The following is a 57,671-nucleotide window of genomic DNA, read 5'->3' as shown; positions in this document are numbered from 1 at the left end:
TAATATCAATGTTGTCAACATCTTTTACCAGCCTTAGGCTTGTTAGTATTTGCCGGTATAAATGCCCTTTCATGTTGGATAGCTGTTGTTTTTTCAGCTCTTCATTCTTTCGCAGCAGCAGTTCTTCATCGTATTCTTCCATTTTATCCAGGGCATCAAATAACTGCACTATTTTAAGGTCGTCCGTACCTGACTGGCGTTTTACAAACAACTTAAAATTGCGCTTATCACCTTTGGAAAGCGATTTGATCAGTTGAAATAGTTCATCGGTATTTCTGTTGGCCATTGCCTGAAAGGTATTAAAAACGCAATCTAATTAAACCGGAAAGTTTTTGAAGAACCAACTTACACTTTTAACTTTTACAGGCTGCATTCTAAAAGAAAGCAGTTCTGTATCGTCGCTGATAATTACACTGCAGTTATGCTGGATGGCGATATCGAAAAGAAAATTGTCTTTTGGATCGGGGCTTAGGCGGTAAACAACGTTTTCCGTGATAAACATGGAGATACTCTTTACGTAGTCAATGTACCTCCTGGCTTCTGAAGCCGTTGCCCATTTATGCTTCAGGATAATGTCAAACACCTCTGATAAAAGGTAATTGTTAGTGACAGGCATTAGTTTATATAATGCTATGCTGTTTACAAGGGCGGCAAGAGAACGGGAACGGGCGAACCTTATCCAAACGTTCGCATCTAAAACTATAAGCATGTTTTAATACTTGGCTGGGTAACGTTTTTTTTGTATCGCTTTTACAATATCTTCATCGGTAGCATCGCCAAAATTCATCTGGCTGGCAATTTCATTGCCTTCTTTTATCAATTCGTCTTTAAAAAGTTGTATATACAGCAACTTCAGCTCGGCTTCATCCATTGTTCTCATCCTGTCCACTATCCTGGCGAATGTTGAAACAGATTCCTGTGTTGTTTCCATCAAAAAAAGTTTATCCAAATATACCAAAAACAACCGGGAAGTTATTAGGGTACCCCAGCCCAGGGTCTGAAAAGATGCCATGAAAAACCAAACGATGAAAGTAGTGCGACGCAACCGGCGATGCCATGAAATGCCAAAGCCGGCCACCAAAAGATGCTGCGAAAGTTAAATAAAGCCCTGTCAAACGTTTGCATTGGCGCTTATCTATCGTAATTCTGTAATATGAAAACCCTTGCCTGGTAAGGGTTTTAGGGGAATTTGGCATACTTGTGGTGCGTAAAATGCTGTATATTTTGGTTTTATTGCCAAAAATCAACCTGTTACATTTACAAAATGCAGGTGGGTTTATGTTATGGCAGGCAAACCGACATTAAACTTCCTGCATATTTTATCTTTAAAACATTGCTATGTCAGCTACCAAAATAGACATTTTTGATACCACGCTAAGGGATGGTGAACAGGTACCCGGATGTAAGTTGAATACAAAGGAAAAAATTGAGCTGGCACTGGCACTGGAAGAACTTGGCGTTGATATTATTGAGGCCGGCTTTCCCATTTCCAGCCCTGGCGATTTTGCTTCTGTTGAAGAGATTTCCAAAGTAATTAAAACTGTGAGGGTTTGCGGTTTAACAAGGGCTGTTGAAAAAGATATTGAGGTGGCCGGCGCTGCCCTGAAACTGGCTAAAAGGCCGAGGATACATACTGGCATCGGCACATCAGACTTGCATATAAAGGCTAAGTTCCGCTCTACACGCGAAGAAATACTGGTACGTGCGGCACAAGCTGTAAAATGGGCGAGGAATTTTGTGGATGATGTGGAGTTTTATGCGGAAGATGCCGGCCGCACTGATAATGATTACCTGGCAAAAGTGGTAGAAACCGTTATTGCCGCCGGCGCTACTGTTGTTAACATACCCGATACAACAGGTTATTGTTTGCCTACGCAATACGGAGAAAAAATTGCCTACCTTATTAATAATGTGCCCAATATAGATAAGGCCATTCTTTCCTGCCATTGCCACAACGATTTAGGGCTTGCTACAGCTAACTCCATTGCAGGTGTAATGAACGGGGCAAGGCAAATTGAGTGTACCATTAATGGCATTGGCGAAAGGGCAGGCAATACCTCCCTGGAAGAAGTAGTGATGATTTTGAAGCAGCATAAATCGCTTAACCTCTATACCAATATTAAAACAGAGCAACTGAACCCCATGAGCCGAAAAGTGGCCGAAACCATGCGGATGTACGTTCAGCCCAACAAGGCAATTGTAGGCAGTAACGCATTCTCTCACTCATCGGGCATACACCAGGACGGATTCTTAAAAGAAGCGCTTACTTACGAGATAATTAACCCGGTTGAAGTGGGTGCGGACAGCTCTAAAATTGTTTTAACTGCACGTAGTGGCCGTAGCGCATTGGCGCACCGTTTACACAAACTTGGTTACCAGTTTAACCGCAACGATATTGACGTTTTATACCAGCAGTTTTTGAAAATAGCAGACGAGAAGAAAGAGGTAGAAGACACAGACTTACAAGAGATGGCAAAACAGTATCAACCGGAAAGTGTAACTGTCTGACAATTTTTATGAGCCCGGCTGCATTGTTGTTATTAAACTTCCGTTGCGTCGCACACTTGTACGTTTGAGGCAATACTCAGCAGAGAACTATTCAACTTCCGTCAAAGGATATTGCTAAATACAGGTACTTGTTTTCATAGTATTATCGTCGCCGTACAAATCAACGTAGGCGAAAATATCTGTAAATAGGCAATCGGGGCAATCAATAACCAGGTAAATACAGGTTCTGACATGATAAAGTGGGATACCAATTTATACGACAGCAAACATAGCTTCGTTTCCAAATACGGCGAAGATTTAATTGGCTGGTTAACCCCACAACAGGGTGAACATATACTGGATGTAGGATGCGGTACCGGCCAGTTGGCCAGCGAAATACAAGGTTATGGAGCAGATGTAATTGGTATGGATGCGTCGCCGGAAATGATAGCAAAAGCCCGGGAAACCTATAACGACATTGAGTTTTTTGTGAAAGATGCAACTGATTTTTCTTTTGATACCAGGTTTGACGCGGTTTTTTCCAATGCAACATTACACTGGATCAGCAAGCAACCTGAAGCTATCCGTTGCATTTACGAGGCACTAAAGCCAGGCGGCAGGTTTGTGTTTGAAATGGGCGGTAAGCAGAATATTAAAAGCATCGCGGATGCAGTTAAAAAAGTGATAGCGGATGATGGGCTGACAAGTTTGCTTCCGGAGACTTTCTGGTTTTTTCCTTCTGTTGCTGAATACGCGGCATTGCTGGAAAACCAGGGCTTTACAGTAGATTCAGCCTTATACTTTGCGAGAGAAACTGCGCTTACCGGGGATGACGGTATGAAAGACTGGTTGAAAATGTTCGCTTCTTTCTTTTTTAAGAAATTCAATGCAGCGCAAACAGAAAACATCCTCAACAGAGTAGTGGAATATTTACGGCCAACCAATTATAACAATGGAACCTGGTATGCAGATTACGTAAGGTTGAGGATGAAAGCTACAAAACCACCAACTTCCTGAAGGGGAGTTTGGCTGTTTAGGTTTAAAGTTGTTAAGGGTTTACAAGCAGGTTGCACAATGGTGAGTAATGAACAAAAGTACAAGAGTGCGACGCAAGAAAAGCCTCATAGTAGCAAGACAGATTGGCTCATAAAAATAAAGGACTTGAAAGAAAGCAATTCACATACGGTTAACGTGCAACAGACTGCCCTTTTAGGGGATGTGAGTGCTTTAATTACGGTTAAAGACCTCACAGTAAAATATCGCCAGCATACAGTACTGAACAATATTTCTTTTACGATGCATAGGGGCGAGCAATGGCTTGTTACCGGAAAAGCAGGTATTGGAAAATCTGCCCTGGCAAAAGCTATCAGTGGTTCCATTTACAGCAACGGGGTTATTGATGTTCATTTCAGCAAAAGCATTGAATTGAAGAAGAAAGTGCTGTTTGTAGAGCAATGGTATCATTTTAATAACTCTGTTGGATTACAGGATTTTTACTACCAGCAACGTTATCAAAGCAGCGATGCGGATGATACTATCACAGTGCTGCAGGACCTGCAGCAATCATTTGGCGAAGATGTAAAACTTGCTGAAGCTGCTAATCATTATGTTGAGCAGCTAGGTTTGTCACACAGATTAAATGCCCCATTGATACAGCTTTCCAGCGGTGAGCAAAAAAAGTTGCAACTGGTAAAAGCATTTCTTCAAAATGTGCAGGTATTGGTGATTGATAACCCATTTATCGGGCTTGATGTAGAGGCGAGACAGAACCTCAATAATATTTTTGATAAACTGGTGCAAACCGGTATGCATATCATCCTGATTGCAGACGGCGAAGAAATTCCTAACTGCATTACACATGTGGCGGAACTGAGTGAAGGTTTGTTGCAGATTGAAACAAAACGGGCATACCAGCAGAAACATAGTAAGCCCGAAGCGCAGCCACAGGCATTTAAGGAAATCAGTTTTGAGCATGCACCACTGCCCCCATTTTTTGAGGCGGTTAAGCTGAACAATGTTTCAGTTAAATACGGCGCCAAGGTTGTGTTGCAGGGTATTAACTGGAGAATTAAAAAGGGCGATAAATGGTTGTTGCAAGGGCATAACGGTGCGGGTAAGTCAACCTTGCTCAGCCTGCTTACAGGCGATAATCCACAGGCTTATGCCAACGAGATTTATTTATTTGATAAGCGCCGTGGAACAGGAGAAACCATTTGGGATATCAAGAAGAAAATCGGTTATACATCGCCTGAATTGCATTGGTACTTCGATGCCAATACAACATGCATTGATACGGTGGTATCAGGACATTTCGATACAACAGGTTTATACAGAAAGCCAACAGCAGAGCAAACAGAAGAGGCTGAAAAGTGGTTAAGCTGGCTGGAGCTTACAGCTATCAAGAATAGGAAATTAAGAGACGTTTCTGTTGGTGAGCAGCGCATGCTGTTATTGGCAAGGGCGCTGATAAAGAATCCGCCGTTGTTAATACTGGATGAACCTTGCCAGGGGCTTGATATGCACCAGAGCAGGCAGTTTGTAAACATTGTTGATACGTTAATGGACAATAGTGAAAGAACGTTGATATATGTAAGCCATCGTATGGATCAGGTGCCAAAATGCATTACCGGTACAATGAAGCTGGACGGAGGAAAACAGCAACCGCAACCGCAACTAAATGAGCAAAGAGCATAAGTTGCTTAAGGAGAGATTGGGTTATGAATAAAAAAATAGCAGTTATAAATGGAGATGGCATAGGCCCTGAAGTAACCAGGCAGGCCATTAAAGTGCTGGATGCCATTGCAGCGCAGTTTAATCATGAGTTTGCGTATACCTATTGTCTCATGGGTGCTGATGCCATAGATAAAACAGGCAGCCCGTTGCCCGATGAAACAATTGAAATTTGCCTGAATAACGATGCCATTTTATTTGGCGCCATCGGCCACCCTAAATACGATAATGACCCAACGGCCAAAGTACGGCCGGAGCAAGGTTTATTAAAGCTGCGGAAAAGTTTGCAGTTGTATGCTAACATAAGGCCCATTATAACATACCCTGAATTATACCATTTATCCCCGTTAAAACCATCTCACCTGGAGCATATTGATTTTGTGATTTTTCGGGAATTAACAGCGGGCACCTATTATGGCGAAAAAGGGTTGAGCGAAGATGGTAATACGGCATTTGATAAAAGTATCTATACCAGGCAGGAAATAGAGCGTGTTACACAACGTGCGTTTGAGTATGCCCAAAACAGGCGTAAAAAACTAACGCTGGTTGATAAGTCCAACGTGCTTGAAACATCTCGCCTTTGGAGAAAGGTGGTGCAGGAAGCGGCTATGGAGTATAGCGATGTTGCGGTGAATTACATGTATGTAGATAACGCCGCCCTGCAGCTAATACTTAACCCTAAGCAGTTTGATGTGATATTGATTGAAAACGGTTTTGGGGATATCATTAGTCACGAAGCCAGTGTATTTAACGGCTCATTGGGCTTTGCGCCTTCTGCGTCTGTGGGTACATCAAATGCAATGTTTTCGCCTATTCATGGCTCTTATCCGCAGGCAGCCGGTAAGGATATTGCCAACCCGGTAGGCTCCATTTTAGCCGCTGCCATGTTACTCGATTACCTGGAGCTTGGTAAGGAGGCTGCATTGGTGCGTGAAGCTGTTAACTGGACCCTGGCGCATGGCTTTGTTACAAAAGATATAGACCCCATCAATTTTTATTTCACTTCTACCATCGGCGAGCTTGTTACCGATTATGTGAGTGGTAAAATTCCGGATGGCATTAATAAAGGGAATATAGAGTTGAGAAAATCAACAATCATATAGCACTGAGCGTATAGCTATGGGCCTCGGGCTAAATGCTCGCAGCTCAAAGCCTATAACTTAAAGCTTGTTAAAAGTTCTTTGTTTTATTCACCGGCGGTTGTATATTCGCTGCACACTACACATCGTATGTTGCAAACAAGAATACATAATGTACTTAACCTGTTATCAGTCCTGCTGCTACTCGTGGTTGTCATTATTGTTCCTGCAAACGGAGGTGGTGTTTAGCGCATAACGGTACACTTAGTTATACAAACCCGCCTCAATTACGAGGGCGGGTTTTTTGTTGTTTTACATCCCCTGTACGGGGATGTAAAGGCAAATTTTTATGAGCCCGGCAATTGACTAAGCATTAAGCATCTTTGCGTCGCACTCTTGTACCACGGAATACAACTGAACAAATAAAACATTTTATCATTAAAACATCCCTTCAGGGGTTGGGGGTAACAAACAGACAATGGCAAGCTATTATAACAACGAAACAATTCTCTACTTAAATGGAGAATATGTAAGGGCTGCAGAAGCCAAAATGGACTATTACAGTCAGTCCTTTCACTACGGCTATGCAGTATTTGAAGGGATTCGTTCCTACAGGACAGCAGACGGGGAAACAAAAATATTTAAAGCCACAGAACATTATGACAGGCTGAAAAACTCAGCCATTGCCCTTAATCTGCCCTATCACTGGACAACAGGTGAGCTAATTGATATAACGTATGAAGTATTGAAAAGAAACAATTTGCAAAACGCATATATACGTCCGGTGGTGTATGCGCCTGCCAATATGAGCTTTGTGGTGAACGAGCAATCCTTCATTGTAATAGAAGTATGGGAAATGGGTTTGTTTCTTGGTGAAAAATTATTGCGTGTAATAACATCCTCTTTTCAGCGTCCTAATCCTAAGGGCTTTAAGATTGAGGCAAAAGCAAATGGTCATTATGTAAACTCCATATTAGCCAGCCAGGAAGCCAAGGCCAAAGGTTATGATGAGGCTTTACTTACCGATATAAATGGTTACGTTGCTGAAGGCCCTGGTGCAAACATGTTCTACGAAAAGGATGGCAAACTTTATACCCCGCCGGCAGGAAACATTTTACCAGGTATAACAAGGGCAACGGTATTTGAAATATGTGAGGAACTAAATATTCCGGTTGAAGAAAAATTGTTTACCACCGCCGAGGTACAAGAGATGGATGCTGCCTTTTTCTGTGGTACCGCGGCAGAGATAATAGGCTGGGAGAGCCTGGATGATGTAAGATTTAAGCTTGACTGGAATGATACCCTTAGTAAAAAGGTAAAAGAGGCCTATTCTGCAAAAGTAATAGAGGCTGAAGTGATGAGCGAAGCAGTTTAAAAGCTTTGCCCAGAAGCAGGAACTGCCGGGGCCAAAGCAAATGATGATAAATATTTCGAAAGCTTGTAACATAAAAATATAAATCAACCATGCCAGAATTAAATAAATACAGCAAAACGCTAACACAGGATGTAACACAGCCGGCAGCGCAGGCTATGTATTATGCAATAGGATTTAAAGAAGAAGATTTTAACAAGGCTCAGGTAGGTATTGTAAGCATGGGTTGGGATGGTAACCCCTGTAATATGCACCTGAATGATTTAGCGACGGTTGTAAGAGAAAGCGTGAATGATGTTGAAGGATTAATGGGGCTGCGCTTTTACACTATTGGGGTAAGCGATGGCATAAGTATGGGAACAGATGGGATGCGTTATAGCCTGGTTAGCCGTGATGTAATTGCCGACAGTATTGAAACCAATGCCGGCGCCCAATATTATGATGGTTTGATTACCATTCCCGGGTGCGATAAAAATATGCCGGGTTCAATTATGGCAATGGGCAGGCTGAACCGGCCCTCTATCATGCTGTATGGGGGTACCATAGCGCCGGGGCACTATAAGGGACAGGACTTAAATATTGTATCTGCCTTTGAAGCCCTGGGGCAAAAAATAGCAGGCAACCTGGATGAAGCAGATTTTAAAGGGATAGTGAGAAATGCCTGCCCGGGTGCAGGCGCCTGTGGCGGCATGTACACTGCCAATACGATGGCTAGTGCCATTGAAGCTTTGGGGATGAGCCTGCCTTATTCATCTTCCAACCCTGCATTAAGCGAAGAAAAACAAAAAGAATGCAAAGCTGTTGGAGAAGCAATAAAGATATTGTTGGAAAAAGATATCAAGCCGAAAGATATCATGACACGTAAGGCATTCGAAAATGCAATTACGGTAATTATGGTACTTGGGGGCAGTACCAATGCGGTACTTCATTTAATTGCCATTGCAAAAAGTGTGGACGTTCCTTTAACACAGGATGATTTCCAGGCCATCAGCGATAGAATACCGGTACTTGCCGACTTTAAGCCCAGCGGAAAATACCTGATGGAAGATTTACACAAATTTGGTGGGGTGCCCGCAGTGATGAAGTATTTACTGAGTAAAGGGTTGTTACATGGCGATTGCGTAACTGTAACAGGTAAAACAGTCGCGGAAAACCTTGCAGATGCACCTGACCTGGATTTTGAGGCCCAGGATATTATTTATCCTTTGGAAAAGCCATTAAAGGCAACCGGGCACTTACAGATATTGTACGGCAATCTTGCAGAAGGTGGCAGCGTTGCTAAAATCAGTGGTAAGGAAGGGGAACGGTTTGAAGGTACTGCAAGAGTATTTGACGGTGAGCATGATTTAATTAAAGGTCTGGCTTCCGGCAGGGTACATGCAGGTGATGTGGTGGTTATCCGGAATATTGGGCCAAAAGGAGCGCCAGGCATGCCGGAAATGCTGAAGCCAACGGGTGCTATTATTGGTGCGGGTTTGGGTAAATCGGTTGCTTTGATTACGGATGGCAGGTTTAGCGGTGGAACTCATGGCTTTGTAGTAGGGCACATTACTCCGGAGGCCGTTGAAGGCGGTTTAATTGGCCTGGTAAATGACGATGATATTATTGAAATAGACGCTACCAAAAACACGCTTACTTTAAAAGTTAGCGAAGATGAAATTGCTAAACGCAAAGCAGCCTGGAAGAAACCAGCGCCCAAAGCAACAAAAGGTATTTTGTATAAGTATGCAAAGTATGTAAAGACCGCTGCTGAAGGTTGTGTGACGGATGAGGATTAAACTCCCGGCCCTGGGGATGGACAAAGAATGTTGTTAACCGTTAAAAGAAGCACCAAAGCCGGTAACAATGTTTATAATCCATACACTATGCAAATACAGGTTATACAGCAAAAGATATTTGAAATAAGAGGCCAGAAAGTGATGCTTGATTTTGATTTGGCTGAGTTATATGAAGTGGAAACGAAAGTGTTTAATCAGGCAGTTAAAAGGAATATTGAGAGTTTTCCTGAGGAATTTATGTTCAGGCTTACTGCTGAAGAATGGCAGCATATGAGGTCACAATTTGTGACCTCATATGCGCAAGACATTGATAACCAGGAGATGAACTCGTCACAATTTGTGACCAGTTCTCAAAAAAGAAGAAGAAAAGATTTGAAACCCTATGCTTTCACTGAACACGGCGTAACTATGTTGGCCAGTGTTCTGAAAAGTGATAAGGCAAGGAAAATGAACATCGCTATTGTACGGGCTTTTGTTGCCATGCGGAAATTTGCTATCCAGTACGGCGATTTACTGGAACAATTAAAAGAGCTTCGTGAAAGGGTTGGAAATCATGATGCGCAACTGAATCAGATTTATGATGCGATAGAAAATTTGCTGGATGAAAAACAGGAGGAAAAATCGTGGAGTGAAAGAGAACGAATCGGATTTAAAATCCAGTCTTGAATAAAGGATGAATAATGTTGTTAAACGTTGAAGGAGCACCAGAGCCGGTAACAATATTTATAATCCATATGCTATGCAAATACAGGTTATACAGCAAAAGATATTTGAAATAAGAGGCCAGAAAACGATGCTTGATTTTGATTTGGCTGAATTGTACGGAGTTGATACAAAAAGATTGAAGGAGGCTGTTAGGAGAAATATGCTACGCTTTCCATCAGATTTTATGTTTCAACTGACGAAAGAGGAATTTGAAAGTTTGAGGACGCAATTTGCGACCTCAAACCAAAGAGGAGGAACAAGATATATGCCTTTTGCATTTACAGAGCAAGGTATTGCAATGCTAAGCGGCATATTGAATTCTGATAAGGCTATCAAAATGAATATCGCAATAATGAGAGCGTTTGTTGATGTGCGGAAATTTGCTATCCAGTACGGCGATTTACTGGAACAATTAAAAGAGCTTCGTGAAAGGGTTGGAAACCATGATGCGCAACTGAATCAGATTTATGATGCGATTGAAAATTTGCTGGATGAAAAACAGGAGCAGAAATCGTGGGAGGATAGAGAAAGAATCGGATTTAAGAAGTAAAGTGGTTTGAAAATAGTTGAGATGATTTTAGAGAAGACTGAAGCCGCCATTTTAACCGGAACGATGAAGTGATTGCGACGCAATCCCGAAGTTTCGGGACCATGAAATTATTAGCTGGTATCTAAATTAAAATCAGTAACTGGCTAAGTATAAAAACAAAATTCATTTTTAATAAACAACAGAGTATGAGCACTCTTGAATTAACGGAAGAAAAAATTGAAGCGCCTGCTAAAACCACCGAAAATATCAGTGGCAGCGAAGCCGTATTAAAAGCGCTGATTGCAGAGGAGGTAACTACTATTTTCGGCTATCCCGGGGGCGCCATCATGCCAATTTATGATGCCTTGTTTGATTACGAGAAAGAGCTGGAACATATATTGGTCCGTCATGAGCAGGGTGCCATACATGCGGCCCAGGGCTATGCAAGAACGTCCGGTAAGGTTGGCGTTGTATTTGCTACCAGCGGCCCCGGCGCAACCAATCTTGTTACTGGCCTTGCCGATGCACAAATTGATAGTACGCCGGTTGTTTGTGTAACCGGGCAGGTTTTTGCACACCTGCTGGGCACAGATGCCTTCCAGGAAACAGATGTGATAAACATTACTACACCTGTTACCAAATGGAATTACCAGGTAACGGATGCCAACGAAATTCCTGCCGCATTGGCAAAGGCTTTTTACATTGCCAGAAGTGGCCGCCCTGGCCCGGTATTAATTGACATTACCAAAAATGCGCAGGTACAAAAATTTGATTACAAAGGTTATGAACCTTGCAACCATATCCGCAGTTATCGCCCAAAGCCGATTGTTAGAAAAGAGTATGTTGAGCAAGCCGCTAAGCTTATTAACGAAGCACAAAGGCCGTTTGTAATTTTTGGACAAGGGGTGATACTTGGTGAGGCGGAAAAAGAATTTAAAAACTTTATTGAGAAAGGAGGGTTGCCTGCTGCGTGGACAATTCTTGGTTTAAGTGCTTTGGAAACAAGCCATCCGTTAAATGTGGGTATGCTGGGTATGCATGGCAACTATGGGCCTAATGTTTTAACCAACGAATGCGATGTATTGATTGCTGTGGGTATGCGTTTCGACGACCGTGTTACCGGGCGGTTAGACAAGTATGCAAAGCAGGCTAAAGTTGTTCACCTTGATATTGACCCCGCGGAGATTGATAAGAATGTAAAATCAACAGTGCCGGTTTGGGGCGATTGCAAAGAAACCCTTCCATTGCTTACAGAACTGATAGAAAAGAAACAGCATACCGCCTGGCTTCAAAGGTTTAGAGAACACACACAGCAGGAAGAAGAGTTGGTAATTAATAAAGAGATGCACCCAACAACTGATGAATTGAGCATGGCTGAAGTGCTGGATGCGTTGAACGATTTAACAAAGGGAGATGCGGTAATTGTAACCGATGTTGGACAGCATCAAATGGTAGCTTGCCGTTACGCAAAATTTATACAATCTAAAAGTAATGTTACTTCCGGCGGCTTGGGTACAATGGGTTTTGCATTGCCTGCCGCCATTGGTGCTAAATATGGTGCCCCGGAAAGAACAGTGGTGGCCATTATTGGCGACGGCGGCTTTCAAATGACGTTGCAGGAAATGGGTACCATTATGCAGTTTGGGGCAGCGGTAAAAATTCTTATTCTCAACAATAACTTTCTGGGTATGGTACGCCAGTGGCAGGAGTTGTTCCATTCGAGAAGGTATTCTTTTGTGGATATACAGAGCCCTGACTTTGTTACCATCGCCAAAGGATATGGTATTGCCGGTAAAACAGTAAACGAGCGGGCCAATCTTAAAGCTGCTTTAAAAGAAATGATTGACCATAACGGGTCTTATTTGCTTGAAGTTATGGTGGGTAAAGAAAACAATGTTTTTCCAATGGTTCCCCAGGGCTGCAGTGTTGCAGAGATTAGGTTGAAGTAGATTTTTTTTGGGACAAACTGGATTGCTACTATTGGGCGACTGTTGTGTCACTCACTTGTACGTTCAGAACATTATTCAGCATTGTGCAGCAGGTTTTTTGCAAATGCTGTGAGAAGCGTCTTCGCTTCACACACATATTTTATCGCCTCTGGCGAGTAAACTGTACCTTATGAGCTATGAATATGCTGATGGCTATAAAATCAGGAACCAGTTTGGCTTGCATTTTATGACATTTACAGTAGTAGGATGGATTGATTTGTTTAGCAGGGCAGTATATCGCGACATATTGCTGAAGAGCATGCAGTATTGCCGTAAGAACAAAGCATTAAGTATAGGCGCTTTTGTGGTAATGACAAACCATGTTCACGTAATATGGCAGTCGAAAAGCGGAAAGTTAAGCGATACGTTAAGAGACTTTAAGTCTTATTCCACAAAAGAGTTTATCCATGCAATCATGAATGAACCTGAAAGCAGAAGAGACTGGTTATTGCACATGTTCCGTTTTCATGCAAACAGAACAGAACAGAATAAGGAATTTAAAATTTGGACAGGGGATAATCATCCGGAAGAAATATCTTCTGAAGCGTTTATGAAAGTAAAGCTTAATTATATCCATCAAAACCCGGTAAGGGCAGGCTGGGTTACAAATGCTGAAGATTATATTTACTCAAGCGCTTCAAGTTATACAAATGGAAAAGGCATAATGGAAATTGATTTTTTGTATTACTAAATCGCCAGAGGCGATAGAATAAAGGTTCGTGGCGAAGACGCCACGAACAGTATAAAATAGAGGTTTCAATCAGCAACATGCAGGATAGCATTTTTACAGACATACCGGTACAATACGAACGCATTGCAAATGCAACCAAAGCGTTGGCTTTTAATATGGCTTCTGATTTATATACAGGCAGCCTGTTAAAAACATTGGTGGCATCAAAAGGCACGGCCAAAATTTTGGAATTGGGTACGGGCAGTGGGCTTGCTACGTCTTGGATTGTTGCTGGTATGCGCAAAGATGCAAAACTGGTAACCATTGATAATAATGCTTTGCTTATGGATATTGCCAGGCAGAACCTTGCGGATGAACGGGTTTGCTTTGTTTGCGCTGATGGATATGAATGGCTGCAAACATACAAGGGCGATAAATTCGATTTGATATTTGCGGATGCCATGCCAGGCAAGTACGACTTATTTGAAGAGGCTTTGGCATTGCTGCGCATTGGCGGCTTTTACATTATAGATGATATGTTGCCACAGCTAAACTGGCCGGATGGTCATGCTGCAAAAGCAGAGAAGTTTATTGATGTTTTGGAGAACAGGAAAGACATTACTTTAACCAAGTTAAATTGGTCAACAGGAATTATCATCGCGGTAAAAACAGCGGATAAAGAATTTTAAGACATACAAAAACATATTATGTCAAAACAGGAGTTTACTATTACAGTTTATACGGAGAACCAGATTGGTCTGCTCAATCGTATTGCCATTATTTTTTCAAGGCGTAAAATAAACGTAGAAAGCCTGAACACTTCACCCTCAGAAATTGAAAGTGTGCACAGGTTTACCATTGTTATTAATGAAACTGAAGATGTGGTAAGAAAGCTTTGCCGGCAGATTGAAAAACAGGTAGAAGTTTTAAAGGCTTATTTTAATACCAATGAAGAAATTGTTTGGCAGGAGCTGGCTTTGTATAAGGTGCCAACAGATGTAATTGCAGAAAAGGTAAAAGTGGAACGTTTGCTTAGGGAGTATGGCGCAAGGGCGGTAGTAATCCGTAAAGATTACACTGTTTTTGAAACCAGCGGCCATCGTGAAGAGATTGAGGGCCTTATTAAAGCCCTGGAGCCTTATGGCTTAATTGAATTTGTGCGCAGTGCAAGGGTGGCAATTATCAAAGACAGCAAAGGCTTTCATGAAAAATTGAAAGAGTTTGAGCGTAAAGAACCCGGTGAAGAAGTAGTAGAAAACGAATTCCTAAGCCAGCAGGATGAGGTATTTACAATGTAGTATTGACATAGTCAATCAGAATTACTTATGCAAACAGTAATTCCCATGTCAGCTTATGCAAATGGGGTAGCGGCAATAGAATGATTAAAGCAGGGCCAGCGATGGATGTTTATGGAGAAAAGTCAGCAACATAATTTGGGTTGATTGATTGGATTTAGAGGATAAATAAAAATCAACAATCAGGAGAATTGGTAAAATCAGGTTTAATCGTGGTTAAAATAAGCTGAGTAGAGAACAAAACGTACAAGAGTGCGACGCAAGAAAAGCCTCATAGTAGTGCTGCCGCCGGGCTCATAAAAATGATTGAACTAACGACGATTTAATTCATCATTTATTTTAGAATTCAATAGATAGAGCAATCAGTAGAATCAGAAAAAATCACATAAATCCTGGTTAAAAATACTTGAATGAAAAAGAAAATTTTATTCAAGACTCATCATTTAAAATTCAACACAAATAAACAAAAATGGCAAAGTTAAATTTCGGCGGAGTAGAAGAAAATGTAGTTACCCGCGAAGAATTTCCATTAAGCAAAGCACAGGAAATTTTAAAGAATGAAACTGTGGCAGTGATTGGTTATGGTGTGCAGGGCCCCGGCCAGGCATTAAACCAACGCGATAACGGTATCAACGTCATTGTTGGCCAGCGCAAGAACTCAAAAACCTGGGACAAAGCCATAGCCGATGGTTTCGTTCCTGGCGAAACGCTTTTTGAAATTGAGGAAGCGTTGGAGCGTGGCACTATTATTTGCTACCTTTTAAGCGATGCCGCACAAATTGAATTGTGGCCAACGGTGAAAAAGCATTTAACAGCGGGTAAAGCATTGTATTTTTCTCATGGTTTTGGCATTACGTTTAACGAACAAACCGGTATCATTCCTCCGAAAGATGTGGATGTGTTTTTAGTGGCGCCAAAAGGTAGCGGTACCTCATTACGCCGCATGTTCCTGCAGGGCCGCGGCCTTAACAGTAGCTATGCTATCTTCCAGGATGCAACAGGTAAAGCAAAAGAGCGTGTAGTTGCATTGGGTATAGCAGTTGGCAGTGGTTACCTGTTTGAAACAGATTTCAAAAAAGAAGTTTACAGCGATTTAACCGGTGAGCGTGGCACTTTGATGGGCGCTATACAGGGTATTTTCGCTGCACAATACGAAGTGTTACGCAGTAAAGGCCATACACCTTCTGAAGCCTTCAACGAAACTGTAGAAGAGCTTACACAGTCGTTAATGCCGCTGGTTGCAGAAAACGGTATGGACTGGATGTATGCCAACTGTTCAACCACTGCGCAGCGTGGTGCACTTGACTGGTGGAAGAAGTTTAAAGACGCTACACAGCCTGTGTTTAATGAACTGTACGAAAGTGTTGCTGCCGGTAAAGAATCACAGCGTTCTATTGACAGCAACAGCAAATCCGATTACAGGGTAAAACTGGAAGCAGAACTGGCAGAGCTTCGTGATAGTGAAATGTGGCAGGCCGGCAAAACGGTACGTTCCCTGCGTCCTGAAAATCAGAAGTAGGTTGCATTATTAGACTGATTTTATACTTTTCGGAAACCTATAAAGCTTGCTGTTTTATAGGTTTCTATTTTTTGGATACCTGCTATACATTTTCAGGGGGCATTACTGCGCAGCAAACCGGCGAAGCAGTTTCACCGGCACCGAAATAGATGAACGAAGTGGGCTGGCAATCGGATTCATTGGTTGTCAATTTGCTTTGCCTAAGTATTAATTTATGAGCACACAATCAAATATTTCTTTCCCTTTAAATTTTGAGGAAGCAAAAAAACGCCTGGGCAAAATAGTTAACCGCACCCCGTTACAGCTTAACCTTAATTTATCACGCAGGTATAACGCCAGCATTTACTTAAAAAGGGAAGATCTGCAAATCGTTCGTTCTTACAAGCTGCGTGGTGCATATAACATGATAAGCACATTGCCACAGGAAAAATTGCAGAATGGTGTGGTTTGCGCAAGCGCCGGTAACCATGCGCAAGGCTTTGCATACAGTTGCAAAAAACTGGGTATTAAGGGCGTGGTGTTTATGCCTATAATAACGCCCAGGCAAAAGGTTACGCAAACAAAAATGTTTGGAGAGGAGAATATAGAAATAATTCTTACTGGCGATACGTTTGATGACTGTGCTATTGCTGCAAAACAGTACACTGATGAGCATGGTATGACGTTTATTCCGCCCTTTGATGACTATAAGATTATTGAGGGGCAGTCAACCGTTGCTGTTGAAATTCTTGAAGACCTGAACAATATAGATTATCTGTTTGTTCCCGTTGGTGGTGGCGGTTTGGTATCGGGCGTTGGTAGCTATTTTAAAGAAGTGTCACCACAAACAAAAGTTATCGGCCTTGAACCTGAAGGTGCCCCCAGTATGCTCGAGGCAAGAAAAGCCGGTCATCCGGTAACGCTTGATAAGATAGACCGCTTTGTAGATGGCGCTGCTGTTAAACGTGTGGGTGATTTAACTTTCCAGATTTGCCAGCAGGTGTTGGATGATATGCACCTGGTGCCCGAAGGAAAGATATGCACTACAATTCTTAAGCTGTATAATGAAGATGCTATCGTAGTAGAGCCGGCAGGTGCGTTATCCCTGGCAGCATTAGATGACTATGCAGATCAAATAAAAGGGAAAAATGTTGTTTGTATTGTTAGCGGCAGTAACAACGATATAGACCGCATGCCAGAAATAAAAGAGCGTTCCCTGCAATACGAAGGTTTAAAGCATTATTTCCTGGTGAGGTTTGCCCAAAGGCCAGGGGCTTTGCGTGAGTTTTTGAATCATGTGCTTGGGCCTAAGGATGATATTACACGTTTTGAGTACATGCAAAAAACCAATAAGGAAACTGGCCCGGCATTGGTAGGGATAGAGCTGCAGTCCCGGCATGATTATGACGATTTGTTAAGTAAAATGAAGCAATACAACATTGATTTTACCGAGCTGAATAAGGATGACAACCTGTTTGGGTACCTGGTATAAAAGAATGCAATAATGCTGCAGGTAGTGCACTGCTTGGCGCTCATTATTATTCCTTAATCATCAACTGGTAATAGTAAATCATTCTCCTGAAGTCATCAAAAGTTATCTTTTCATCAATGCCATGAAACCCCTGGGGGTCTAATGCAGGTAAAAATCGAATAACCGCATCGGATATTTTGTCATAGTAACGCCCGTCTGTAGCGCCAATCATAAGAAATGGTACAGGAATAATATCATCCATTAGTTTATAAGCCGCTGCTTCCGCTTTTTTGTAAGCAACGCCGTCAATAGGGCTTGTTTTACCTGGCTCTGCGAAAAAAGGGAGTTGTTTAATCTTAATTCTGTCGTCATTAATGGCATCCTTTATAAAAGCCAATACACCGGCAGCGCTTTCGCCGGGCATTATTCTGCAGTTAACGGTTGCTTTTGCCACCGAAGGGATAACATTTTCCTTTACTCCTGATTCTATTATAGTGGGTACAATGGTGGTATGAATGGAAGCGTTTTTGCCTTTTGAGCTTTCAAATGTTTTTATAAGCATGCTTTCAAAAACCCATCTATTGGCAAGGGCCATGCGTGTGGTAAAGCCAAGGCCTGGGCCAATTTTGTTAAGCATAGCATTGGTGGCGGCATTAATGTTAACAGGTGTAGGCTTTTCTCTAAGATGGGTAAGCGCTCTGGAAAGAATATCAATGGCGGTTTCTTTTTCCGGCATAGACGAGTGGCCACCTTCCTTTTCAACAGTTAATTCAAAGGAGACGTGGCCTTTTTCTGCCACTCCTAACAAAGCAACAGGGCGGTTTAAATCTTTAAAGTTTTCCTTTGTAATAATTCCTCCTTCATCCGCAACCAGGGCAGCATATATATTCTTGCTTTCAAACCATTTTACTATCTGTGCCGCTCCATTGTTACCGCCTAACTCTTCATCATGTCCAAAACACAGGTAAATATCACGTCGCGGTTTAAAACCTTGCTTCAGTAATGCTTCACATGCTTCCATAAGCGCAATAAGGCTTCCCTTATCATCTATTGCCCCGCGGCCCCATACAGCACTGTCTTTTATCGTTCCCGCAAATGGGGGTACATGCCATAGGTTTTGAGAAGAGGGCTCAACGGGAACCACATCAGAATGAGCGAGAAACAGGTACGGCTTTAACGAACTGTCGTTACCTTTCCAACGATAGATGTAGCTGAACTCGTTGATTATTGTTTTTTCAAGTTGGGCATGGATCAGGGGGTAACTTGAATCAAGAAAATTTCTGAAGTTTACAAAGCTGGCCGTGTCACAAACTGCGCCCTTGTCTTCCGATATAGTTTTCATCTGTATAGCCCTGCTAAGGTTGTTTACCGCGATACTATCATACACGGGCAGGTGGTCGGCATTCGTATGTGGTATCTGGGTGCTGTACCGGGCTGTATTTATCAGGATGATGCCAACAAACCCAGTTACCAAAATTGCCGCCAGGTAAAAAAGTTTCTTCATGTACAAGGCATTTTCGTGTATTTATTTATCATTCCGTCTTTAGTTGCTTTTTTTATGAGCCCAGCTATGGAATTACTATGAAGCTTCGTTGCGTCGCACACTTCAACTGCAGTACTTACCTTGAACATCATACGCCAACACAGACTCAATTGACTTCTGTTAAACAAGCCAGGGTAATAGGTTTGTTATAAGGGGGTAATTTAATGCTTTTTTGCATGCTAAGCCCGGGTAGCACTGGTTCAAAATGCGTTTTGCTAAGTCTTTTAGAATAACCCGGCTAATAGCTTGTAACCAATACAGTTTTACTGGAAATCGTAATAAAAAAATAAAGGATAGTGCTTGCTTTGAATAAAAATTTCTACTTTAGAACACTTATTTAAAATTTTCTTAAACAATCAGGACTATTTAAAACGATTTTTCCTTAGAATTGCCAAACATTTTTTTAAACCATTGTTTTATTTAAAAATTAAAATCATCGCATCATGGCAGAGACAAAACCAACTGCTACAGCAGCAGCCGCCAAGAGTATTACATCCGTACAGCCAAAAAGAAAGAGTAACGCGATTTCATTGATTGCCCCCATTGCCTGCATTGTGCTTGGGTTTATTATCTGGCGTTTTGTACTGGGTGCCGACAGCAACTTTACGAATCCTGATCCCAAAGGTGGATTTTGGCCAGACCACAAAGGCCCTAAAGGTGGGTTACCAAAAATGTATGAAGGTGGTATAATTGTACCTATCCTTATCGGTTCTTTTTTAACTGTAATCACATTCGTGATTGAAAGGTTATTAACTGTTTCTAAAGCTTCAGGAACAGGAAATATTGCTGAGTTTATCCGTAAAGTTCAGTTTCACCTGGCAAACAAAGATGTTGACAAAGCTTTAGCTGAGTGCGATAAGCAAAAAGGTTCTGTTGGTAATGTAATGAAAGCCGGCCTGCGCAAGTACAAAGAAATGATTACAAATACTGAACTGGATACTGAGCAAAAGGTATTAAGCATTCAGAAGGAAATTGAAGAAGCGACGGCTCTTGAATTACCTATGCTGGAAAAAAACCTGGTGTTTCTTTCTACCATCGCTTCTGTTGCAACTTTGCTTGGTCTGTTAGGAACGGTATTAGGTATGATTAAATCGTTCTCTGCCCTTGGTGAAAGTGGTGGTGGCGAAGCCGCTGCTGAGTTGTCTAAAGGTATTTCTGAGGCCCTGTATAATACGGCATTAGGTATCGGTACATCCGCCATTGCGATTATATGTTATAACGTGTTTACTACAAAGATTGATGGTATCACTTTTGGCATTGATGAGTCTGGTTTTACTCTAACACAGAGCTTTGCTGCTAATTACAAGTAATTTTGTGGATTACTCACGTAAGTGCATCTTATTTGTAATAATTTAAATTTTAGCAATGAGCAGACCTAAAATTGCCCGAAAGAGCACGAACATTGATATGACGGCCATGTGCGATGTTGCATTTCTTCTGCTGTCATTTTTTATCCTTACAACAAAATTCAAACCTTCTGAAGCTGTGCCGGTAAATACACCTAACTCGGTAGCAGCTAAAGTGGCTCCTGAAAAAGATATTGTTATGATTTCCCTGAATAACGAAGGGAAAGTCTTTATCTCAACGGGAGACGGAGCAGCCGACAAGGACAAAAAAGAACAAATTCTTCAGTCTATTAACAATTCTAAAGGTTTGGGGTTAACGGATGCTGAAATAAAGGCTTTGGTAAAAGCGCCTTTTATCGGTGTTCCATTTACCCAACTTGCCGGTCAGGCAAAGTTGCCTACAGAACAGATGAATGCGAAATTGCCAGGTATTCCGGTTCAGGATAGCACCAACAATCAAATGATTGACTGGATGCGTGCCGTAGCGGAAGTGTATGCTGGTACCAAGCCTAACTTGTTACTTAAAGGTGATAATGTAGCCAAGTATCCTGCATTTAAGAACATTATTACTGCTTTCAAAAAGAACGACCTGATGAAGTTTCAGATGGTTACTAACCCGGAAAGTGTTCCGTCAGGTACCGATCTCTGGAAGGCTAATATGAAAGGTGTTAAGCAGGAAGACCTTTGATGTTTAAAAATTATTTATAACCTAAAATCTTTTTGCCATGGCAGAAATGGATACCTCGTCGCAGGGCGGTGGACATAAAAAAGGCCCGGGCGTTAAAAAAGGGAAAAAAATGTCAACAAGGGTTGACCTTACTCCAATGGTGGATCTGGGGTTCCTCTTGATTACTTTTTTCATTTTTACAACAACAATGAGCCAGCCAACGGCTATGAAGTTGTTCCTTCCAAAAGATACTGATAAACCGGAGGAACAAAACAAAGCCAAGGAATCGGGTGCCTTAACAATCATGTTAGGCGATAAGAATCACGTTTACTATTATGAGGGTATTTTGGATCCTGCCGGAGCCAATTTTAAATCTTCCAACTTCAAAGACATCCGCGATGTGATTATCAATAAAAAGAGAAGCACGGATGAGAAAGACTTTGTTGTTGTGATAAAGCCTGGCGATCAATCTACTTACAAAAACATCATTGATATTCTGGATGAAATGAGTATTAATGTTGTTAAAAAGTATGCGTTGGTTGATATTTCCGAAGGTGAGGCCCAATTGGTAAAAGCATCCGATGCAAGCGCAGGTTCGTAATCTTTTGTGGAATTATGCAGCCTTTGCATCTAACAAACTAAAACATTCTTACTATGGATGTAAATAAAATAATGAGCGCCGATATCCTCGATCTTATTTTCGAGGGTAGGAACAAAGAATACGGCGCCTACGAATTGCGGAGAACCTACAACAAGCGTATCCTTACGGCATTGCTGACAATGATAGGAATTTGTATCCTGTTATTTATTGGAGCGGTGATAGCTAACTCTGCAGGCAAGGAAAAAAAGCAGGAAATGATTGTTCAGGACGTAGAGCTTACTGATGTAAAACAGCAGGAAGAAAAAAAGCCTGAAATACCACCTCCGCCTCCGCCTAAAGTAGAACCTCCAAAAATTGAGATCACCAAATTCACTCCTCCCAAAATTGTAAAGGATGAAGAGGTAAAACCTGAAGAGGAAATTAAAGAGCAGGAGCAACTGGAAGATACCAAAATTGGCGCCATTAACCAGGAAGGTATCAAGTCAGATGTAATTGCTCCTCCGGTTGAAGAAAAAGGCACAGGCGTTGTTGAAGCGCCTAAAGTGCAGGAAGAAGACTACGACAAAGAGTTTAAAACTGTACAGATTCAAGCCAAATTCCCGGGTGGACCTGAAGCATGGACTAAATATCTTCAACGTAACCTTCGTGCAGATGTTCCCGTAGAAAATGGTGCGCCTCCCGGCCGTCTTACTGTAGTGGTTTCTTTCCTTGTTGATAAGGATGGCAACATCTCAGAAGTAAAAGCCGACAACGATCCTGGTTATGGCACAGCAGATGAAGCAGTGCGTGTAATCAAAAGAGGTCCTAAGTGGATACCTGCCGTTCAAAACGGAAGGAGTGTAATTTACCGTCAAAAGCAAAGCGTTACCTTCGAAGTATCTGAAGGCTAATAAAACAAAGGTTTTCCTTTCATAAAAGAGGCTGTTTCAATCAAACGAAACAGCCTCTTCTTTTTTATATTTGGTTTTGGGGAATTAGTTTGATAATGAAACTGGGTAGGCCATAAGTAAAATTTGTGGAGAGCGGTACCTCAACCCTAATTTCGCAGGATCGAGTTGTCCAAACCGATTCTTTAAACATAAAATATGCTGGGAAAATTACAGGATTGGAATGATACTATTGCGGCACTGGCCACTCCGCAAGGGGTAGGTGCTATTGGGGTAATACGTGTTAGTGGAAATGATGCCTGGGCCATAGTGAACAAACTTTTTCCTTCAAAGAATCTACAGCAGCAGCCTGGTCACACTTTGCATGTTGGGCTACTAAAAAGCGGAAATGAAACACTCGATGAAGTGGTGCTTTCTCTTTATAAGGCTCCTAAATCCTATACAGGCGAAAACGTAATAGAAATTTCCTGTCATGGCTCTTTTTACATACAGCAACAAATATTACAGGCATTAGCAACGCATGGCGCAAGGTTGGCAAAGCCCGGCGAATTTACCCAACGTGCTTTTCTAAATGGCAAGCTTGATTTAACCCAGGCCGAAGCCGTAGCAGACCTGATTGCAAGTAACACGGCTGCCAGCAGCAAAAATGCGTTGAAAAACATGCGCGGTGGTTTTTCTGGTATCCTGGGCAATTTGAGGGACCAGTTAATTACATTTTCTGCACTCATTGAGCTGGAGCTTGATTTTTCCCAGGAAGATGTAGAATTTGCTGACCGTAAAAAACTTTACAATCTGCTGAGTGAAATAGGGCTGCAGGTTGCGGCTTTGTTGCAGTCCTTCAGGCTTGGTAATGTTGTCAAGAATGGCGTACAGGTGGCCATAATTGGTAAGCCAAATGCTGGTAAGTCAACCCTTCTTAATGCTTTGCTTAAAGAAGACAGGGCTATTGTAAGTGATATCGCCGGTACAACCAGGGATACAATTGAAGAAACCCTCAATATTAATGGCATTTTATTCCGGCTCATAGATACGGCAGGCATAAGAGAGCATACAAGCGGTATCATAGAAACTATAGGAGTGGAGAGAAGCCTTGAGAAAATGCGGAATGCCGACCTGGTGCTTTACCTGTTTGATGTACGGGAGGAAACGAATCAGTCACTACAATCGGCAGTACAAACCCTGCAGGGCCAGCAAAAGAACTATTTGCTGGTTGGCAATAAGGTTGATGATAATGGCACCACATTTGAACAGGATTTTAACGGGCTGGGTAACATTGTTTTTATATCCGCCAGGCATAACATTAACATCGAGGTACTGCAGGAAAAACTTTTTTCACTCATTGTCGAGGACAAATCTCTCCTGAATGACACACTTGTCACCAATACCCGCCATGTAAGTGCTCTGGAAAAAGTTCAGCAATCCCTCCACGAAATTATAGACGCTTTGGATAACCAGCTTCCCGGCGACCTTGTTGCGCTTGATATACGCCGCTGCCTCCACTTTCTCGGCGAGATTACAGGCGAAATAACCAACGAAGATCAACTGGACTATATCTTTAGCAAGTTCTGCATCGGCAAATAAATTAGATTTTTGATTTGTGTGTAAAAACTAGGAAAAATTTTATAGGGGTGCCCCCAAGCTATCGCAAGGGGTCGGGCTTTCCGCTCATACTCCGGCGCAAAAGCCTGCACACATTGGCCTCACCGGGGTATCCGCTTCAATCCCTCACCCGTAGTGCAAGCCTGTTTATTTTTTTCATTCTGTTTTTGGCGAGGCACTGCTAATAGCTTTAAACTATCACAATATAAAATTAATTGATTGCGATTATTTTCCCTATTGCATACTTTTATCATCCTGCACAGGTAACACGTGCAATTATTTCTCCTTTCAATACTAAAAATTCATAAAAATGGGACAAGATTCTAACGACATCAGCAAATGCCCTTTTCACAACGGTAGTATGAAAAGCAATGTTGGCGGCGGCGGTACCCGAAACCGCGACTGGTGGCCTAACCAGTTAAAGCTAAACATACTGCGTCAGCATTCTTCTTTATCTAACCCCATGGATAAGGAATTTAATTATGCTGAAGCTTTTAAAAGCCTTGACCTTGAGGCAGTAAAAAAAGACCTTCATGCGCTTATGACGGATTCTCAGGACTGGTGGCCGGCAGATTTTGGACACTACGGTGGCTTGTTTATACGCATGGCATGGCATAGTGCCGGTACCTACCGGGTACATGACGGCCGTGGTGGCGGGGGCCAGGGGCAGCAACGTTTTGCACCGCTTAACAGTTGGCCGGATAACGTTAGCCTTGATAAAGCCCGCAGGTTGCTTTGGCCCATCAAACAGAAGTATGGCAATAAAATATCCTGGGCCGATTTAATGATACTTGCCGGTAACATTGCTCTGGAGTCTATGGGCTTTAAAACATTTGGTTTTGCCGGCGGCCGCGAGGATGTGTGGGAAGCAAGTGAAGATGTTTATTGGGGCTCTGAAAAAACCTGGTTGGGTGGCGATATACGCTATGCGCATGGTTCCGAAGGGGTGGATAAGAATGGGGGAGTAGTGGTTTCTGATGATGATGCGGATGGCGATACGCACTCCCGCAACCTGGAAAAACCTCTTGCCGCGGTACAGATGGGCCTCATTTATGTTAACCCGGAAGGTCCCGATGGTAACCCCGATCCTGTTAAAGCCGCTAAAGACATCCGCGATACCTTTGGCCGTATGGCAATGGATGATGAAGAAACTGTTGCATTGATTGCAGGTGGACACAGCTTCGGTAAAACTCATGGTGCTGCACCGGCAAGCCATGTGGGTAAAGAACCGGAAGCTGCTGATTTGGAATTGCAGGGCTTTGGCTGGAATAGCAGTTATGCCTCCGGCAAAGGCGCAGATACTATTACAAGCGGCCTGGAAGTTATATGGACCAAAACGCCCACACAATGGAGCAATAATTTTTTTGAGAACCTTTTTGGTTTTGAGTGGGAGCTTACCAAAAGCCCGGCGGGTGCACACCAATGGGTGGCCAAAGATGCAGATGATATAATACCCGACGCATTTGATTCATCAAAAAAGCACCGGCCCACTATGCTTACTACCGACCTTTCCTTAAGGTTCGATGCCGGGTTTGAGAAAATATCCCGTCGCTTCCTGGAAAACCCTGATCAGTTTGCAGACGCTTTTGCCCGTGCGTGGTTTAAGTTAACACATCGCGATATGGGCCCACGTGCCCGCTACTTAGGCTCAGATGTACCGGAGGAAGTATTGATATGGCAGGATCCTGTACCAGCGGTTGATCACCCATTAATTGACGAGAATGATATCGCCGCTTTAAAGCAAAAAGTACTGGGCTCAAAATTGAGTGTGGCAGAGTTGGTATCCGTGGCCTGGGCCTCAGCTTCAACCTTTCGTGGTGGCGATAAACGTGGTGGCGCCAACGGTGCCCGCATTCGTTTGGCCCCACAAAAAGACTGGAAGGTGAATAACCCTGTTCAGTTGAAAAAAGTGTTGGATACACTGGAAGGTATTCAGAAAGAATTCAATGCAGCCCAGGTAAATGGCAAAAAAGTTTCGCTGGCAGATCTTATTGTGCTGGCTGGGGTTGCGGCAGTTGAAAAGGCGGCAAAAGATGCAGGACAGGATGTAACAGTTCCGTTTACACCCGGCCGTACAGATGCATCAGCGGAACAAACGGACATAGAATCTTTCGGTTATCTTGAGCCCCTGGCAGATGGTTTCCGTAACTACCGCAAATCCAGGATACCCGCATCTACAGAAGAGTTGCTGATAGATAAGGCCCAGTTGCTTACGCTTACCGCGCCGGAGTTAACAGTGCTGGTAGGCGGCTTGCGTGTGTTGGATGCCAATTACGATAACTCCAAACATGGCGTATTTACGCAACGCCCGGGACAGCTTACCAACGACTTTTTTGTGAACCTGCTTGACATGGGCACTGCGTGGAAAGCGGCTTCAGAAGATAGGGAACTGTTTATTGGAAACGACCGTACAACTGGTCAACCCAAATGGACGGCTACCCGAGCAGACCTGGTATTTGGCTCTAATTCAGAACTGAGGGCCATCGCCGAAGTGTACGGCAGTTCAGACGGGCAAGCCAAATTAGTAAAAGACTTTGTAGCAGCCTGGGATAAAGTAATGAACCTGGACAGGTTTGATCTGGCCTGATTATAAACTAACACATAAAAAAGGCAGCCGGTCCACTGGCTGCCTTTTTTTATACATCCTATATTGCAAGCGGTATCACAAGTGGCCAACTAAACAGTATTGATTAATCATTCCACTATATCTTTAGCGCTCAATCAACCACATGAAGAAATTAGTTGTACTGGCCTTGTTAATGCCGGCTTTAATTTATGCGCAGGATTATGTAAATGACTCGGTTTTTATCAGGCAGGTGTCTGATAACATACTTACCAGCCGCACCGCTTACAATAACCTGTTCCACTTAACCAAAAAGATAGGAGGCCGCCTGGCCGGTTCCCCGCAAATGAAGATGGCGGAAAAATGGGGGGCACAAGCCCTTGAACAGGCAGGTGCGGATAAGGTTACTTTGCAGCAATGCATGGTGCCGCATTGGGTGCGTGGTGGTAAAGACAAAGCTTCTGTAGCCTATAAAACAAGCGATGGTAAGGTTAAAACAATACCCATAAACGTATTAGCGCTGGGTAATTCGGTGGGTAGTGGGCCAAAGGGCATAAAAGCCCAGGTAGTGCGGGTACATTCGTTTGACGAGTTGGAAGAGAAAAAAGATGAGTTGAAGGGTAAAATTGTTTTTTACAGCGTGCCTTTTGAGGAAGACTTTGTGGAAACTTCTAACGCTTATGGCAAGAATGTTATTTATCGTGCAGTGGGTGCCAGCCGTGCCGCAAAATATGGTGCTGTTGCTGTACTCGTACGCTCTATGACACATTCCGTGGACAATAACCCTCATACGGGCTCTTTGCGCTACCTGGATTCTTTTCCTAAAATACCTGCTGCTGCCGTTGGCCTTCGGGATGTGGAGAAGCTGGACAGCCTGCTTAACGAAGGCAAAGCTATTACAGCCCACCTGTTTACTTATGGCAAAATGCTGCCTGACGAGGTTGGCCATAACGTAATCGGCGAAATAAAAGGCAGCGGGCAGCCGGAAAAAATTATTACTGTTGGCGGGCACCTGGATAGCTGGGATGTTAACGAAGGCGCCACTGATGATGGCGCCGGTATAGTGCAAACCATCGAAATTCTAAGGGCCTTTAAAGCATTGGGATACAAGCCAAAATGTACCATCAGGTTTGTGCTTTTTGCCAACGAAGAAAATGGTCTTCGTGGTGGCACAAAGTATGCCGAAGAAGCCAAAGCCAACAATGAAACCCATGTGTTTGCACTTGAAAGCGATGCCGGTGGTTTTACACCCCGTGGTTTTAGCATAGCAGCCACACAGGAAAAACTGGATAAACTAAAAAGCTGGCTTGCGCTTTTTCAGCCCTATGGTGTTACTGATTTTATGGTAGGTGGCGGTGGCGCAGATATTGGTCCTGTTGCGGAAGCTTACAAAATTCCTTATGGCGAGTTAAGACCGGATAGCCAACGCTATTTTGACGTGCACCATGCGGTAAACGATGTGCTGGAAAACGTTAACATACGCGAACTAAAGCTGGGGGCAATAAACATGGCAGCCTTATTGTATCTTGTAGATAAATACGGAATCTAAAACCAATATATGAGAGCAAAAAAAATCTTCCGGAGCATCATTATCATACTGGTTCTTGGCTTAGGTTTATTTATCTACTTTCATTTTTTCTGGGTTTTTGGCGATGCTACCAAAGCCGGCACGCTTAACTACTTCATGCGTAAAGGCTATATTTTTAAAACCTATGAAGGCAAAATTATTCAAAGCGGTTTTAAGGCAAATGTGCAGAGCAACGAGTTTGAATTTAGTGTAACCAATCCTAAAGTGGCCGAGATATTATTGCGCAATGCCGGTAAAGAAGTGGTGCTGCATTATAAAGAATACCGTGGCGCTTTGCCATGGCGGGGCATGCAGGAGAATATTGTTGACAGCATCTATGAAATTCGTGGTATGGAAGGAGAGACTTCCATTAAGCCCAGGTAGGTATTTATGGGCCCGGCAGCAGGAACTGCCATGAGGCTTTACTTGCGTCGCACTCTTGTGCGGTTGGTTCGCTATTCAGCTTTTCCCGCATAGTAGCCTTGTTTCTTCCGCCTCCGACGCCAGAAATTTCTTCTGTGGTGCGGCTGTCCTAAGCGCTTTTCAATAAAAATATAGCGGGCCGTTTATGAATATCAGCGGCCTGCTTTTTTTTCCATTCTGCTACGCTTTTTGTTATAATACTTTCTGTGGTTGCCGTTATATCCACTGCTATGCAAAACCGGGTTTCGTTGCGGCAACTTTCCAGCACATCTTTCACCAGTTGGTTATTGCGGTAGGGGGTTTCAATAAAAATCTGGGTGCAGTTTTTCTTTGAAGATTCGGCTTCCAGTTCCCTGAGTGCTTTCCTGCGTGCCTGGTTGTCAATGGGCAGGTAGCCGCAAAATTGAAAGTTTTGTCCGTTCATGCCGCTCGCCATCAGTGCCAGTAAAATTGAGCTTGGCCCTACCAATGGGTTAACTACAGCCCCTTGCTGCTGTGCTGCTTCCACAAGCAACTGGCCGGGGTCGGCTACGCCGGGGCATCCCGCTTCGCTAATGATTCCAATATTGTCACCCGCGTTCAAATGCTGTATAAATCTGCCTTTTACCTCTTCTTCAGCTTTATGAATGGCATACCAGCTATAATTATCAATCACCATTTCCCGCCACAGTTTTTTCAGAAAGCGGCGGGCTGTTTTTTCATTTTCCACAAAAAATACTTTGCAATCCTTAACCGCGTCCAGCACATAGGCCGGTATGGTTTGCAAGGCAATTTCATCCTCGCTTAAAACTGTTGGTACCAGGTAAACTTTGCCTTGCATTAAACTAACTTAAACTTTAAAGTAATGTACTGTTTTATGAATGCTACCTCTCTGTTTCCCGCAGGCTTAGGGTGGCGGCAATAACCGCGTAAGCAGGGGCGAATACCCAGCCCAGTATGGGCACCAGGTGCAACATGTAAAAGATAATGCCGTTGCCTATAGCCAGGCCTTTATGCTGGTTAATAAAAAAAATACTTTCCTGGGCACTCATTTTCCGGCGTTCGCAACTGTAGTCCAGCATAGAAAAACCGTAATAGTAGCATTCAACCAGCATGGCCAGCACAGGTGTAGCCCAGCCAACCAGCGGTATAAATGACAGTATTACAATAGAAACGGTATAAATGGTTTGCCACAGCGCATTGCGCAACGCTATTTTAATTCCCCGGATGATATCCTTAGCCAGTTGTGGCAGGCTGAAAGGAAAATCTTTACCCTCCAGTATGGATGCTGTTTTTTCGCTCAGGTAGGCAAAAACCGGGGAACCCAGTATCAACCAAACGTATTTAAACAGCGAGAAATAAAAAAGCATCAGCACCAGCCACAGTATCAGCCCCGAAAGCCGGAACAAAAAGCTTAAAAAGCCGCTTTGCATTTTTTCCAGCCAGGCGGTAAGATGGGTGGTTTTTGTTATCCATTCTATGGCATAATTGGCGCTTTTGCCAAAAAAATACATGCTGATTATAAACAGCAGCGAATAGATAATGCCGGGAATGATAATCCATTTCCACAGTTTATGTTCCCTTATAAACTTATGGGCATTAATGTATGATTGTATAACAATAACAATCTCTTTCAGCACGAAAAATTATTTTAGCGGATAAATATAAGCTGATTGAAAGGTTTTACTCATTTAAATAACAGCATCTCCGGCTGGCAAATTTTAAACCAGTCTTTCTACCAGCGTGGTTCTGTACTGCAAATAGCGAAAGATTTGCTGGGGAAACTGCTGGTTACAACTTTTAACGGGCAGCTTACCGCTGCCCGGATTGTGGAAACAGAAGCTTATAATGGCGTGGTTGACAAAGCTTCTCATGCTTATAACGGCCGCCGTACTGCAAGAACAGAAATAATGTACGCCCCCGGCGGAACAGCCTATGTATACCTATGTTATGGTATCCACCACCTTTTTAATGTTGTGACCAATATTGAAAACATACCGCATGCGGTATTAATAAGGGCTGCCGAACCTGTTGAGGGTGAAACAGTCATGCTGCAAAGGATGGGGCGCCAGAAGGCAGATTTTTCTATTACCCGCGGGCCTGGCAATGTATCCCGTGCATTGGGTATTGCTACCAAGCATACCGGCCTTAGCCTGCTGGAAGGCGATATTTTTATTGCAGACGACGGTTTTGTTATCAAAAAGGCGGAAATTCTTGCAACACCAAGAATTGGCGTTGATTATGCCGGCGCCGATTCCGCGTTGCCTTACCGGTTTATTATACAGGGCAACCCGTATGTAAGCGGTAAAAAGGTGAAGCTGGCAGCACCTTATAAATAAAAGGAAAACGCCAGGGGAATATTTGATGAAACAGCAGCCTGCCAGGGAATTTTCTAATGTTACCCGATGGCGAAGAGAATTACTGAACGATGAACGTAGTGCGACGCAACAGGCGCCCAATAGTAGCAATGCAGCCATGGTCTCAAAAAAAGAATTCCGGCGTAATATTGGCCGGCAAGCACATGGTCAGCGGTTCAAAATCAAAAAAAATGCTCCATAAGCGAAGAAAATTGCTGTTTTGGGCAAAAAAACTTTCTTAAACTCTTGTCTGGTATAATGCATACTCCTACCTTTGCGCTCCCAAATCAAATTTTTGGGTTAGGCTATGTCTCAGAGAATCAGAATAAAATTACAATCATACGATCACAACTTGGTAGATAAATCTGCCGAGAAAATTGTGAAAACGGTGCGCAGCACAGGAGCAGTAGTTACTGGTCCGATTCCCTTGCCTACACGCAAGAAAATTTTTACTGTACTGCGTTCTCCGCACGTTAATAAAAAGAGCCGTGAACAGTTTCAGCTTTGCACACACAAGCGCTTGCTGGACATTTATACCACTTCTTCCAGAACAGTAGATGCGTTAAGCAAGCTTGACCTTCCTTCTGGCGTGGAAGTTGAGATTAAAGCCTGAGTATCCGGCCCCGGTAGGGGATAAACGGAAAAAGTTCTTAACAATATTATCATCTCTCAAAATCCTGTACACAGGAAGAAAAGAGCTCTGGTTACACATAATTTCTTACTCCGTTTTGGAGTAAGGGTACATATAAACAAGCCCTTCGAGGTTTGTTTACTGCCGGTACTTCTTCTTGTTTGGCAACAAACAAAACAAAAGAAAAGGTCGGCAGCAAACAGGGGATTGAAGTTGCAGCCAATGCAACGGCAAAAAGTTGCCGGAAAATGGTAAGCTGCAAATGTCCTTACAACCTGCGGGGCAAAAACCGCAAACAAAATGAAAGGTATTATTGGTAAAAAGATTGGGATGACCAGCATCTTCAGTTCTGATGGAAGGCAAACAGCCTGCACCATCATTGAAGCTGGCCCGAACATCGTAACCCAGGTTAAGACAAAAGAGACCGATGGTTACTCCGCTCTTCAGTTAGCGTTTGGCGACAAAAACGAAAAACACTCCAACAAAGCAGAAATCAATCACTTCCAGAAAGCCAGCACTTCGGCTAAAAGCTTTGTAAAAGAATTCCGCGATTATTCATTAGAAAAAGCAATAGGTGAAACAATTACCGTTGACATTTTTGCCGAAGGCGAAAAAGTTGATGTGGTAGGTACTACCAAGGGTAAAGGTTTTCAGGGTGTTGTAAAACGCCACGGCTTCCACGGTGTGGGCGAGCAGTCTCACGGACAGCACGACCGCCAGAGGGCCCCGGGTTCTATTGGTGGTTCTTCTTATCCTTCACGTGTATTTAAAGGTATGAGAATGGCCGGCCGTATGGGTGGCGACAGGGTGAAGGTAAAGGACCTGAAAGTGGTGAAGATTTTCGCTGACAAAAATTATATCCTGGTAAGTGGTTCAGTTCCTGGCCACAACGGTTCTATCGTTTTAATCCAGAAGTAAACTTTAATCTCATTAGAAATGCAAGCAGAAGTTTTAGATAAAAAAGGACAGAAAACCGGCAGAACTGTTGAGCTTCCGGATGATGTATTTGCTGTTGAGCCTAATGACCATGTAATTTACCTGGCCGTTAAGCAATACCTTGCCGCGCAACACCTGGGTACACATAAAGTAAAAACCCGTGCCGAAGTAAAGGGCGCCAGCCGCAAGCTGCACCGCCAGAAAGGTACCGGTGGTTCACGTAAAGGTAATATCCGCAACCCCTTATACAAGGGTGGTGGTACCATTTTCGGCCCCAAGCCACATGCTTACGATTTTAAGCTGAACAAAAAAGTTAAGGAACTGGCCAAAATAAGCGCCCTTAGCCATAAAGCAAAAGACAGCGCTATCGTGGTAGTTGAAGACATCAACTTTGATGCGCCTAAAACAAAGCAGTTTGCTGACGTACTGAAAAGCCTGAACGTAAACGGTAAAAAAACATTGTTTGTTTTACCGGAAGGCAACGAGAATTTATACCTGAGCCTGCGTAACATACCCACAGTAAAAAGCACTTTCCTTACAGATATCAATACTTACGATATCGTAAACGCAGATGTGCTGGTACTTACAGAAAACGCGGCTAAAATCTTAACAGAAGGCGAAGCTGAAGTAGTGGCTGAAGCATAATTATTGAATTTTTCAAATTAACGAAAGATGATACCGAGCGAAATACTGGTAAAACCAATCCTTACAGAAAAAGCAAACAACCAGCAGGAAAAGCAAAGGAAGTATGCTTTTAAAGTAGCACGTAAAGCCAACAAGCTTGAAATTAAAAAAGCTATTGAAGAGTTTTACGGTGTAACTGTAGTGGATGTAAACACTTTGGTTGTTCCGGCAAAAAACAAAACACGCTATACAAAAGCTGGTTTTGTAAAAGGACAGAAACCAGCTTACAAAAAAGCCCTGGTTACTGTAGCTGAAAACGAAAGCATTGATTTGTACGCAAACATTTAATCTATAGCCGCGAAGCTGAAAATTTCGCATAAATAATAAACAATGGCATTAAGAAAATTTAAACCGGTAACCGCTGGTACACGTTGGAGAATCGGCAATGCGTATGCTGAGATTACAACAGATACACCTGAAAAAAGCCTGCTGGAAGCGAAGCACAGCACAGGTGGGCGTAACGTACAGGGCCGCCGCGCCATGCGCTACATTGGCGGTGGTCATAAAAAGCATTACCGTATTGTTGATTTTAAGAGGAACAAGAAAGATATTGAAGCAACAGTGGTATCTGTTGAGTACGATCCAAACCGTACAGCTTTTATTTCTTTGCTGGAATATGCGGATGGTGAAAAAAGATACATACTTGCCCCTCAAGGCATACAGGTTGGCCAGAAAGTAATTTCCGGCGATGCTGTAGCTCCTGAAATTGGAAACGCACTTCAGTTGAAGAACATGCCGCTCGGTACTAACGTTCACAACATTGAACTGCAGCCCAACCAGGGTGGTAAAATGGTAAGAAGCGCCGGTGCATCTGCACAGCTTACCAACAAAGAAGAAAAATATGGCGTGTTGAAAATGCCTTCTGGTGAGTTAAGGAAAGTGTTGATTAACTGTTATGCAACAGTAGGCGTGGTTTCTAACAGCGATCATAACCTGGAAACTGCTGGTAAAGCCGGCCGTAACAGGTGGAAGGGTATCCGCCCACGTAACCGTGGTGTTGCCATGAACCCTGTAGATCACCCGATGGGTGGTGGCGAAGGCAGGGCATCCGGTGGCCATCCAAGAAGCCGTACAGGTAAATATGCTAAAGGCGAAATTACCCGCACAAGAGGCAAGGGGTCAGACAAACTGATCATCCAGCGCAGAAACGGCAAAAAATTAAGTAAATAAAATAACAGGCTGTAAGAAGATGTAGATACCGGCAGCGGTTTTCATGGCATCATCGTTGCGTCGCAATCACTTCATCGTTCAGATAATATGGCGGCGACAGGTTTCCAATCAAACCTTCTTCATCTAACAAACAGCTTTAATGTTAAAATGGTTTTGCCAACGGCAAAACAAATAAACAAATAAAACAACCATGGCTCGTTCAATTAAAAAAGGTCCTTACGTAGACGTTAAGCTCGAAACCAAAGTATTGGACATTAACGAAGGCAAAAACAAAAAATCCGTGATTAAAACATGGAGCCGCCGTTCTACCATTACACCGGATTTTGTAGGCCACACGTTTGCAGTGCACAATGGCAATAAGTTTATACCGGTTTACGTAACAGAATTTATGGTAGGCCACAAATTGGGAGAATTTGCCCCTACCAGGAACTTTAAAGGACACGCAGGTACTAAAAAATAGTTCAATGTTCAAAGGTTCTGTTGTTCAAAGGAATTAGCCTTGAACGTTGAACCTTGAGCAACAAAACAGATAAAAAATGGAAGCAGTAGCAAAACTGAATAATTATCCAACAGGCCCACGCAAAATGCGTTTACTGGCTGATGTTATCCGCGGTATGCAGGTGGAAAAAGCTTTGGCTATCCTGGAGCATCACCCGCAGCACAATGCAACCCCGCTGGGTAAATTGTTGAAAAGCGCAATCAGCAACTGGGAGCAAAAGAATGGTGGCAGCGCTGCTGATTCTAACCTGGTAGTAAAAACAGTGTTTGTTGACGGTGGCCGCGTTTTAAAACGTATGCGTCCTGCACCACAGGGCCGCGGATACAGGGTTCGTAAACGCAGCAACCATGTAACTATAATCGTTGATTCAAAAAATAATTAATAAAACCTATTAATACTTAATATGGGTCAGAAAGCAAATCCTATTGGTAACAGGTTAGGTATCATCCGCGGATGGGAAAGTAACTGGTATGGCGGCAAAAAAGACTATGCCTCCAAACTTATCGAGGATAACAAGATCAGAACATACCTGAATGCACGTATTAACAAAGGCGGAATATCCAAGATTGTTATTGAACGTACACTGGGTAAGTTGATAGTAACCATCCACACTTCCAAGCCTGGTATCATCATAGGTAAAGGCGGTGGAGAGGTTGACAGGATTAAAGAAGAGTTGAAGAAACTGACTGGCAAAGAAGATGTACAGATAAACATCCTGGAAATTCGTCGCCCGGAGTTGGATGCCAACATTGTTGGTGATACGATTGCCAGGCAGATTGAAAACCGCATCAGCTACAAACGTGCGATAAAGATGGCTATCGCTTCTGCATTGCGCATGGGTGCTGAAGGTATCAAAATAAAAGCCAGTGGCCGTTTGGGCGGTGCAGAAATAGCCCGTAGCGAAGAGATTAAACAAGGGCGTGTTCCTTTGCACACTTTCCGTATGGATATTGATTATGCTTCCGTATTTGCTTTAACTGTTTACGGAAAAATCGGTATCAAAGTATGGATTTGTAAAGGTGAAGTACTTGGCCAGCGTGAATTGAACCCCAACTTTACCGGTGGTAAGAGCGATGTAAGCGACCGCAGGGACAGGAGAGACGGCGGACAGGGTGAAAGACATGACAGGAGAGATGACCGCAGAGGTGGTGGCGACAGGGACAGAAGAGGTGGCGGTGGCGACCGCAGGGACAGAAGACACTAAAAGCAGTTCCCGGTTCCCGGTTTCCGGTTTCCGGTTGGATGATAAAATAAGTTGACCTACTGGTAACAGGTAACTGGTAACCGGTAACTCAAAAACAAAAAACAATGTTACAGCCAAAAAGAACAAAACACAGGAAAGCGCAAAAAGGCCGTATCAGGGAAGTGGCAAAAAGAGGTACCAGCATAGCGTTCGGTTCTTATGCACTGAAAGCTGTTGAGCCTATCTGGTTAAATAACCGCCAGATTGAGGCTGCCCGCCAGTCTATGACCCGTGCCATGAAGCGTGAAGGTAATGTTTGGATTCGCATATTTCCTGATAAACCAATTACACGCAAGCCTTTGGAAGTGAGGATGGGTAAAGGTAAAGGTAACCCTGAATTCTGGGCTGCTGTGGTAGAACCAGGGCGCATCATATTTGAATGCGACGGTGTTAGCCGCCAGGTTGCTGAAGAAGCAATGCTGCTGGCCGCGCAAAAACTGCCTATCAAAACAAAATTTGTTGTTAGGCGCGACGTACAAGCTTAAGAATAATATGCTGATAAGTTAATCATCCGGTTACACATTGGCGCATTAAAAGAATTACCATGTCAAAGAAATCAGATTTCACAAAGGGCTTGAAAGACTTAAACGAAGCAGATTTAACTGCCCGTATTAAGGAAGATAAACTTCGTTTGAAGAAACTTGAGTTTGCCCATGCTATTTCTCCGTTGGAGAGCCCTGTAAGCATCCGCAACCTTAGAAAAGATATTGCCCGTTTGCAGACTGAACTAAGAAAAAGACAAATAGAAGCAATTAGCTAATTAGCCGTGTGCTGATTTGCTGATGCAGGCGGAGTTAGCACATTATCGAATTAGCACATTAGCTAATTAATTAAATCAATAATAATGTCCGAAAGAAATTTGCGCAAAACAAGGATAGGTGTTGTAAGCAGCAACAAAATGACAAAAACCATTACTGTTGCTGTTGAAAGAAAAGTAAAGCACCCCATCTACGGTAAGTTCGTAAAAAAGACTACCAAGTTCCACGCTCATGATGAAAAAAATGAGTGCACTGTTGGCGACGTGGTTAAGATTATGGAAACCCGCCCTCTCAGCAAAACAAAGCGCTGGAGATTGGTTGAGGTGGTTGAAAAAGCCAAATAGTGATTATTTAAGCTGTGAGCTGCAAGCTATAAGCTGCGGGCTTCAGCCTCTGAAAAAAATTGTATCAATAACTCATAGCTCATAGCTAAGAGCTCAAAGCTTAAGCAAAATGATTCAGCAAGAAAGCAGGCTAAATGTAGCAGATAACAGCGGCGCCAAAGAGGTGCTTTGTATCAGGGTTTTGGGTAACTCCGGCCAGGACTACGCTAAAATAGGTGACAAGATTGTTGTAACAGTTAAAGACGCTATCGCTGGCGGTGGTGTTAAAAAAGGAACTGTTTCCAAAGCGGTAATAGTACGCACTACCAACAAGCTGCGCCGCAAAGATGGTTCTTATATACGTTTTGATGATAACGCGGTGGTGTTGCTGAACAACTCAGACGAGCCAAGGGGTACACGTATATTTGGGCCGGTAGCAAGGGAACTGAGAGATAAAGGATATATGAAAATTATATCACTGGCTCCGGAAGTTCTTTAAGCTGCAAACAGTATTTCTCCCGGCAGCAGATAATTTCAGGGAGGATGACTCACACAATACGGAGACGGGATGGCTGAATAGCGGACAAGGCGTACAAGTGAGTGACACAACGGAAGTTGAAAAAAGATATAAAGTTGACTTCATAAAAATTATATAATGAGCAACAGATTTAAACCTAAATACAATATCAAAAAAGGCGATTCGGTAGTAGTGATTGCCGGCGACGACAAGGATGTTAAGAAGCCACGCACTGTGCTGCAGGTTATCGTTGACAAAGGCCGTGTGGTTGTAGAAGGTGTAAACATTGTAACCAAGCACACTAAGCCATCTGCCCAGAATACCAAGGGCGGTATTGTAAAAAAGGAAGCTCCCATCCACATCAGCAATGTTATGCTTTGGGATGCTAAAACCGGTGCGCCTGCTAAGATTAAACGCACCAGGGAAAACGGAAAATTAGTTCGTGTATTTAAAAAATCCGGGGAGGCAGTTAAATAATGAGCACCGCAACATACACTCCGAGACTGGCAGATAAGTACAAAAAAGAAGTTGTACCTGCATTGGTTAAAAAGTTTGCTTACAAGAGTGTAATGCAAACTCCGAAACTGGAAAAAATTTGTATCAACCGTGGCGTTAACGGCGCTGTATCAGACAAGAAACTGGTAGAAGTTGCTGTTGAAGAGCTTACTACCATTACAGGTCAGAAAGCTGTGCCTACGTTGAGCAAAAAAGATATATCCAACTTTAAGCTGCGTAAAGGCATGCCGATAGGGGCACGTGTAACACTGCGCGGCGAGAAGATGTATGAATTTCTTGACAGGTTGATTTCTGTAGCGTTACCCCGTGTACGTGACTTTAAAGGTATCAGCGATAAAGCATTTGATGGCCGTGGCAACTATACGCTGGGTGTAACTGAACAGATTATTTTTCCTGAAATTGATATTGACAAGGTGAACAAGATTACCGGTATGGATATCACTTTTGTAACTACTGCCGGCACCAACGAGGAAGCCTACGAGTTACTGAAGGAACTGGGACTGCCTTTCAAAAACATTAAGAAGGACAATCAATAAATAAACAGGGTGCACCCTTGGGTTGTGCCTGAAAACCTGAAATTTTACGACAAACTATGGCAAAAGAATCAATAAAAGCCAGGCAAAGAAAGCGTGAAGCGCTGGTAGCCAAATTTGCTGAAAAACGTGCGGCTTTAAAAGCTGCGGGTGATTATGCGGCGCTGGATGCATTGCCACGTAATGCTTCGCCCGTTCGTTTAAAAAACCGTTGCCAGTTAACCGGCCGCCCCAGGGGATATATCAGGTACTTTGGTATGTCAAGGGTAATTTTCCGCGATATGGCGCTGGATGGCAAAATTCCTGGTGTGAAGAAAGCAAGCTGGTAAAATACCGGCAGCGGCCCAGGGCCGTTAATTGTAGAAATATCATTTAGAACAGTACAACTTAAATACACATGGTAACTGATCCTATAGCAGACTTCCTGACGAGGATTCGTAACGCACAACTTGCTGGTCACAGGATAGTGGAAATACCTGCTTCAAATTTAAAGAAGCGTATCACTGAAATTCTGTACGAGCAGGGGTACATCCTGAAATACAAATTTGAGGACGACAGCAAACAGGGGTTAATAAAAATAGCCCTTAAGTATAACCCGCAAACAAAACAGCCGGCTATACGCTCACTGGAAAGAATCAGCCGTCCCGGCCTTCGCCAGTATGCTAAACCTGCCGATTTTAAAAGGGTAATTAATGGTTTGGGTGTTGCTATACTTAGCACTTCCAAAGGCGTTATGACCGATAAGCAGGCGAAGAGTGAGAATGTAGGTGGCGAAGTATTGTGCTACATTTATTAATCCTTAAGCCATAAGCTGGCAGGATAACTGTTACAGTACATTAAGCCGAACCTATACCAGGCTGACCGGCTGTAACAGCAAACTAAACTATAAACTATAAATTTTTTGATATGTCCCGTATAGGTAAAGCTCCTGTAAAAGTTCCCGGTGGTGTAACCGTTGCCGTTAGCAAAGACAATGTTGTTAGCGTTAAAGGCCCTAAAGGTGAATTAAAAGAAACAATTGACAGGGATATTACTGTTGAAGTTAAGGATGGTGAAGTATTGATTACACGCCCTACAGACCAGATACGTCACCGTGCGATGCATGGTTTGTACCGTGCTTTGATAGCTAACCTGGTAAAAGGTGTTACAGAAGGTTATAAGAAAGACCTCGAGTTGGTAGGTGTAGGTTACAAAGCCTCTAACCAGGGTAATGTACTGGATCTTTCTTTAGGCTATTCTCATAACATCGTTTTTGAAGTTCCTAAAGAATTAAAGGTTACTACCATTACAGAAAAAGGGCAGAACCCCAAAATAAGCCTGGAAGGAATTGATAAACAATTACTAGGACAGGTATCAGCTAAATTGCGCAGCCTGCGTAAGCCTGAGCCTTACAAAGGAAAAGGTGTTAAATACGTGGGTGAAGTTATCCGTCGTAAAGCTGGTAAGGCTGCTGGTAAGTAAGATCAGTAAGACGGAAAGACATAAAGTCAATGAGACATTAAGTAAAGAAGGATATTCCTTAGTTACTGTGTGGCAAATGACTTTGTAACTAATCAATAATCTGGAATAATTAACCTTCCGGCAGAATCGGAAGGTATAAAATACAACAAGATGGACGCTAAAGTTCTAAGAAGACAAAAAATACGCTATAACATCCGCAAGAAGATTTCTGGTGTTGCAGCTAAGCCCAGGTTGTCTGTTTTTCGCAGCAACGCTGATATCTATGCTCAATTGATTGATGATGTTGCCGGAAAAACCCTGGCCTCCGCGTCATCTAATGATAAAGATATCAAAGCGCAGAAAGCTAATAAGACAGAAAAAAGCAAACTGGTAGGTTCTGCCATAGCACGTAAAGCCCAGGAGCTTGGAATTACTGCAGTTGTTTTTGACCGCGGTGGTTACCTGTACCATGGCCGTGTAAAGGCAATTGCTGATGGCGCAAGGGAAGGCGGCCTTCAATTCTAAAAAAGTAAAAGTTAAGCGGCTTGTATAACAACAGGCCATAAACGATAAACTACAAACTAAGAGATGTCTAAAGTAATCGCAAATAAAGTAAAGCCAGGCGGCGAAATGGAACTGAAAGAAAAAGTAGTTGCCATTAACCGTGTTGTAAAAACAACAAAAGGTGGCCGTACATTCAGTTTCTCAGCTTTGGTGGTAGTTGGCAATGAGAATGGTGTTGTAGGCCAGGGTTTGGGTAAGGCGAAAGAAGTACAGGAAGCCATTACAAAAGGTATTGAAGACGCGAAAAAGAATTTGCTGAAAGTACCGGTAATGCATGGAACTATTCCTCACGACCAGTTTGCCAAAGAAGGCGCTGCCAAAGTGCTGATTAAACCAGCAGCCCATGGTGCAGGTGTAATTGCCGGGGGCAGCATGCGTGCCGTTCTTGAAAGCGCTGGCGTTACAGACGTACTGGCAAAGAGCCTTGGTTCTGCTAACCCGCACAACGTGGTAAAAGCAACCATTAAAGCTTTAACCTTGTTGCGTGAGCCGGTAGAAGTGGCCAAGAACCGCAATCTTAAATTAACCAAAGTATTTCAAGGATAAATCAAGTCAGTGAGTCAGATAGACAAATAGTCAAAAAGGTAAAACTTTAGTGACTAATAAATGAATGACTCCATGACTTCCAAACGAATTTATTATGGCAAAGATTAAAATTACCCAGGTAAAAAGTGGTATTGACAGGCCAGAGCGCCAGAAACTTACTTTGAGAGCTTTGGGCTTAACCAAGCTGAACGCTTCCAAGGAAGTTGAAGCTACCCCCCAGATACTGGGCATGGTTGAGAAAGTACACCACCTGGTTAAAGTTGAGCAATTAGCTGATTAGCCCATTTGCTGATATGCTGATGAAGGCATTAGTAAGATCAGCAGATTGGTACATTATCAAATTAAACAAGCGAGGGGCGATTCCCCGTTGAGTAAAAAATCAAAAAAAAATGAAACTGCACAATTTAAAACCTGCTGAAGGTTCTACACACAAAGAGAAAAGATTAGGCCGTGGTGAAGCAAGCGGTAAAGGTGGTACATCAACAAAAGGTAACAAAGGTGGCCAAAGCCGTGCCGGTTACCAGCGCAAAAATGCGCATGAAGGTGGCCAGATGCCTATACAGCGCCGTATACCCAAACGTGGTTTTAAAAATAACAACAGGGTTGAATTTAAAGTGTTTAACCTGGGACAGGTAGAGCAACTTATCGAGAAATACGGATTTACTGAATTTACTGTTGAAAACTTATACATTAATGGTTTAATAAGCCGTTCAGACAAAGTAAAATTGTTGGGTAACGGTGAACTAAAAACCAAACTTGCCTTCAAAGTGAATGCGGTTAGCGAAAAAGCAAAATCTGCCATTGAAGCTTCCGGCGGAAGTATTGAAGTTTTGCAATAAAAATTTTACGACATTTGTAGACGCATCTTACCGGTGCGTCTTTTTGGTGTTAACGCCTATCACTTTTTAACCTCAGTTTTTTGTGAAAAAGTTCATACAGACTTTAAAGAATATCTGGAGCATAGAGGAGCTACGCAATAAAATTATCGTAACCCTGGGCTTTGTGTTGGTGTACAGGTTTGGCACCCACATTGTATTGCCAGGCATTGACCCTAATAAGATCGAATCCGCCGCGTCGCAGGCCAGTAAAAATGGCTTGCTTGGCTTGTTCGATACATTCGCGGGTGGTGCCTTCTCACAGGCTTCTATCCTTGCCCTCGGCATTATGCCTTATATCTCCGCCTCTATCTTTATGCAGTTAATGACCATACTGGTACCCCAATTGCAGAAGATTCAAAAAGAAGGTGATAGCGGCCGTAAAAAAATCAACCAGTGGACGAGGTATCTTACCGTAATCGTAACTCTTTTCCAAGCCGGTGCTTATGTGGCCTACTTGCAAAGCCCCGGTTACAGGGAAGCTTTAATACCTGCCTATCAGCCATATTTCTTTGCATCAACTATCATCGTATTAACAGCCGGCACCTTATTCGTTATGTGGCTGGGTGAAAAAATACAGGACAAAGGCTTGGGCAATGGCACATCTATCATCATCATGGTAGGTATCCTGGCCCGTCTGCCACAAGCCATTATTCAGGAGTTCAGCGCAAAGCAGGTTCGTGGTGGTGGTGGTCTTTTGATTTTCCTCATAGAAATAGCGGTTCTTATCGCCATCATAATGGGGCTTATTATCCTAGTACAGGGTGTAAGAAAAATACCTGTTAACTATGCCAAGCAAATTATCGGTAACCGGCAGTTTGGTGGCGCAAGGCAGTTTTTGCCGTTAAAGGTTAACAGCGCCGGTGTAATGCCCATCATCTTTGCACAGGCTATCATGTTCCTGCCAACATTGGTTTCGTTTACTAATCTTGATTCAGCAAAAGGTATCAACAAAATATTTTCAGATCACAGCAATGCCTGGTACATGGTTATTTACGCGGTTATGGTAATAGGGTTTACCTTCCTGTACACTGCGTTAATATTCAACCCCAAGCAAATGAGTGAAGATCTTAAACGCAACAACGGGTTTATACCCGGCGTTAAGCCAGGGCAGCCAACAGCCGATTACATTGGCGCCATCATGGATAAGATTACTTTGCCGGGCGCCGTATTTCTTGCGCTGGTAGGTATCCTGCCTGGTTTTGCACAAAGGCTTGATGTAACACAGGCTTTCAGTACATTCTTTGGTGGCACATCTTTACTGATTATGGTAGGTGTTATTCTTGATACACTGCAGCAAATTGAAACACACCTGTTAATGCGCCAGTACGATGGCCTTATGAAAGGTGGCCGTGTACAGGGCAGGCAAACAGTTACCCAGGCCAGCTACTAAGCATAGCAATAAGCGGGGTATTGCAGCCTTATCAGATTACGCAACACAAATAATATACAACCTGCCGGGCAACCCTGGCAGGTTTTTTTATAACTCAACTATAGCGGCTTTATAGGCCGCGGCATTTAATGAGCAGGAGAATTAACGGTATGATTATCTACAAAACAGAAGCTGAAATAGCTATTATGAAGCAGAATGCCAGCCTCGTTAGCGCTATACTGGCAGAAGTGGCTAAAATTCTAAAGCCCGGCATGACTACCTTGCAAATTGACCAGCTTTGCAAAACCATGATATTCGACAACAAGGGTATTCCCGTTTTCTATAATTACCGTGGCTATCCTTTCAATATTTGCGCTTCGGTAAACGATGTTGTGGTACATGGCTTTCCCAATAACAGGGAATTGAAAGATGGTGATGTGGTTTCTATAGACCTTGGCATAACAAAGAATGGTTATGTTGGCGAGCATGCCTACACATTTATTCTTGGCGAAGTAAGCGAGGCTGTTTTAAAGTTGGTAAGAGTTACCAAAGAGTCGTTATACAAGGGTATAGAAAAGGCAATTGTAGGCAACCGCGTTGGCGATATAGCTTTTGCCATACAGGATTATACTGAGCGAAAGCATGGTTACGGAGTTGTCAGGGAGCTTGTGGGCCACGGCCTCGGCCGGAGCATGCACGAAGACCCGCAGGTGCCTAATTTCGGTAAGCGTGGTACCGGCCCCAAACTTAAGGAAAACGCTGTACTTGCCATTGAACCCATGATTAACATGGGCACCAAAGATGTGTACACCGAAGATGATGACTGGACGGTAAGAACCCGGGACGGCAAGCCTTCCGTTCACTTTGAGCACAACGTATGCATCAAGCGCAATAAAGCGCTTATCCTTTCAGATTTCAGCATTATTGAGGCTGCGGAAAAAACAAATCCCAATCTCAATACCTCTTATGAACTGGTGAGCGAAAAAGCATTGGCGGTATAAATTTTTTGGGAACGGGCTGAAGGTTTTTCAATTAAGCATCGTTGTGTCACTCACTTGTACGCCTGGTTTTTCATGGCGTCTTTTAAGCGGGTATTATCCAGCTTTACAATAAGCCTGTTATTTATTCTCCACTATTATGCAGCAACGGTTAACTGTTATTGGCGGCGGCGCCGCAGGTTTTTTCTGTGCGGTAAATGCCGCAAGGCTTAACCCGTTGCTAAAGGTTACGATACTTGAAAAAAGCAATAAGCTGCTCTCTAAGGTAAAAGTTAGTGGCGGCGGCCGTTGTAACACCACCCATGCCTGTTTTGAAATTCCCGAACTGGTAAAGCGCTATCCCCGCGGCCAGAATTTTCTTAAAAAAGCCTTCCATTGGTTTAATACCAACGATACGGTTACATGGTTTAAGGAAAAAGGGGTGAACCTGAAAACTGAAGCTGACGGCAGAATGTTTCCCGTTACTGATAACTCTCAAACTATTATTGATTGCCTGCTAAGGGAAGCCAATAAATACCAGGTAGAAATTTTGCTGAACTCGCCGGTAGAACACCTGCAGTTAACCGGCAGTAAATGGAAACTCTCTATTACCGGAAGGGAACAACTGGAAACAGATTTTCTTTGTATCGCAAGCGGCGGTTTTCCTAAGCTTCAGCAGTTTGGCTGGCTTAAACAAACAGGCCATACCATCAGCCCGCCGGTACCATCGCTGTTTACCTTTAACATGCCCGGAAATAACATTACAGAATTAATGGGCATTAGTGTAGAGAATGCAACAGTAAAAATTGCCGGTACCAAATTATCAGAAACAGCACCACTACTAATAACCCATTGGGGAATGAGCGGTCCTGCCATTCTGCGCCTGTCTGCATGGGGCGCCAGGCAACTGGCTGATTTAAACTACCAGTTTACTGCTATCGTTAACTGGCTGCCTGCCTATAACGAAAACAGCCTGCGGGAAGAATGGATACATTTACGGCAACAACTGGCCGGCCAGAAAGCTGGCCACAAAAATCCGTTTGGCTTACCTGTGCGCCTGTGGTTATACTTATTGGGACAGGCTGGCATAAAGGAAGAAACCCGTTGGGCCGACATAGCTTCAGCGCAGCAAAACCTGTTAATTAAGCAATTGACTGCAAAAGAGTTCAAAGTAAGCGGCAAAACAACTTTTAAGGAGGAATTTGTAACCTGCGGCGGTATTAGTTTACAGGAAATAGATGCCAACATCATGAAGAGCAAACTACAGCCCAACCTGTATTTTGCCGGTGAAATAATGGATGTGGATGGTATTACCGGGGGCTTTAATTTTCAGCATGCATGGACGAGTGGATGGATTGCGGCAAAGGATATAGCTGCTGTTTCGTTGAATAAGTAGAAGCCGGTAGGGAATGCCATTGCTGAATAGCGAACAAGGCGTACAAGTGAGTGACACAACGAAGCTTCATAGTAGCAGTACTGTACGTCCCCAAAATAAAACAGCCTGTATTCATGCACATGAATACAGGCTGTTTTATGTAAGAGATAAATTAATCCATTTCAGGGTACAGCGGAAACTGCGCCATGTATTCATTTACCTGTTGCTTTACTTTCTTTAATATGGCTTCGTCTCCGGCGTTCATCAAAGAAGTATCAATAGCGTTTACCACAAACTGCATGTCGTTTTCCTTCATGCCGCGGGTGGTAAGGGCCGCCACGCCAAAGCGTACGCCGCTGGTAACAAAAGCGCTTTTGTCATCAAACGGCACCATGTTTTTGTTGGCCGTAATATCAGCTACACCCAATACCTGTTCTGCCTTTTTGCCGCTAATGTTTTTGTTCCGCAGGTCAATCAGCATCAGGTGGTTGTCTGTACCATTGCTGATGATATGGTAGTCTTTTTCTACAAAAGCTTTGGCCATGGCCTGCGCATTGCTGATAACCTGTTTGGCGTAAACAGTATATTCTTCACTGAGAATTTCGCCAAAAGCAATGGCTTTAGCGGCAATTACATGCTCCAGCGGGCCACCCTGTATACCGGGGAAAACAGCCATATCCAGCAGGTTACTCATCATACGAATGTTGCCCTTGGTATCGGTCAGCCCAAACGGGTTTTCAAAATCTTTGCGCATCATAATAATGCCGCCGCGGGGACCACGTAAGGTTTTGTGGGTGGTAGAGGTAACAAAATGGCAATGGTCAAACGGGTCGTTCAGCAAACCTTTGGCAATAAGGCCGGCCGGGTGTGCTATGTCGGCCATTACCAGGGCGCCCACTTCATCGGCTACTTTGCGTATGCGGGCATAATCCCAGTCGCGGCTGTAAGCACTGGCCCCGCAAATGATCATTTTGGGTTTTACCTCACGGGCTTTCGCTTCCAGCATTTCATAATCTACATAGCCGGTTTCTCTAATAACACCATAAAAATGCGGTTTGTACAGTTTGCCGCTAAAATTTACAGCAGACCCGTGGGTAAGGTGGCCGCCCATGCTAAGGTCAAGGCCAAGAATATCATCGCCGGCCTGTAATACCGCCAGGCAAACGGCGGCATTGGCCTGTGCACCGCTGTGGGGCTGCACGTTGGCATATTCCAGGTTAAAAATTTGCTTTAAGCGGTCAATGGCAAGCTGTTCCGTCTGGTCAACAATTTCGCATCCTCCGTAATAACGCCGCCCGGGGTAACCCTCTGCATATTTGTTCGTCATTACGTTGCCCATAGCCTGCATCACCTGCAGGCTGGTAAAGTTTTCTGAAGCAATCAGCTCTATTCCGTGGCGCTGACGTTCCAGTTCTTTACGGATGATATCGAAAACCAACGTGTCTCTTTGCATCGTTTGTAAAATTTGCCGCAAAAATAGTTGTTCGGGCGCAGAGGGCAAACGAATAGGCCATGTTTTGTGCCGGATGGCGCTATGCATTTAATTAATACGGGCAAAACTTGCACGGAAAAGATATTTCCCTAATTTCACGCCGTCTTTTAAAGTGTAGAATTGACATAGAGCGCAGGGTACATTAAAGAACGAATAACCTCCATGAAAGTAATTATACCGGTTGCCGGTGCAGGCGCCAAATTAAGGCCTCATACGTACACACAGCCAAAGGCATTGATACCCATTGCCGGCAAAACCATCCTTAGTTTTATTGTTGACCAGTTGCATGGTGCTGGCTTAAATGAATTCATTTTTATTGTTGGTTACCTGGGCGAAAAGATACAGGAATATGTAAAACAGACCTATCCACACCTTACCTGCCATTTTGTTTACCAGAACGAGCGGCAGGGCACAGGCCATGCAATAGAGCTTACCAAGAGCATTGTGGGCGATGACGAGGTTTTTGTTGTGCTGGGCGATACCATTTGCGAATTTGACATTAAGGAAGTATTGGAAAGCCCTTACAGCATGCTGGGCATTAAAAAGGTGGACGACCCCCGCAGCTTTGGGGTAGCTGAACTTAATGCGGATAATTTTATAGAACATGTGGTTGAAAAGCCTGCCATTCCAAAAAGCAACATGGCATTGGTGGGTTTGTATAAAATTCGTGAAACGCATTTCTTGTACGAATGCCTGCACCACCTGTTTTCGCAGAATATTAAAAGCTATGGCGAATACAACCTTACCGATGCGCTGGATTGCATGATAAAGCGTGGCGCCAGGTTTAAATCGTTCAAGGTAAAGAACTGGTTTGACTGTGGTAAAAAGGAGACCCTGCTGGAGAGTAATGCTACACTGTTGAAAAAGTTTGGTGGCCAGATTCACGAAAACCTTCAGTCCGAAAACTCCATTATCATCCCACCCGTTAGCATAGGAGCAGGATGCGTATTAAAAAATGCCATTATTGGGCCGCATGTGGCCATTGGCGCCAATACTACCATACAGTATTCCATTGTGCGAGACAGTATTATAGGCTCTTACACCAACCTGTTTGAAGTGGTACTGGACAATTCCCTCATAGGCAGCGATGCCAGCGTTAAAGGCCTCAGCCGCAGCCTTAATATCGGGGACAATACAGAGATTGATTTTGGTTAACTGACTGCGGTGTAGCGATGTATGATTTTTTACACGCTATTTACTAATACCGTTCGCTTATTTTGTTGATACCAACAACATTGCACTATGGCATCTTCGTTGAAAATATGATTTTGCTATTCATTAGTCTTTCAGTGAAAGAACAGTGTATCATCAATCCTTCTTCGTACGGTTCATTGGGCCGCTTCTCAGACCCCGGGCAGAGAATATTAAACAAGGAACAAGCAACGTTGAATAAGGGAAGGCCGGCTTGTGATGCACGATTAGCCCAGGTTTACGTGACGAAATGAACAGCAAAGCTTAATGCTTACCTTCGCCGTTCCCCACTATCCAATTGCGCAAACCAATAACCTACAGCCTTTATTTACTCATCAAATAATTTCTCTGCCAAAAAGCCGGTGGCTTCGGTAAGACCTTTGTAAAGCAACGACTGTGGCGACATACTTCTTACCGCTGACCATAAGGCTCTTTTTTCATGGTTTTCCAACAGGGCCACTGGATAAAAGTAGGTGCGTATGGTAAAGAGAAATGCATTGGTTTCAGGGAAACCCACCAGGTTTTGCCTTTCGGTACGTATATAGAGTTGAGCATGCGCATCTATCTTTCTGCCTTGCCACCAATCTGCATCAATACCGGGTGGCGGTTGGGGATGGTGGTTTAGGCGGTTGTCTGTAGCAATGCCCCATGCAAAACGGGTAAAAGGCCCTTTGTGAACTATGGATTGTAACATTTTAGAGTGATGGGCCTGTGTTTTTTCCATGCCCGGAACAGGCGCATGCACTGCGTTAAAATTTTTGCCTGTTTTGTCTTCCGCCCCCCAATGGTTGGGTGCACACAGGTGAATGGCCGCCATCCAGTCATCATCCTCCTGCAACTGGCAAATAGCGAAATCTTCCTGCACCTGGCAGCAAAGGGCATCAAATACAGAAAGGTAGCCCGGGCCGGAAAGCTCATTGCTTTCTTTGTGCCAGCGCAGCACTTGCCGGGTTTGCAGGTTTATGAATGTGCAGTAGCTGCCGTTTTCAGAAAATTCGAAGTAGTGCGGGTACTCTTGCTGCAACTGCGCAGCTATGTAATGGTTTACCGCTCTGCTGGTTGATGGCAGTAGTCTTTCCTCGCAGTAATATTTACCCATATTTTCCTTGCGGCAATCTGTTTTGTTTTGCAGGTAGTTTATATAGTCGTCCGTTATTTGAAATATCAATTTATCAAAGTCGGTTTGCCTGGCTATTGGCCAAAGGCCTGGGGCAGTGCTGTAGGTTCCTGTAAGAAAAGGCAGGTATTTCATGCGCAATGTCTTTTAGCAGGCAAGCTTCTGAAAACGCCTGGTAACAGGCATCCTCTAAAATACGGTAATCAGGCGAAGATTTTGCACTGTGGGTTGGCTTAACCGTTCACTTTGCCAAGGGGTATCACTAAGGCAATTGGTGAATAGAGCCTCATCCGCCCTTTGGGCACCTTCTCCTGAAGGAGAAGGAAAAAGGATGAAAAATGTTCTGAACGTACAAGAGTGCGACGCAAGGGACGCTCCATAGCAGCAGTCCTGCCGGGCCCATAAAAATTCGCTTTAATATTTACCGCTTTTTACTGGCCACCAATTTCTCTGTCTTAATAGCCTTTTCTTCTTTTACTTCCGAAGGTTTTTTGTCTTCCCGCATGCCTTCAAAGGATGGGTGGCGCATTACGCCATCGGCGGTTATTTCAGCATAGCTTACTTCGCATATTAATTGCGGTTTTAACCAGGTAACGCTGGCCTGGGGAGGGTTTGGCCGAAAGCGGGACGGTTTGTTTATATCAGGCTCTTCTGCAAAAGGCGGTTTGGATACAATTAATGGTTTAAACCTGGCCAGCATTTCTTTTTGTTGTTTGTCAGAAAAGCCGGTGCCTATCTTGCCGGTATAAACCAGCTTTTTGCGTTTAAACACACCCACCAGCAAAGAGCTAAAAGCTTTAGATGAACCAGCATTTTGGGTATAGCCACCTATCACCACTTCGTGACGTTTGTGGGTCTTTATCTTTAGCCAATCGTTGCTGCGTATGCCTGGCGTGTATAAGCTGTCTGCCCGTTTGGCAATGATGCCCTCCAGGCCCATTTTGCCGGCGGCTTTTAAAAAATCAGTAGCGTTTGTTTCAAAGTTTTCGCTCATGCGTATAGGGCCTTGCAGGGGTAGCAACTGTTGCAGCAGTTCCCTTCTTTTGTTAAGTGGCAGTTTCATTAAGCTATAGCCATCCAGCCAAAGCAGGTCAAAAACATAGTACAGCAATTCTCCGTCAGCCTGACTGCGCCAGTTTTGCAGGGAACCAAAGTTTGTTATGCCGGCGTTATTCAGAACTGCTATTTCTCCGTCTACCACCGCATTGACGCCCCAGTTTTGCAAAGCTTCGTGAATGGGGTAAAACTTTTCGTTGAAAGATTTATTGTTCCTGGAAAGCAACTGCACTTTACCCTTGTTACAAAGGGCTATACACCGGTAGCCATCCAGTTTAATTTCATATAACCATCCGGGCTCATCAAAAGGCTTGTCAACAAGCGTGGCCAACATGGGGGCAACCGTTTTAGGAAATGCAGATCTCACGGCGCCGGTTACTTTAGTGGGCAACTTTTTTACCGGGGCGGACTTTTTTTTTACCGCCTTTTTGGCCGCGGCTTTTTTGGCTGTTTTTTTGGCAGGTGTTTTTTTATCCTTTGTTGTTGTACCGGGCTCTATAGTTTTTTGGCCATAAATATTTGTTGATGTGGCTTCTACTTTTGCCAGCGTTTTTCCAGAAACACCAGACTTGTCTTTTTTGGTAATGTCAGTGGTTGTAGCATATTTATCACGGTGCTTAATTAATAGCCAGGCATTTTCTTCGCCTCCTTTTGTGCGTACCAATGCATATTCCCCTTTCAATTTTTTGCCAAGCATCCTTATCTTAACCGAACCCGCTTTTAACTCTTTCAGCAGCAATTTTTCGTTTTCTTTTTTAGTGGCTGCGGGCTCCAGTGGTTCGTATACGCCTTCATCCCAAACAATTACAGTGCCTGCGCCATAGTTGCCTTTTGGTATAATGCCCTCAAAGTTTTTATAATCGTAAGGGTGGTCTTCTACCATCATAGCAAGCCTTTTAACAGATGGGTCAGTAGATGGCCCTTTGGGAACGGCCCAGCTTTTCAGCACGCCATTCATTTCCAGCCTAAAGTCGTAATGTAACCTTGTAGCGTCATGCTTCTGCACCACAAAAACAAGGTGCGTACCATCACCCTTGCCGCCGGTGGGCTCCGGCGTTGAGTTAAAACTTCTTTTCTTTTTGTAACCAGACAAACTCATAACTACAGCATTTGAAATAGGATACGCAAAATTCTCACCAACACAAACAATAAACCTGTTTTAGGGAGGTTGTTGATTTTTTTACACGATTTGGCCACCTTAGCCTCTGGCTGCTGCACCTGGCGTGGTAAAATTGAATAAACGCTACCGTGCTAAGTGTTGCTTCTTAGTTTGCAGCATCATGTTCCTTAAAATCTATCCATCTCTAATCAAAAAATAATCATATTTAGGCGCTATCGTAGGCTTGAGATCCATGTTGCGCTGATTTGCCGTACACCCAGCTTTCTCACTTTGTTCAGGGCATCTTCTAATTATTGCTGTTAATTGAATGCCTCTGAATATCTTCGCCTGGCATGAAAGCTTTTGTTTATAAATCTACCGGTAGCTGGTACAGCATTAAAGCAGAAGATGGCCGGTTTTTAAATGCCCGTATTAAAGGCGTATTTAAAATTGAGGACATTACCTCTACTAACCCCATTGCCGTTGGTGATGAAATTGAAGCCGTAGATGAAAATGAAACAGAAAATACCGCTACTATAACTGGCATTACGCAACGGCACAATTATATTGCCCGCCAATCTCCCCATAATAAAAATCAGCACCATATTGTTGCCAGCAACCTTGACCAAACCCTGCTTTTCGCCACGCTGAAAGATCCCAAAACATCTCAGGGCTTTATTGACAGGTTTTTGGTATCTGCTGAAGCCTTTCATGTGCCGGCGATTATTGTATTTAACAAGGCAGATATATACCGCAAAAAGGAGCTGGATAAATTTGAGGAATTGAAGAAGATATACAGCGCCGCCGGCTATACCGTTTTGCTTACCAGCATGCAGGCGGGCCAGGGTGTGGATGAACTGAAAAACATATTGAAGGATAAAACCACCTTGTTAAGCGGCCATAGCGGCGTGGGCAAATCTTCTTTCATTAACATGATTTTTCCCGAACTAAACCTGCGTACCAACGAGGTAAGTGATTGGAGCGGCAAGGGTATGCATACCACCACTTTTGCTGAAATGTTCGACCTGCCGTTTGGAGGGAGAATTATAGATACACCGGGCATAAGGGAATTTGGCATAGTGGATATACCCAGGCAGGAACTATCCCACTATTTTCCTGAAATGAGGGAACTGCTGAATGGCTGCCGGTACAACAACTGTTTACATATAAACGAACCCGGCTGTGCAATAAAAGAAGCAATCGAAGACGGTAAGGTAAGCATGGAGCGCTACGTTAGTTACTACAACATACTGGAATCCATTAACGAAAAAGACTATTAAGCCTATTTGCTTTTAAGCTTTACGGCCAGCTCGTAAGCCGTGCCGGAATCTTTGCTGTTAACAGGCTGCAGTGTAACGCCATTGTAAATACTGTACTGCAAGGTTAGCTCACGGCCACGATACTTAAAGCGCCAGGCAATATTATCCGCTTCATCGGTTTTTCCGGTAAAGCGTACATGGCGGCTTTTACTTAATTCATGTGTAAGTGAATAAAACTTCTGAAGGCTGCCGTTTTCGTCAATAACGGAAGTCTCTCCCGGGTTGTTAGGTAAATTTGGTACTGTTTTCATAAACGCCCCCTCCTCTTTTATGTGATGTATTAATTTTCCTTTTCTATGTTTACCGCCTTAGGTTAGCCGGGGGTAATACAAAATATGCTGTATTTAAGCCGTCAATAAAATCTTGAAAACAGTTAGTAAGGTTGAGAATTTTCCGGGAATGCGTCTCGCCAATGCAGATCAGCCAATTAAAACTTGCCCTGTTTAAACTTCTTACCTTTTTTTATCGCTTTTTCAGCCTGGGGGTCTCCGCTTAGTATTCTTTCGGCTCCTACGTTTGCACCGTTACTTGGGCAACCTTTCTTCACGCGGCAGGAATTTAATGCAAAGATGAAGCCAATTAAAAGGATGGTTCTTGTTAAGGGTATTATCATTTTATAAAAAAAGAATAAGCAGTTAGTTTCGATTGTAGATAACAGGAACCATCCTTTGAAGGTTCAAGACAACAGCGGGTTTTATTTCGCTGCATTAATTTCAGAAAACCACGAAAAATATTTTACATAGTTGTTGGCAATGCGTTCTATTTCGGCATGGGTGGCTTCTTTGGGTATGTCTTTTACCTTTTTGGCAGGCACCCCCGCATAAATACTGCCGGTTTCAACAATTGTTCCTTCCAGCACCACCGCCCCGGCCGCAATAATGGAATTACTGTGAACCTCTACCCTGTCCATAATGATAGAGCCCATGCCAATCAATACGTTATCATACAGTTTGCACCCGTGTATCAGTGCATTATGGCCAATGGAAACGTTGTTGCCAATCTCAGTAGCGTTTTTCTGGTAGGTGCAATGTATAATAGCCCCATCCTGTACGTTTACCTTATTGCCGATGCGTATGTAATTCACGTCGCCCCTCACCACGGCGTTAAACCAAATGCTGCAATCATCGCCCATAATCACATCGCCAACAACGGTGGCATTGGGCGCCAGGAAGCAGTTTTTACCAAATTGCGGGTGTTTTCCCAACACGGGATGAATTAGTGCCATAAAAGTTAGATTTTTGCTGTTTTGTAAAAGCCATCCGATATTAAAGAAAAATGGCCGCAGTAAGCAAAATGAAGGAAATGTATGATCCCGGCTCACGATACTGCTATTGGGCTGTTGTTGCGTCGCACTCTTGTACTGCATCACATTGCGCAGCAGCAACCTAACCAGCACCCCGCAGCCATGTGTAACGTATGGTTATGGGCAACTTTACCGGGATGATACATTTTTCCGTTTTGCTTATTGCTAAAAAAACTGTTGATTTCCCTTTTCGGGTGGGCTATTCAAATTTCAGTCTTTTGAACGGAAGAAACATAAAAAGATGCAACATCTTTCTAACAGGCAGTTGTTTTTCAATCATGTAGGTCAAACTTCACCATCGCCCATCGGTCTTGAGATTTTACGGGCAGAGGGCATCTACCAATACGATATTAACGGCAAAGCATATATAGACCTTATATCTGGTTTTAGCGTTTGCAATATTGGCCACAGCCACCCTAAAGTGGTAAAAGCAGTGCAGGAACAGGCCGCCGCTTATATGCACCTGATTGTTTATGGTGAGTTTATTGAACACCCGCAGGTGCAGTACGCCCGGCAACTGGCATCGTTGCTGCCGGAAAGCCTCAACTCCGTTTACTTTACCAACAGCGGCACAGAAGCTACAGAAGGCGCCATGAAGCTGGCCAAACGGGTTACCGGCCGGCCTAAAATCATTGCTTTTAATAACAGCTACCATGGCAGCACACAGGGGGCCCTTAGTGTAATGGGCGGCGAATACTGGCGCAATGCTTTCAGGCCGCTGCTGCCGGAAGTTTATCATTTTGACTACGACAGCCAGGATGCCCTGGATGCGATAGATAGTAAAACCGCCTGTGTAATAGCCGAAACTGTTCAGGCAGAAAGCGGTGTAAATGCGCCTGGAAAAACATGGCTGCAGGCCCTGAGAAAAAAGTGCAGCGCTACAGGCAGCCTGCTGGTGCTGGATGAAATACAGGCCGGCTTTGGCCGCACCGGCAGCCTTTGGGCTTTTGAGCAGTTTGATATAGTGCCGGATATACTGCTGCTGGGCAAAGCCCTGGGTGGCGGCATGCCCCTGGGCGCTTTTATTGCTGATAGCCATTTAATGAACCAGCTTACCCATGACCCGGTGCTGGGCCACATTACTACTTTTGGCGGGCACCCGGTTTCCTGCGCCGCGGGCATGGCAGCGCTGGAAGTACTTTTGGAAAGCGGTTGTATAGACGATGTGAGGCGCAAAGAGCAGATAATGCGGGAAAAGCTTAAACACCAGCATACCAGTTTTATACGTACGGCCGGCTTGTGGGCGGCGGTTGGTTTTGAAAGCTTTGAAGAGAATCAACGCGTAGTACAGCGCTGTATTGCCAATGGCCTGATAACTGACTGGTTTTTGTTTGCGCCGCATTGCCTGCGGGTTGCCCCGCCGTTGGTTATTTCTGAAGAACAACTGTTGCAAGCATGCGACTTGCTGCTAAAAAGTATTGATGAAGCATTTGCAAATTGAGCCTTGTTGTACGCAACGCAGCAGGCGTCACCACCGGGTGAGGGATTGAAGCGGTTACCCCGGTGAAGCCCTCGCAGCCAGGGTTATGTGCCGGAGTATGAGCGGAAAGCCCGACCCCTTGCGATAGCTTGGGGGCACCCCCAAAAGCAAGTACGAAGTACTAAAATATGTAAGATGTACGATGTAAGGTGTACAATGTAAGATGTACGATGTAAGGTGTACGATTTAAGGTGTACGATGTATGGTGTATGTGCCCTTCTACTGCCACTACCCACTTGCCCTTATGAGGCGATGTAAACATTTACTGCTTGCCAACTGTTAAGATTTGTGCCAGTTGCATTTGCTAATCTTTAAATCTGTATTTTCATTGGTATGGGAAACCGGTTCCTGATTATTACTACGCTTTGGATAATTGCAGACATTTATGTTTTTCAGGCTGTAAAAACGGCGTTGAGGGGTATGAAAGACCCCTGGCGCAAACGCCTGCTGTGGCTGTATTGGCTGTTTGATATTTTACTTGCCGCCATACTGCTGTGGTTTATATTTACCGACTCTATAAGAAGTACGCCCCGCCATGTAATAGGCTGGATAATAGGGCTTATGGTGCTGAGCCTGGCGCCCAAGGTTTTTATACTGCCTTTTTTGCTGGCCGAAGATGCCTGGCGTTTAATAAAAGCAGCAGTAACCGGTATAAGCCGCCTTTTTAACAAAAAGGAAGCTGGCGACAAACCTGTATTTGATAGCCGCCGCAAATTTATAAGCCGGCTGGCTTTGGGGGTAGGCGCCATACCTTTTGCCGGCACCATTTACGGCATGATTAAAGGCAAGTACGATTTTACCGTGCACCGCATTACCCTGCCGTTTAAAGATTTGCCCGACGCATTTAACGGCCTTACCATTACACAGCTTTCGGATATTCATGTAGGGAGCTTTGACAGCCACCATGCGGTATTAAAAGGCATCGAGCTAGCCAATAAACAAAACAGCGATATTATTTTTTTTACCGGCGACCTGGTAAACAACAGCTCTGACGAAATGGAAGGTTGGGTGGATATTTTCTCCCGCCTGAAAGCCCCCATGGGCAAATTTTCTATATTGGGCAACCACGATTACGGCGATTACAGCGAGTGGCCCAGCGCCGAAGCTAAGGCTGCCAACCTGAAAAGGCTAAAGGAAATTCACGGTGAGCTTGGTTTTAAGCTCATGCTTAACGAAAACCTGCTACTCACCCGTGGTAACGAATCTATTTCGCTGGTTGGCGTTGAAAACTGGGGGAAAAAATTTACACAATACGGCGACCTTAATAAGGCCATGCAGGGCGTGCCCGACAATAACTTTAAGCTGTTGCTGAGCCACGACCCCACCCATTGGGAAGCACAGGTACTCGAGCATCCCGGCCATATACACCTTACCTTATCCGGCCATACACATGGCACCCAGTTTGGGGTAGAGATACCAGGCTTTAGATGGAGCCCCGCCCAATACGTATATAACCAGTGGGCGGGCACGTACCATAAAAACGATCAATGCATTTATGTAAACCGTGGCTTTGGTTACATA

62 protein-coding genes (2 of these 62 running past the window's edge) are annotated in these 57,671 nt (G+C 43.7%); 51 read left to right on the top strand and 11 right to left on the bottom strand.

Features of this window, described 5'->3' with window-relative positions:
* The 3 genes in view from F0364_RS04580 to F0364_RS04570 are tightly spaced (at most 30 nt apart) and all read right to left on the bottom strand, a layout consistent with a single transcriptional unit that may run on beyond the window.
* A protein-coding gene (locus F0364_RS04580; RefSeq protein WP_153796576.1) for a hypothetical protein crosses the window boundary here: on the bottom strand, positions 1-286 show its 5' end (the start). The gene continues 1,271 nt to the left of window position 1, outside the view; the window shows 286 of its 1,557 coding nt (coding positions 1-286); it begins with the start codon at positions 284-286; its stop codon lies off the left edge, out of view.
* 30 nt (positions 287-316) lie between these two features.
* Complete coding sequence (locus tag F0364_RS04575; protein ID WP_153796575.1) at positions 317-709, bottom strand: putative toxin-antitoxin system toxin component, PIN family; 393 nt, start codon at positions 707-709, stop codon at positions 317-319.
* Between the two features lie 3 nt (positions 710-712).
* On the bottom strand, positions 713-931 hold the full coding sequence (locus F0364_RS04570) for a hypothetical protein (protein ID WP_153796574.1): 219 nt from the start codon (positions 929-931) through the stop codon (positions 713-715).
* 407 nt (positions 932-1,338) lie between these two features.
* Here F0364_RS04570 and F0364_RS04565 point away from each other — a divergent pair, with 407 nt between their 5' ends.
* From F0364_RS04565 to ilvA, 14 genes are all read left to right on the top strand, one after another.
* Entirely contained in the window at positions 1,339-2,508 is a 1,170-nt protein-coding gene (locus tag F0364_RS04565) for a 2-isopropylmalate synthase (protein WP_153796573.1), read from the top strand.
* A gap of 231 nt (positions 2,509-2,739) precedes the next feature.
* The gene (locus tag F0364_RS04560; RefSeq protein WP_153796572.1) at positions 2,740-3,504 is read left to right on the top strand and encodes a class I SAM-dependent methyltransferase; all 765 of its coding nucleotides are present in this window, start codon (positions 2,740-2,742) and stop codon (positions 3,502-3,504) included.
* A 144-nt stretch (positions 3,505-3,648) separates the two neighbouring features.
* Complete coding sequence (locus tag F0364_RS04555; protein ID WP_207632510.1) at positions 3,649-5,181, top strand: ATP-binding cassette domain-containing protein; 1,533 nt, start codon at positions 3,649-3,651, stop codon at positions 5,179-5,181.
* Positions 5,182-5,204: 23 nt separating this feature from the next.
* Positions 5,205-6,320, top strand: coding sequence for a 3-isopropylmalate dehydrogenase (leuB, locus tag F0364_RS04550; RefSeq protein ID WP_153796570.1), 1,116 nt, complete (start codon positions 5,205-5,207; stop codon positions 6,318-6,320).
* A 454-nt stretch (positions 6,321-6,774) separates the two neighbouring features.
* Entirely contained in the window at positions 6,775-7,671 is an 897-nt protein-coding gene (gene ilvE, locus F0364_RS04545) for a branched-chain-amino-acid transaminase (protein ID WP_153796569.1), read from the top strand.
* An 89-nt stretch (positions 7,672-7,760) separates the two neighbouring features.
* Positions 7,761-9,446, top strand: a complete 1,686-nt coding sequence (ilvD, locus tag F0364_RS04540) for a dihydroxy-acid dehydratase (RefSeq protein WP_153796568.1) — start codon at positions 7,761-7,763, stop codon at positions 9,444-9,446.
* A gap of 87 nt (positions 9,447-9,533) precedes the next feature.
* A complete protein-coding gene (locus tag F0364_RS04535) occupies positions 9,534-10,112 on the top strand; it encodes an ORF6N domain-containing protein (RefSeq protein ID WP_153796567.1) in 579 nt (192 codons plus the stop codon).
* 73 nt (positions 10,113-10,185) lie between these two features.
* A complete protein-coding gene (locus F0364_RS04530) occupies positions 10,186-10,701 on the top strand; it encodes an ORF6N domain-containing protein (RefSeq protein ID WP_153796566.1) in 516 nt (171 codons plus the stop codon).
* Between the two features lie 185 nt (positions 10,702-10,886).
* Positions 10,887-12,629 (top strand): biosynthetic-type acetolactate synthase large subunit, encoded by a 1,743-nt coding sequence (gene ilvB / locus F0364_RS04525; protein WP_153796565.1) that lies wholly within the window; start codon positions 10,887-10,889, stop codon positions 12,627-12,629.
* A 169-nt stretch (positions 12,630-12,798) separates the two neighbouring features.
* A complete protein-coding gene (locus tag F0364_RS04520; RefSeq protein WP_153796564.1) occupies positions 12,799-13,359 on the top strand; it encodes an REP-associated tyrosine transposase in 561 nt (186 codons plus the stop codon).
* A gap of 77 nt (positions 13,360-13,436) precedes the next feature.
* Positions 13,437-14,027, top strand: a complete 591-nt coding sequence (locus tag F0364_RS04515; protein ID WP_153796563.1) for an O-methyltransferase — start codon at positions 13,437-13,439, stop codon at positions 14,025-14,027.
* A gap of 18 nt (positions 14,028-14,045) precedes the next feature.
* A complete protein-coding gene (gene ilvN, locus F0364_RS04510) occupies positions 14,046-14,636 on the top strand; it encodes an acetolactate synthase small subunit (protein WP_153796562.1) in 591 nt (196 codons plus the stop codon).
* A gap of 466 nt (positions 14,637-15,102) precedes the next feature.
* Entirely contained in the window at positions 15,103-16,152 is a 1,050-nt protein-coding gene (ilvC, locus tag F0364_RS04505; RefSeq protein WP_153796561.1) for a ketol-acid reductoisomerase, read from the top strand.
* Positions 16,153-16,366: 214 nt separating this feature from the next.
* A complete protein-coding gene (ilvA, locus tag F0364_RS04500; protein ID WP_153796560.1) occupies positions 16,367-17,623 on the top strand; it encodes a threonine ammonia-lyase in 1,257 nt (418 codons plus the stop codon).
* Between the two features lie 46 nt (positions 17,624-17,669).
* Here ilvA and F0364_RS04495 read toward each other — a convergent pair whose 3' ends face one another.
* A complete protein-coding gene (locus F0364_RS04495; RefSeq protein WP_153796559.1) occupies positions 17,670-19,106 on the bottom strand; it encodes a M20/M25/M40 family metallo-hydrolase in 1,437 nt (478 codons plus the stop codon).
* Positions 19,107-19,588: 482 nt separating this feature from the next.
* On the opposite strand from F0364_RS04495, the gene F0364_RS04490 reads away from it, so the two are divergent.
* The 8 genes from F0364_RS04490 to F0364_RS04455 all read left to right on the top strand — a co-directional run bounded on the left by F0364_RS04490 (position 19,589) and on the right by F0364_RS04455 (position 28,759).
* Positions 19,589-20,455: a MotA/TolQ/ExbB proton channel family protein gene (locus F0364_RS04490; RefSeq protein WP_153796558.1), complete on the top strand. Its 867-nt coding sequence runs from the start codon at positions 19,589-19,591 to the stop codon at positions 20,453-20,455.
* A 55-nt stretch (positions 20,456-20,510) separates the two neighbouring features.
* Complete coding sequence (locus tag F0364_RS04485) at positions 20,511-21,179, top strand: ExbD/TolR family protein (protein WP_153796557.1); 669 nt, start codon at positions 20,511-20,513, stop codon at positions 21,177-21,179.
* 37 nt (positions 21,180-21,216) lie between these two features.
* On the top strand, positions 21,217-21,759 hold the full coding sequence (locus F0364_RS04480; RefSeq protein WP_153796556.1) for an ExbD/TolR family protein: 543 nt from the start codon (positions 21,217-21,219) through the stop codon (positions 21,757-21,759).
* Between the two features lie 53 nt (positions 21,760-21,812).
* Entirely contained in the window at positions 21,813-22,649 is an 837-nt protein-coding gene (locus tag F0364_RS04475; protein ID WP_153796555.1) for an energy transducer TonB, read from the top strand.
* A gap of 195 nt (positions 22,650-22,844) precedes the next feature.
* Positions 22,845-24,227 (top strand): tRNA uridine-5-carboxymethylaminomethyl(34) synthesis GTPase MnmE, encoded by a 1,383-nt coding sequence (gene mnmE, locus F0364_RS04470; protein ID WP_153796554.1) that lies wholly within the window; start codon positions 22,845-22,847, stop codon positions 24,225-24,227.
* A 328-nt stretch (positions 24,228-24,555) separates the two neighbouring features.
* Positions 24,556-26,832: a catalase/peroxidase HPI gene (katG, locus tag F0364_RS04465; protein WP_153796553.1), complete on the top strand. Its 2,277-nt coding sequence runs from the start codon at positions 24,556-24,558 to the stop codon at positions 26,830-26,832.
* 142 nt (positions 26,833-26,974) lie between these two features.
* A complete protein-coding gene (locus F0364_RS04460) occupies positions 26,975-28,357 on the top strand; it encodes a M20/M25/M40 family metallo-hydrolase (RefSeq protein ID WP_153796552.1) in 1,383 nt (460 codons plus the stop codon).
* Between the two features lie 9 nt (positions 28,358-28,366).
* Complete coding sequence (locus tag F0364_RS04455; RefSeq protein ID WP_153796551.1) at positions 28,367-28,759, top strand: DUF8785 domain-containing protein; 393 nt, start codon at positions 28,367-28,369, stop codon at positions 28,757-28,759.
* 148 nt (positions 28,760-28,907) lie between these two features.
* Here F0364_RS04455 and F0364_RS04450 read toward each other — a convergent pair whose 3' ends face one another.
* Both F0364_RS04450 and F0364_RS04445 read right to left on the bottom strand, forming a co-directional pair.
* Entirely contained in the window at positions 28,908-29,618 is a 711-nt protein-coding gene (locus tag F0364_RS04450) for an SAM-dependent methyltransferase (RefSeq protein WP_153796550.1), read from the bottom strand.
* A gap of 43 nt (positions 29,619-29,661) precedes the next feature.
* Entirely contained in the window at positions 29,662-30,417 is a 756-nt protein-coding gene (locus tag F0364_RS04445; RefSeq protein ID WP_153796549.1) for an EI24 domain-containing protein, read from the bottom strand.
* Positions 30,418-30,450: 33 nt separating this feature from the next.
* Here F0364_RS04445 and F0364_RS04440 point away from each other — a divergent pair, with 33 nt between their 5' ends.
* The 25 genes from F0364_RS04440 to F0364_RS04320 all read left to right on the top strand — a co-directional run bounded on the left by F0364_RS04440 (position 30,451) and on the right by F0364_RS04320 (position 46,114).
* Positions 30,451-31,116, top strand: a complete 666-nt coding sequence (locus F0364_RS04440; RefSeq protein ID WP_235921010.1) for a DNA-3-methyladenine glycosylase — start codon at positions 30,451-30,453, stop codon at positions 31,114-31,116.
* A 325-nt stretch (positions 31,117-31,441) separates the two neighbouring features.
* The gene (rpsJ, locus tag F0364_RS04435; RefSeq protein ID WP_153796548.1) at positions 31,442-31,747 is read left to right on the top strand and encodes a 30S ribosomal protein S10; all 306 of its coding nucleotides are present in this window, start codon (positions 31,442-31,444) and stop codon (positions 31,745-31,747) included.
* Positions 31,748-32,065: 318 nt separating this feature from the next.
* Positions 32,066-32,683 (top strand): 50S ribosomal protein L3, encoded by a 618-nt coding sequence (rplC, locus tag F0364_RS04430; protein ID WP_153796547.1) that lies wholly within the window; start codon positions 32,066-32,068, stop codon positions 32,681-32,683.
* An 18-nt stretch (positions 32,684-32,701) separates the two neighbouring features.
* Positions 32,702-33,346 carry a 50S ribosomal protein L4 gene (gene rplD / locus F0364_RS04425; protein ID WP_153796546.1) on the top strand — a complete coding sequence of 215 codons (645 nt, stop codon included), beginning with the start codon at positions 32,702-32,704 and terminating at the stop codon, positions 33,344-33,346.
* A gap of 27 nt (positions 33,347-33,373) precedes the next feature.
* A complete protein-coding gene (gene rplW / locus F0364_RS04420; protein WP_153796545.1) occupies positions 33,374-33,673 on the top strand; it encodes a 50S ribosomal protein L23 in 300 nt (99 codons plus the stop codon).
* Between the two features lie 42 nt (positions 33,674-33,715).
* Positions 33,716-34,555, top strand: a complete 840-nt coding sequence (gene rplB, locus F0364_RS04415) for a 50S ribosomal protein L2 (protein ID WP_153796544.1) — start codon at positions 33,716-33,718, stop codon at positions 34,553-34,555.
* Between the two features lie 190 nt (positions 34,556-34,745).
* Positions 34,746-35,015: a 30S ribosomal protein S19 gene (gene rpsS, locus F0364_RS04410; protein WP_153796543.1), complete on the top strand. Its 270-nt coding sequence runs from the start codon at positions 34,746-34,748 to the stop codon at positions 35,013-35,015.
* 76 nt (positions 35,016-35,091) lie between these two features.
* The gene (rplV, locus tag F0364_RS04405; RefSeq protein WP_153796542.1) at positions 35,092-35,436 is read left to right on the top strand and encodes a 50S ribosomal protein L22; all 345 of its coding nucleotides are present in this window, start codon (positions 35,092-35,094) and stop codon (positions 35,434-35,436) included.
* Between the two features lie 21 nt (positions 35,437-35,457).
* Positions 35,458-36,258, top strand: coding sequence for a 30S ribosomal protein S3 (gene rpsC, locus F0364_RS04400; RefSeq protein WP_153796541.1), 801 nt, complete (start codon positions 35,458-35,460; stop codon positions 36,256-36,258).
* 104 nt (positions 36,259-36,362) lie between these two features.
* Entirely contained in the window at positions 36,363-36,782 is a 420-nt protein-coding gene (gene rplP / locus F0364_RS04395; RefSeq protein WP_153796540.1) for a 50S ribosomal protein L16, read from the top strand.
* Between the two features lie 59 nt (positions 36,783-36,841).
* Entirely contained in the window at positions 36,842-37,057 is a 216-nt protein-coding gene (gene rpmC, locus F0364_RS04390) for a 50S ribosomal protein L29 (protein ID WP_153796539.1), read from the top strand.
* Between the two features lie 84 nt (positions 37,058-37,141).
* Positions 37,142-37,399: a 30S ribosomal protein S17 gene (rpsQ, locus tag F0364_RS04385; protein WP_153796538.1), complete on the top strand. Its 258-nt coding sequence runs from the start codon at positions 37,142-37,144 to the stop codon at positions 37,397-37,399.
* Positions 37,400-37,508: 109 nt separating this feature from the next.
* Positions 37,509-37,877: a 50S ribosomal protein L14 gene (rplN, locus tag F0364_RS04380; RefSeq protein WP_153796537.1), complete on the top strand. Its 369-nt coding sequence runs from the start codon at positions 37,509-37,511 to the stop codon at positions 37,875-37,877.
* Positions 37,878-38,033: 156 nt separating this feature from the next.
* A complete protein-coding gene (rplX, locus tag F0364_RS04375; protein ID WP_153796536.1) occupies positions 38,034-38,372 on the top strand; it encodes a 50S ribosomal protein L24 in 339 nt (112 codons plus the stop codon).
* Positions 38,372-38,947, top strand: coding sequence for a 50S ribosomal protein L5 (gene rplE / locus F0364_RS04370; protein WP_153796535.1), 576 nt, complete (start codon positions 38,372-38,374; stop codon positions 38,945-38,947). Before rplX ends, rplE begins: the two co-directional genes overlap by 1 nt.
* Positions 38,948-39,003: 56 nt before the next feature.
* Positions 39,004-39,273 (top strand): 30S ribosomal protein S14, encoded by a 270-nt coding sequence (rpsN, locus tag F0364_RS04365; RefSeq protein WP_153796534.1) that lies wholly within the window; start codon positions 39,004-39,006, stop codon positions 39,271-39,273.
* Positions 39,274-39,341: 68 nt separating this feature from the next.
* Positions 39,342-39,740, top strand: coding sequence for a 30S ribosomal protein S8 (gene rpsH, locus F0364_RS04360; protein WP_153796533.1), 399 nt, complete (start codon positions 39,342-39,344; stop codon positions 39,738-39,740).
* Between the two features lie 110 nt (positions 39,741-39,850).
* Positions 39,851-40,405 carry a 50S ribosomal protein L6 gene (gene rplF / locus F0364_RS04355; RefSeq protein WP_153796532.1) on the top strand — a complete coding sequence of 185 codons (555 nt, stop codon included), beginning with the start codon at positions 39,851-39,853 and terminating at the stop codon, positions 40,403-40,405.
* A 150-nt stretch (positions 40,406-40,555) separates the two neighbouring features.
* Positions 40,556-40,909: a 50S ribosomal protein L18 gene (gene rplR / locus F0364_RS04350; RefSeq protein WP_153796531.1), complete on the top strand. Its 354-nt coding sequence runs from the start codon at positions 40,556-40,558 to the stop codon at positions 40,907-40,909.
* A 63-nt stretch (positions 40,910-40,972) separates the two neighbouring features.
* Entirely contained in the window at positions 40,973-41,494 is a 522-nt protein-coding gene (rpsE, locus tag F0364_RS04345) for a 30S ribosomal protein S5 (protein ID WP_153796530.1), read from the top strand.
* Between the two features lie 94 nt (positions 41,495-41,588).
* Positions 41,589-41,774 (top strand): 50S ribosomal protein L30, encoded by a 186-nt coding sequence (gene rpmD / locus F0364_RS04340; RefSeq protein WP_153796529.1) that lies wholly within the window; start codon positions 41,589-41,591, stop codon positions 41,772-41,774.
* Positions 41,775-41,883: 109 nt separating this feature from the next.
* Positions 41,884-42,333 (top strand): 50S ribosomal protein L15, encoded by a 450-nt coding sequence (rplO, locus tag F0364_RS04335; protein WP_153796528.1) that lies wholly within the window; start codon positions 41,884-41,886, stop codon positions 42,331-42,333.
* A gap of 82 nt (positions 42,334-42,415) precedes the next feature.
* Positions 42,416-43,762, top strand: coding sequence for a preprotein translocase subunit SecY (gene secY, locus F0364_RS04330; RefSeq protein ID WP_153796527.1), 1,347 nt, complete (start codon positions 42,416-42,418; stop codon positions 43,760-43,762).
* 149 nt (positions 43,763-43,911) lie between these two features.
* Positions 43,912-44,742 (top strand): type I methionyl aminopeptidase, encoded by an 831-nt coding sequence (map, locus tag F0364_RS04325; RefSeq protein WP_153796596.1) that lies wholly within the window; start codon positions 43,912-43,914, stop codon positions 44,740-44,742.
* Between the two features lie 136 nt (positions 44,743-44,878).
* The gene (locus F0364_RS04320; protein ID WP_153796526.1) at positions 44,879-46,114 is read left to right on the top strand and encodes a BaiN/RdsA family NAD(P)/FAD-dependent oxidoreductase; all 1,236 of its coding nucleotides are present in this window, start codon (positions 44,879-44,881) and stop codon (positions 46,112-46,114) included.
* Positions 46,115-46,265: 151 nt separating this feature from the next.
* Here F0364_RS04320 and glyA read toward each other — a convergent pair whose 3' ends face one another.
* The gene (gene glyA, locus F0364_RS04315) at positions 46,266-47,546 is read right to left on the bottom strand and encodes a serine hydroxymethyltransferase (RefSeq protein ID WP_153796525.1); all 1,281 of its coding nucleotides are present in this window, start codon (positions 47,544-47,546) and stop codon (positions 46,266-46,268) included.
* A gap of 201 nt (positions 47,547-47,747) precedes the next feature.
* On the opposite strand from glyA, the gene F0364_RS04310 reads away from it, so the two are divergent.
* Positions 47,748-48,740 carry a sugar phosphate nucleotidyltransferase gene (locus F0364_RS04310; RefSeq protein ID WP_153796524.1) on the top strand — a complete coding sequence of 331 codons (993 nt, stop codon included), beginning with the start codon at positions 47,748-47,750 and terminating at the stop codon, positions 48,738-48,740.
* Between the two features lie 364 nt (positions 48,741-49,104).
* Here F0364_RS04310 and F0364_RS04305 read toward each other — a convergent pair whose 3' ends face one another.
* Together F0364_RS04305 and ligD are read right to left on the bottom strand one after the other, a co-directional pair.
* Positions 49,105-50,028, bottom strand: coding sequence for a heme-dependent oxidative N-demethylase family protein (locus F0364_RS04305; protein ID WP_153796523.1), 924 nt, complete (start codon positions 50,026-50,028; stop codon positions 49,105-49,107).
* A 286-nt stretch (positions 50,029-50,314) separates the two neighbouring features.
* The gene (gene ligD / locus F0364_RS29130) at positions 50,315-52,048 is read right to left on the bottom strand and encodes a non-homologous end-joining DNA ligase (RefSeq protein ID WP_153796522.1); all 1,734 of its coding nucleotides are present in this window, start codon (positions 52,046-52,048) and stop codon (positions 50,315-50,317) included.
* 353 nt (positions 52,049-52,401) lie between these two features.
* Between ligD and rsgA the strand changes: the two genes are divergently transcribed.
* Complete coding sequence (gene rsgA, locus F0364_RS04295; protein WP_153796521.1) at positions 52,402-53,328, top strand: ribosome small subunit-dependent GTPase A; 927 nt, start codon at positions 52,402-52,404, stop codon at positions 53,326-53,328.
* A 2-nt stretch (positions 53,329-53,330) separates the two neighbouring features.
* Here rsgA and F0364_RS04290 read toward each other — a convergent pair whose 3' ends face one another.
* Entirely contained in the window at positions 53,331-53,618 is a 288-nt protein-coding gene (locus tag F0364_RS04290; RefSeq protein WP_153796520.1) for a hypothetical protein, read from the bottom strand.
* A gap of 443 nt (positions 53,619-54,061) precedes the next feature.
* Positions 54,062-54,592, bottom strand: coding sequence for a gamma carbonic anhydrase family protein (locus F0364_RS04285; protein ID WP_153796519.1), 531 nt, complete (start codon positions 54,590-54,592; stop codon positions 54,062-54,064).
* 319 nt (positions 54,593-54,911) lie between these two features.
* On the opposite strand from F0364_RS04285, the gene F0364_RS04280 reads away from it, so the two are divergent.
* Both F0364_RS04280 and F0364_RS04275 read left to right on the top strand, forming a co-directional pair.
* On the top strand, positions 54,912-56,111 hold the full coding sequence (locus F0364_RS04280) for an aspartate aminotransferase family protein (RefSeq protein ID WP_153796518.1): 1,200 nt from the start codon (positions 54,912-54,914) through the stop codon (positions 56,109-56,111).
* Between the two features lie 372 nt (positions 56,112-56,483).
* Positions 56,484-57,671 carry the 5' portion of a metallophosphoesterase gene (locus F0364_RS04275; protein ID WP_153796517.1) on the top strand. 63 nt of this gene lie beyond the right edge of the window, so only the first 1,188 of its 1,251 coding nucleotides appear in the window; it begins with the start codon at positions 56,484-56,486; its stop codon lies off the right edge, out of view.

Origin of the sequence: Foetidibacter luteolus (assembly GCF_009650435.1) — a bacterium.
Lineage (GTDB): Bacteria > Bacteroidota > Bacteroidia > Chitinophagales > Chitinophagaceae > Foetidibacter > Foetidibacter luteolus.
Note: the sequence above shows the minus strand (reverse complement) of the source record. Positions and strands in the feature narration are given on the sequence as shown.

Coding starts and splice junctions, on each gene's coding strand:
- rpmD (WP_153796529.1), top strand. CDS start 41,589: ATGGCAAAGATTAAAATTACCCAGGTAAAAAGTGGTATTGACAGGCCA.
- rplV (WP_153796542.1), top strand. CDS start 35,092: ATGGAAGCAGTAGCAAAACTGAATAATTATCCAACAGGCCCACGCAAA.
- F0364_RS04475 (WP_153796555.1), top strand. CDS start 21,813: ATGGATGTAAATAAAATAATGAGCGCCGATATCCTCGATCTTATTTTC.
- F0364_RS04560 (WP_153796572.1), top strand. CDS start 2,740: ATGATAAAGTGGGATACCAATTTATACGACAGCAAACATAGCTTCGTT.
- rplX (WP_153796536.1), top strand. CDS start 38,034: ATGAGCAACAGATTTAAACCTAAATACAATATCAAAAAAGGCGATTCG.
- rpsQ (WP_153796538.1), top strand. CDS start 37,142: ATGTCCGAAAGAAATTTGCGCAAAACAAGGATAGGTGTTGTAAGCAGC.
- rpmC (WP_153796539.1), top strand. CDS start 36,842: ATGTCAAAGAAATCAGATTTCACAAAGGGCTTGAAAGACTTAAACGAA.
- rpsJ (WP_153796548.1), top strand. CDS start 31,442: ATGTCTCAGAGAATCAGAATAAAATTACAATCATACGATCACAACTTG.
- ilvD (WP_153796568.1), top strand. CDS start 7,761: ATGCCAGAATTAAATAAATACAGCAAAACGCTAACACAGGATGTAACA.
- F0364_RS04490 (WP_153796558.1), top strand. CDS start 19,589: ATGGCAGAGACAAAACCAACTGCTACAGCAGCAGCCGCCAAGAGTATT.
- F0364_RS04495 (WP_153796559.1), bottom strand. CDS start 19,106: ATGAAGAAACTTTTTTACCTGGCGGCAATTTTGGTAACTGGGTTTGTT.
- F0364_RS04575 (WP_153796575.1), bottom strand. CDS start 709: ATGCTTATAGTTTTAGATGCGAACGTTTGGATAAGGTTCGCCCGTTCC.
- rplD (WP_153796546.1), top strand. CDS start 32,702: ATGCAAGCAGAAGTTTTAGATAAAAAAGGACAGAAAACCGGCAGAACT.
- rplN (WP_153796537.1), top strand. CDS start 37,509: ATGATTCAGCAAGAAAGCAGGCTAAATGTAGCAGATAACAGCGGCGCC.
- rplB (WP_153796544.1), top strand. CDS start 33,716: ATGGCATTAAGAAAATTTAAACCGGTAACCGCTGGTACACGTTGGAGA.
- ilvN (WP_153796562.1), top strand. CDS start 14,046: ATGTCAAAACAGGAGTTTACTATTACAGTTTATACGGAGAACCAGATT.
- rplE (WP_153796535.1), top strand. CDS start 38,372: ATGAGCACCGCAACATACACTCCGAGACTGGCAGATAAGTACAAAAAA.
- F0364_RS04310 (WP_153796524.1), top strand. CDS start 47,748: ATGAAAGTAATTATACCGGTTGCCGGTGCAGGCGCCAAATTAAGGCCT.
- rplR (WP_153796531.1), top strand. CDS start 40,556: ATGGACGCTAAAGTTCTAAGAAGACAAAAAATACGCTATAACATCCGC.
- rsgA (WP_153796521.1), top strand. CDS start 52,402: ATGAAAGCTTTTGTTTATAAATCTACCGGTAGCTGGTACAGCATTAAA.
- ilvC (WP_153796561.1), top strand. CDS start 15,103: ATGGCAAAGTTAAATTTCGGCGGAGTAGAAGAAAATGTAGTTACCCGC.
- rplW (WP_153796545.1), top strand. CDS start 33,374: ATGATACCGAGCGAAATACTGGTAAAACCAATCCTTACAGAAAAAGCA.
- leuB (WP_153796570.1), top strand. CDS start 5,205: ATGAATAAAAAAATAGCAGTTATAAATGGAGATGGCATAGGCCCTGAA.
- rpsS (WP_153796543.1), top strand. CDS start 34,746: ATGGCTCGTTCAATTAAAAAAGGTCCTTACGTAGACGTTAAGCTCGAA.
- F0364_RS04485 (WP_153796557.1), top strand. CDS start 20,511: ATGAGCAGACCTAAAATTGCCCGAAAGAGCACGAACATTGATATGACG.
- F0364_RS04520 (WP_153796564.1), top strand. CDS start 12,799: ATGAGCTATGAATATGCTGATGGCTATAAAATCAGGAACCAGTTTGGC.
- rpsE (WP_153796530.1), top strand. CDS start 40,973: ATGTCTAAAGTAATCGCAAATAAAGTAAAGCCAGGCGGCGAAATGGAA.
- rplF (WP_153796532.1), top strand. CDS start 39,851: ATGTCCCGTATAGGTAAAGCTCCTGTAAAAGTTCCCGGTGGTGTAACC.
- ilvE (WP_153796569.1), top strand. CDS start 6,775: ATGGCAAGCTATTATAACAACGAAACAATTCTCTACTTAAATGGAGAA.
- F0364_RS04450 (WP_153796550.1), bottom strand. CDS start 29,618: ATGCAAGGCAAAGTTTACCTGGTACCAACAGTTTTAAGCGAGGATGAA.
- map (WP_153796596.1), top strand. CDS start 43,912: ATGATTATCTACAAAACAGAAGCTGAAATAGCTATTATGAAGCAGAAT.
- rplP (WP_153796540.1), top strand. CDS start 36,363: ATGTTACAGCCAAAAAGAACAAAACACAGGAAAGCGCAAAAAGGCCGT.
- ilvB (WP_153796565.1), top strand. CDS start 10,887: ATGAGCACTCTTGAATTAACGGAAGAAAAAATTGAAGCGCCTGCTAAA.
- F0364_RS04565 (WP_153796573.1), top strand. CDS start 1,339: ATGTCAGCTACCAAAATAGACATTTTTGATACCACGCTAAGGGATGGT.
- F0364_RS04570 (WP_153796574.1), bottom strand. CDS start 931: ATGGAAACAACACAGGAATCTGTTTCAACATTCGCCAGGATAGTGGAC.
- F0364_RS04460 (WP_153796552.1), top strand. CDS start 26,975: ATGAAGAAATTAGTTGTACTGGCCTTGTTAATGCCGGCTTTAATTTAT.
- F0364_RS04280 (WP_153796518.1), top strand. CDS start 54,912: ATGCAACATCTTTCTAACAGGCAGTTGTTTTTCAATCATGTAGGTCAA.
- mnmE (WP_153796554.1), top strand. CDS start 22,845: ATGCTGGGAAAATTACAGGATTGGAATGATACTATTGCGGCACTGGCC.
- F0364_RS04290 (WP_153796520.1), bottom strand. CDS start 53,618: ATGAAAACAGTACCAAATTTACCTAACAACCCGGGAGAGACTTCCGTT.
- ligD (WP_153796522.1), bottom strand. CDS start 52,048: ATGAGTTTGTCTGGTTACAAAAAGAAAAGAAGTTTTAACTCAACGCCG.
- F0364_RS04515 (WP_153796563.1), top strand. CDS start 13,437: ATGCAGGATAGCATTTTTACAGACATACCGGTACAATACGAACGCATT.
- F0364_RS04285 (WP_153796519.1), bottom strand. CDS start 54,592: ATGGCACTAATTCATCCCGTGTTGGGAAAACACCCGCAATTTGGTAAA.
- F0364_RS04455 (WP_153796551.1), top strand. CDS start 28,367: ATGAGAGCAAAAAAAATCTTCCGGAGCATCATTATCATACTGGTTCTT.
- F0364_RS04305 (WP_153796523.1), bottom strand. CDS start 50,028: ATGAAATACCTGCCTTTTCTTACAGGAACCTACAGCACTGCCCCAGGC.
- F0364_RS04480 (WP_153796556.1), top strand. CDS start 21,217: ATGGCAGAAATGGATACCTCGTCGCAGGGCGGTGGACATAAAAAAGGC.
- glyA (WP_153796525.1), bottom strand. CDS start 47,546: ATGCAAAGAGACACGTTGGTTTTCGATATCATCCGTAAAGAACTGGAA.
- rplC (WP_153796547.1), top strand. CDS start 32,066: ATGAAAGGTATTATTGGTAAAAAGATTGGGATGACCAGCATCTTCAGT.
- rpsN (WP_153796534.1), top strand. CDS start 39,004: ATGGCAAAAGAATCAATAAAAGCCAGGCAAAGAAAGCGTGAAGCGCTG.
- rpsC (WP_153796541.1), top strand. CDS start 35,458: ATGGGTCAGAAAGCAAATCCTATTGGTAACAGGTTAGGTATCATCCGC.
- rpsH (WP_153796533.1), top strand. CDS start 39,342: ATGGTAACTGATCCTATAGCAGACTTCCTGACGAGGATTCGTAACGCA.
- F0364_RS04320 (WP_153796526.1), top strand. CDS start 44,879: ATGCAGCAACGGTTAACTGTTATTGGCGGCGGCGCCGCAGGTTTTTTC.
- ilvA (WP_153796560.1), top strand. CDS start 16,367: ATGAGCACACAATCAAATATTTCTTTCCCTTTAAATTTTGAGGAAGCA.
- F0364_RS04530 (WP_153796566.1), top strand. CDS start 10,186: ATGCAAATACAGGTTATACAGCAAAAGATATTTGAAATAAGAGGCCAG.
- rplO (WP_153796528.1), top strand. CDS start 41,884: ATGAAACTGCACAATTTAAAACCTGCTGAAGGTTCTACACACAAAGAG.
- katG (WP_153796553.1), top strand. CDS start 24,556: ATGGGACAAGATTCTAACGACATCAGCAAATGCCCTTTTCACAACGGT.
- F0364_RS04535 (WP_153796567.1), top strand. CDS start 9,534: ATGCAAATACAGGTTATACAGCAAAAGATATTTGAAATAAGAGGCCAG.